Annotated in this window: 50 protein-coding genes, 2 tRNA genes and 1 riboswitch (2 of these 53 running past the window's edge); of the genes, 30 read left to right on the top strand and 22 right to left on the bottom strand. The window is 68.3% G+C overall.

Annotated elements, in window-relative coordinates:
• Positions 1–338, top strand: partial view of a M48 family metallopeptidase gene (locus FHR04_RS07575; RefSeq protein ID WP_249039024.1) — the 3' portion only. The gene continues 304 nt to the left of window position 1, outside the view; 338 of the gene's 642 nt are visible here — the last part of the coding sequence; the start codon falls outside the window, past its left edge; it ends in the stop codon at positions 336–338.
• Positions 339–558: 220 nt separating this feature from the next.
• Here the strand turns inward: FHR04_RS07575 and FHR04_RS07570 are convergent, their stop codons facing one another.
• A complete protein-coding gene (locus FHR04_RS07570; RefSeq protein WP_039684841.1) occupies positions 559–777 on the bottom strand; it encodes a hypothetical protein in 219 nt (72 codons plus the stop codon).
• A 137-nt stretch (positions 778–914) separates the two neighbouring features.
• Here FHR04_RS07570 and FHR04_RS07565 point away from each other — a divergent pair, with 137 nt between their 5' ends.
• Positions 915–2,051 carry a PQQ-dependent sugar dehydrogenase gene (locus FHR04_RS07565; RefSeq protein ID WP_139402126.1) on the top strand — a complete coding sequence of 379 codons (1,137 nt, stop codon included), beginning with the start codon at positions 915–917 and terminating at the stop codon, positions 2,049–2,051.
• A gap of 19 nt (positions 2,052–2,070) precedes the next feature.
• On the opposite strand, the gene FHR04_RS07560 is transcribed toward FHR04_RS07565, so the two are convergent.
• The 3 genes from FHR04_RS07560 to FHR04_RS07550 all read right to left on the bottom strand — a co-directional run bounded on the left by FHR04_RS07560 (position 2,071) and on the right by FHR04_RS07550 (position 5,999).
• Positions 2,071–2,994: an endonuclease/exonuclease/phosphatase family protein gene (locus tag FHR04_RS07560; protein ID WP_139402125.1), complete on the bottom strand. Its 924-nt coding sequence runs from the start codon at positions 2,992–2,994 to the stop codon at positions 2,071–2,073.
• A 108-nt stretch (positions 2,995–3,102) separates the two neighbouring features.
• Positions 3,103–4,812: a GTPase HflX gene (gene hflX / locus FHR04_RS07555; RefSeq protein WP_183944743.1), complete on the bottom strand. Its 1,710-nt coding sequence runs from the start codon at positions 4,810–4,812 to the stop codon at positions 3,103–3,105.
• Between the two features lie 281 nt (positions 4,813–5,093).
• Positions 5,094–5,999, bottom strand: coding sequence for an aminoglycoside phosphotransferase family protein (locus FHR04_RS07550; protein ID WP_139402123.1), 906 nt, complete (start codon positions 5,997–5,999; stop codon positions 5,094–5,096).
• Between the two features lie 96 nt (positions 6,000–6,095).
• Between FHR04_RS07550 and FHR04_RS07545 the strand changes: the two genes are divergently transcribed.
• Both FHR04_RS07545 and FHR04_RS07540 read left to right on the top strand, forming a co-directional pair.
• Entirely contained in the window at positions 6,096–6,581 is a 486-nt protein-coding gene (locus tag FHR04_RS07545; RefSeq protein ID WP_039684833.1) for a DinB family protein, read from the top strand.
• A gap of 292 nt (positions 6,582–6,873) precedes the next feature.
• Complete coding sequence (locus FHR04_RS07540; RefSeq protein ID WP_139402121.1) at positions 6,874–9,348, top strand: phospholipase D-like domain-containing protein; 2,475 nt, start codon at positions 6,874–6,876, stop codon at positions 9,346–9,348.
• Here the strand turns inward: FHR04_RS07540 and FHR04_RS07535 are convergent.
• Positions 9,320–10,219, bottom strand: coding sequence for a metallophosphoesterase (locus FHR04_RS07535; RefSeq protein ID WP_139402119.1), 900 nt, complete (start codon positions 10,217–10,219; stop codon positions 9,320–9,322). The genes FHR04_RS07540 and FHR04_RS07535 overlap by 29 nt on opposite strands.
• A gap of 110 nt (positions 10,220–10,329) precedes the next feature.
• Positions 10,330–10,419, bottom strand: a tRNA-Ser gene (locus FHR04_RS07530).
• Positions 10,420–10,597: 178 nt separating this feature from the next.
• On the opposite strand from FHR04_RS07530, the gene FHR04_RS07525 reads away from it, so the two are divergent.
• Positions 10,598–11,944: a glycosyltransferase family 2 protein gene (locus FHR04_RS07525; RefSeq protein WP_249039023.1), complete on the top strand. Its 1,347-nt coding sequence runs from the start codon at positions 10,598–10,600 to the stop codon at positions 11,942–11,944.
• A 103-nt stretch (positions 11,945–12,047) separates the two neighbouring features.
• On the opposite strand, the gene FHR04_RS07520 is transcribed toward FHR04_RS07525, so the two are convergent.
• Both FHR04_RS07520 and purH read right to left on the bottom strand, forming a co-directional pair.
• Complete coding sequence (locus FHR04_RS07520; protein WP_139402117.1) at positions 12,048–12,914, bottom strand: bifunctional 5,10-methylenetetrahydrofolate dehydrogenase/5,10-methenyltetrahydrofolate cyclohydrolase; 867 nt, start codon at positions 12,912–12,914, stop codon at positions 12,048–12,050.
• A 22-nt stretch (positions 12,915–12,936) separates the two neighbouring features.
• On the bottom strand, positions 12,937–14,469 hold the full coding sequence (gene purH, locus FHR04_RS07515; RefSeq protein ID WP_139402115.1) for a bifunctional phosphoribosylaminoimidazolecarboxamide formyltransferase/IMP cyclohydrolase: 1,533 nt from the start codon (positions 14,467–14,469) through the stop codon (positions 12,937–12,939).
• Between the two features lie 53 nt (positions 14,470–14,522).
• A riboswitch (ZMP/ZTP riboswitch) is annotated at positions 14,523–14,612 on the bottom strand.
• Between the two features lie 102 nt (positions 14,613–14,714).
• Here purH and FHR04_RS07510 point away from each other — a divergent pair.
• From FHR04_RS07510 to FHR04_RS07490, 5 genes are read left to right on the top strand one after another with little or no spacing between them, the layout of a single operon-like run.
• Positions 14,715–15,449, top strand: a complete 735-nt coding sequence (locus tag FHR04_RS07510) for a TVP38/TMEM64 family protein (RefSeq protein ID WP_139402113.1) — start codon at positions 14,715–14,717, stop codon at positions 15,447–15,449.
• Between the two features lie 57 nt (positions 15,450–15,506).
• Positions 15,507–16,595, top strand: a complete 1,089-nt coding sequence (gene purM, locus FHR04_RS07505; RefSeq protein WP_139402111.1) for a phosphoribosylformylglycinamidine cyclo-ligase — start codon at positions 15,507–15,509, stop codon at positions 16,593–16,595.
• Positions 16,592–17,332 carry a histidine phosphatase family protein gene (locus FHR04_RS07500; protein WP_139402109.1) on the top strand — a complete coding sequence of 247 codons (741 nt, stop codon included), beginning with the start codon at positions 16,592–16,594 and terminating at the stop codon, positions 17,330–17,332. Before purM ends, FHR04_RS07500 begins: the two co-directional genes overlap by 4 nt.
• Positions 17,329–18,258, top strand: a complete 930-nt coding sequence (gene meaB, locus FHR04_RS07495) for a methylmalonyl Co-A mutase-associated GTPase MeaB (protein ID WP_039684822.1) — start codon at positions 17,329–17,331, stop codon at positions 18,256–18,258. Before FHR04_RS07500 ends, meaB begins: the two co-directional genes overlap by 4 nt.
• Positions 18,259–18,268: 10 nt before the next feature.
• Complete coding sequence (locus FHR04_RS07490; RefSeq protein ID WP_139402107.1) at positions 18,269–18,796, top strand: isoprenylcysteine carboxyl methyltransferase family protein; 528 nt, start codon at positions 18,269–18,271, stop codon at positions 18,794–18,796.
• A gap of 12 nt (positions 18,797–18,808) precedes the next feature.
• Here the strand turns inward: FHR04_RS07490 and FHR04_RS07485 are convergent, their stop codons facing one another.
• Positions 18,809–19,387, bottom strand: a complete 579-nt coding sequence (locus FHR04_RS07485) for a hypothetical protein (protein ID WP_139402104.1) — start codon at positions 19,385–19,387, stop codon at positions 18,809–18,811.
• A gap of 167 nt (positions 19,388–19,554) precedes the next feature.
• On the opposite strand from FHR04_RS07485, the gene FHR04_RS07480 reads away from it, so the two are divergent.
• Positions 19,555–20,727 carry an MFS transporter gene (locus FHR04_RS07480; RefSeq protein WP_139402102.1) on the top strand — a complete coding sequence of 391 codons (1,173 nt, stop codon included), beginning with the start codon at positions 19,555–19,557 and terminating at the stop codon, positions 20,725–20,727.
• Positions 20,728–21,008: 281 nt separating this feature from the next.
• On the opposite strand, the gene FHR04_RS07475 is transcribed toward FHR04_RS07480, so the two are convergent.
• Both FHR04_RS07475 and FHR04_RS07470 read right to left on the bottom strand, forming a co-directional pair.
• Positions 21,009–22,490 (bottom strand): glycoside hydrolase family 13 protein, encoded by a 1,482-nt coding sequence (locus FHR04_RS07475; RefSeq protein WP_139402100.1) that lies wholly within the window; start codon positions 22,488–22,490, stop codon positions 21,009–21,011.
• A 40-nt stretch (positions 22,491–22,530) separates the two neighbouring features.
• Complete coding sequence (locus FHR04_RS07470; protein ID WP_139402099.1) at positions 22,531–23,838, bottom strand: CCA tRNA nucleotidyltransferase; 1,308 nt, start codon at positions 23,836–23,838, stop codon at positions 22,531–22,533.
• Between the two features lie 153 nt (positions 23,839–23,991).
• Here FHR04_RS07470 and FHR04_RS07465 point away from each other — a divergent pair, with 153 nt between their 5' ends.
• Positions 23,992–24,456, top strand: a complete 465-nt coding sequence (locus FHR04_RS07465; protein WP_139402097.1) for a universal stress protein — start codon at positions 23,992–23,994, stop codon at positions 24,454–24,456.
• A 10-nt stretch (positions 24,457–24,466) separates the two neighbouring features.
• Positions 24,467–25,381: a lactate/malate family dehydrogenase gene (locus tag FHR04_RS07460; RefSeq protein ID WP_139402095.1), complete on the top strand. Its 915-nt coding sequence runs from the start codon at positions 24,467–24,469 to the stop codon at positions 25,379–25,381.
• Here the strand turns inward: FHR04_RS07460 and FHR04_RS07455 are convergent.
• The 3 genes from FHR04_RS07455 to FHR04_RS07445 are packed head-to-tail and all read right to left on the bottom strand — an operon-like array spanning position 25,350 to position 28,081.
• Complete coding sequence (locus FHR04_RS07455) at positions 25,350–26,510, bottom strand: LptA/OstA family protein (protein WP_139402092.1); 1,161 nt, start codon at positions 26,508–26,510, stop codon at positions 25,350–25,352. The genes FHR04_RS07460 and FHR04_RS07455 overlap by 32 nt on opposite strands.
• A gap of 10 nt (positions 26,511–26,520) precedes the next feature.
• The gene (locus FHR04_RS07450) at positions 26,521–27,414 is read right to left on the bottom strand and encodes an LptA/OstA family protein (protein ID WP_139402073.1); all 894 of its coding nucleotides are present in this window, start codon (positions 27,412–27,414) and stop codon (positions 26,521–26,523) included.
• Between the two features lie 58 nt (positions 27,415–27,472).
• Positions 27,473–28,081 carry a hypothetical protein gene (locus tag FHR04_RS07445; protein WP_039684805.1) on the bottom strand — a complete coding sequence of 203 codons (609 nt, stop codon included), beginning with the start codon at positions 28,079–28,081 and terminating at the stop codon, positions 27,473–27,475.
• 123 nt (positions 28,082–28,204) lie between these two features.
• Here FHR04_RS07445 and FHR04_RS07440 point away from each other — a divergent pair, with 123 nt between their 5' ends.
• The 5 genes from FHR04_RS07440 (at position 28,205) to thrS (ending at position 32,768) form a co-directional block, all read left to right on the top strand.
• The gene (locus tag FHR04_RS07440) at positions 28,205–28,993 is read left to right on the top strand and encodes a TatD family hydrolase (RefSeq protein WP_139402072.1); all 789 of its coding nucleotides are present in this window, start codon (positions 28,205–28,207) and stop codon (positions 28,991–28,993) included.
• 31 nt (positions 28,994–29,024) lie between these two features.
• Entirely contained in the window at positions 29,025–29,339 is a 315-nt protein-coding gene (locus FHR04_RS07435) for a PadR family transcriptional regulator (protein WP_139402070.1), read from the top strand.
• Entirely contained in the window at positions 29,336–29,941 is a 606-nt protein-coding gene (locus tag FHR04_RS07430) for a hypothetical protein (RefSeq protein ID WP_139402068.1), read from the top strand. Before FHR04_RS07435 ends, FHR04_RS07430 begins: the two co-directional genes overlap by 4 nt.
• Complete coding sequence (locus FHR04_RS07425; RefSeq protein WP_139402066.1) at positions 29,938–30,594, top strand: hypothetical protein; 657 nt, start codon at positions 29,938–29,940, stop codon at positions 30,592–30,594. The genes FHR04_RS07430 and FHR04_RS07425 overlap by 4 nt, the downstream gene beginning before the upstream one ends.
• Before the next feature lie 224 nt (positions 30,595–30,818).
• The gene (thrS, locus tag FHR04_RS07420) at positions 30,819–32,768 is read left to right on the top strand and encodes a threonine--tRNA ligase (RefSeq protein WP_139402064.1); all 1,950 of its coding nucleotides are present in this window, start codon (positions 30,819–30,821) and stop codon (positions 32,766–32,768) included.
• 54 nt (positions 32,769–32,822) lie between these two features.
• Here thrS and FHR04_RS07415 read toward each other — a convergent pair whose 3' ends face one another.
• Complete coding sequence (locus FHR04_RS07415) at positions 32,823–33,854, bottom strand: DsbA family protein (protein ID WP_249039022.1); 1,032 nt, start codon at positions 33,852–33,854, stop codon at positions 32,823–32,825.
• 156 nt (positions 33,855–34,010) lie between these two features.
• Between FHR04_RS07415 and folE the strand changes: the two genes are divergently transcribed.
• The gene (gene folE, locus FHR04_RS07410; RefSeq protein ID WP_039684798.1) at positions 34,011–34,640 is read left to right on the top strand and encodes a GTP cyclohydrolase I FolE; all 630 of its coding nucleotides are present in this window, start codon (positions 34,011–34,013) and stop codon (positions 34,638–34,640) included.
• A gap of 66 nt (positions 34,641–34,706) precedes the next feature.
• Here folE and glmU read toward each other — a convergent pair whose 3' ends face one another.
• The gene (gene glmU, locus FHR04_RS07405) at positions 34,707–36,173 is read right to left on the bottom strand and encodes a bifunctional UDP-N-acetylglucosamine diphosphorylase/glucosamine-1-phosphate N-acetyltransferase GlmU (protein ID WP_139402062.1); all 1,467 of its coding nucleotides are present in this window, start codon (positions 36,171–36,173) and stop codon (positions 34,707–34,709) included.
• 103 nt (positions 36,174–36,276) lie between these two features.
• On the opposite strand from glmU, the gene FHR04_RS07400 reads away from it, so the two are divergent.
• On the top strand, positions 36,277–37,245 hold the full coding sequence (locus FHR04_RS07400; RefSeq protein WP_375782551.1) for an asparaginase: 969 nt from the start codon (positions 36,277–36,279) through the stop codon (positions 37,243–37,245).
• A 68-nt stretch (positions 37,246–37,313) separates the two neighbouring features.
• Here FHR04_RS07400 and FHR04_RS07395 read toward each other — a convergent pair whose 3' ends face one another.
• Complete coding sequence (locus FHR04_RS07395; protein WP_039684794.1) at positions 37,314–38,036, bottom strand: zinc ribbon domain-containing protein; 723 nt, start codon at positions 38,034–38,036, stop codon at positions 37,314–37,316.
• Between the two features lie 144 nt (positions 38,037–38,180).
• Here FHR04_RS07395 and FHR04_RS07390 point away from each other — a divergent pair, with 144 nt between their 5' ends.
• The 6 genes from FHR04_RS07390 (at position 38,181) to FHR04_RS07370 (ending at position 46,404) form a co-directional block, all read left to right on the top strand.
• Positions 38,181–40,025 (top strand): ABC transporter ATP-binding protein, encoded by a 1,845-nt coding sequence (locus FHR04_RS07390; protein WP_139402058.1) that lies wholly within the window; start codon positions 38,181–38,183, stop codon positions 40,023–40,025.
• Positions 40,026–40,167: 142 nt separating this feature from the next.
• Positions 40,168–40,242: transfer RNA gene (locus tag FHR04_RS07385), tRNA-Asn, on the top strand.
• Between the two features lie 125 nt (positions 40,243–40,367).
• Positions 40,368–40,526 (top strand): hypothetical protein, encoded by a 159-nt coding sequence (locus tag FHR04_RS20940; RefSeq protein WP_170213885.1) that lies wholly within the window; start codon positions 40,368–40,370, stop codon positions 40,524–40,526.
• 244 nt (positions 40,527–40,770) lie between these two features.
• Entirely contained in the window at positions 40,771–41,805 is a 1,035-nt protein-coding gene (locus FHR04_RS07380; protein WP_139402056.1) for a hypothetical protein, read from the top strand.
• A gap of 914 nt (positions 41,806–42,719) precedes the next feature.
• Positions 42,720–44,480, top strand: a complete 1,761-nt coding sequence (locus FHR04_RS07375) for a sensor histidine kinase (protein WP_139402055.1) — start codon at positions 42,720–42,722, stop codon at positions 44,478–44,480.
• Positions 44,481–44,871: 391 nt separating this feature from the next.
• Positions 44,872–46,404, top strand: a complete 1,533-nt coding sequence (locus FHR04_RS07370; protein ID WP_139402053.1) for a sensor domain-containing diguanylate cyclase — start codon at positions 44,872–44,874, stop codon at positions 46,402–46,404.
• Positions 46,405–46,965: 561 nt separating this feature from the next.
• Here FHR04_RS07370 and FHR04_RS07360 read toward each other — a convergent pair.
• The 3 genes from FHR04_RS07360 to FHR04_RS07350 form a co-directional block, all read right to left on the bottom strand.
• A complete protein-coding gene (locus FHR04_RS07360; protein ID WP_139402051.1) occupies positions 46,966–47,703 on the bottom strand; it encodes a hypothetical protein in 738 nt (245 codons plus the stop codon).
• 110 nt (positions 47,704–47,813) lie between these two features.
• Complete coding sequence (locus tag FHR04_RS07355) at positions 47,814–50,735, bottom strand: insulinase family protein (RefSeq protein ID WP_139402049.1); 2,922 nt, start codon at positions 50,733–50,735, stop codon at positions 47,814–47,816.
• Positions 50,736–50,815: 80 nt separating this feature from the next.
• Positions 50,816–51,634, bottom strand: a complete 819-nt coding sequence (locus FHR04_RS07350) for a glutamate racemase (RefSeq protein ID WP_170213884.1) — start codon at positions 51,632–51,634, stop codon at positions 50,816–50,818.
• A 224-nt stretch (positions 51,635–51,858) separates the two neighbouring features.
• Here FHR04_RS07350 and FHR04_RS07345 point away from each other — a divergent pair, with 224 nt between their 5' ends.
• The 3 genes from FHR04_RS07345 to FHR04_RS07335 are packed head-to-tail and all read left to right on the top strand — an operon-like array spanning position 51,859 to position 54,058.
• Positions 51,859–52,860 (top strand): Ig domain-containing protein, encoded by a 1,002-nt coding sequence (locus FHR04_RS07345; protein WP_139402045.1) that lies wholly within the window; start codon positions 51,859–51,861, stop codon positions 52,858–52,860.
• The gene (locus FHR04_RS07340; RefSeq protein ID WP_139402157.1) at positions 52,860–53,318 is read left to right on the top strand and encodes a hypothetical protein; all 459 of its coding nucleotides are present in this window, start codon (positions 52,860–52,862) and stop codon (positions 53,316–53,318) included. Before FHR04_RS07345 ends, FHR04_RS07340 begins: the two co-directional genes overlap by 1 nt.
• The gene (locus FHR04_RS07335; protein ID WP_245616314.1) at positions 53,315–54,058 is read left to right on the top strand and encodes a hypothetical protein; all 744 of its coding nucleotides are present in this window, start codon (positions 53,315–53,317) and stop codon (positions 54,056–54,058) included. The genes FHR04_RS07340 and FHR04_RS07335 overlap by 4 nt, the downstream gene beginning before the upstream one ends.
• Before the next feature lie 76 nt (positions 54,059–54,134).
• On the opposite strand, the gene FHR04_RS07330 is transcribed toward FHR04_RS07335, so the two are convergent.
• On the bottom strand, positions 54,135–54,689 hold the full coding sequence (locus FHR04_RS07330; protein WP_221265306.1) for an AAA family ATPase: 555 nt from the start codon (positions 54,687–54,689) through the stop codon (positions 54,135–54,137).
• A gap of 106 nt (positions 54,690–54,795) precedes the next feature.
• Entirely contained in the window at positions 54,796–55,233 is a 438-nt protein-coding gene (locus tag FHR04_RS07325; protein WP_039684774.1) for an OsmC family protein, read from the bottom strand.
• Between the two features lie 85 nt (positions 55,234–55,318).
• Between FHR04_RS07325 and FHR04_RS07320 the strand changes: the two genes are divergently transcribed.
• Positions 55,319–55,928 carry the 5' portion of an alpha/beta hydrolase gene (locus FHR04_RS07320; RefSeq protein ID WP_139402043.1) on the top strand. It continues 227 nt past the right edge of the window, so 610 of the gene's 837 nt are visible here — the first part of the coding sequence; the start codon lies at positions 55,319–55,321; the stop codon falls past the right edge of the window.

The following is a 55,928-nucleotide window of genomic DNA, read 5'->3' as shown; positions in this document are numbered from 1 at the left end:
GGGCGCTGAGCGCGTGGACGCGGGCGGCCTGTCTGGTTCCGTACACTGCGCTGGTCACCGAATACGCCGCCCGGCTGGGGGCGGCTGAGCGGCTGGGGACGGTGCGCGTCAGCGACACCTCCACCCGCTGGGGCAGTTGCAGCAGCCGGGGCGACATCCGCCTGCACTGGAAACTGTCGCGCGCCCCGCTGGAGACGCTGCGTTACGTCGCGCTGCACGAGGCCGCCCACCTGCTGGAGATGAACCACTCGCCGCGCTACTGGGCGCACGTGGCCCGCATCATGCCGGACTGGCAGACCCAGCGGTGCTGGCTGCGGGAACATGGGCAGGGCCTTTAGAGCAGTTGTCAAAAGAGCTGTTTCCTTTTGACCGAACGGACTGGCACAGCTCGCAGAGAGGGAGTGAATTTTGGCGAGCAGTTGGGACTGATACAGCTCCGAAGGAGAGCATGGAGGCATCAGAAGTCTCCTTTTCTGATGCTGCAATTCGGACAAATGCTCTAAACGGGAAAAGCAGACCACCTTCTTAGAGGGGTCTGCCTGGATAGGGCGGCTGAAGTTACATCGCAGGCATCGGCGTCGGGCCGGGGGTGGGCAGGCCCGGCGTATCCGGGTTCTCGGCCGGGTCGGGCATCGGCATGCCGGGCAGATCGGGGTTGACGGGCGGGTCGATGATCGGGCCAGTGCCATTTTCGCCGGGCATGCGCTCGGGCATGGGGGCGGGGGTGTCGGTGGGTTCGCTCGCCGGGGCGGGGGGACGGTCATAAGGTCCAGTCATGGGGCACCTCCAGGTTCGGGATGCGTCTGACTTTGCCCCCCGTAGACGTGTTGCAGGGAAGAAAGACCTAAAGGAGCCTTCACGCCCCGGCGTTCGGGATCACAGTCGAGGCCCGGCTGGACAGGCCAGACTGCTCCATGTCCAGACCCTCTGCCTGTTTCAGACCCAACGCCCGTTTTCCGCTGGCCTGGGGTGTGGTGGCGCTGCTGGCCTCTGCACAGGCCGCGCCTGCCGTGACCTTTCAGCCGTTCGTCAGTGGCCTGACCCAGGTCACGGCCATCGCGCACGCCGGGGACGGCTCGGGCCGCCTCTACGCCGCGCAGCAGGACGGCCGCGTGCGCGTGATCGAGGGCGGGAAAGTTCGGGACAGCCTGTTTCTGGACGTCCAGAAGCTGACGCGGGCCGGCGGGGAACGCGGGCTGATCGGGCTGGCCTTCGATCCCGGCTACAAGACCAACCGCCGCCTGTACGTGCATTACACCGACCTGAACGGCGACACGGTGCTGGCCCGCTACACCGCCGCCCCCGATTTCAGCCGCGCCGATTCGGGCAGCGCCAAAACCCTGTTTACCGCCAAGCAGCCCTACAGCAACCACAATGGCGGCCAGCTCGCCTTCGGCCCCGACGGCTTCCTGTACCTGGGGCTGGGCGACGGCGGCAGTGGCGGCGATCCGAAAAACAACGCGCAGAACCTCGGCTCACCGCTGGGCAAGCTGCTGCGTTTTGACGTGTCCGGGGACGCGGCGAAGCCCGCCGCTGGGAACCCCTTCGTGAACCGCGCGGGGGCCAATCCCCACATCTGGGCCTACGGGCTGCGCAACCCCTGGCGCTTCAGCTTTGACCGCGAGGGCGGCAATCTGGTGATCGCCGACGTGGGCCAGAACAGCTTCGAGGAGGTGGATTTCCAGCCCCGCGCCAGCAAGGGTGGCGAGAACTACGGCTGGCGCGTGCGCGAGGGCCGGGTGTGCTACGAGCAGGGCTGCGCCGACAAGGGGTTCGTGGCCCCGGTGCTGGTGTACGGCCGGAATGAGGGCCAGAGCATTACGGGCGGGTACGTTTACCAGGGCAAATCGATTCCCGCCCTGAAAGGCCAGTATGTGTTCGCCGACTTTGCCACCGGCACCGTCTGGGCCGCGCCGATGGATGGTAAGAACTGGAACAAGGTAGCGCTGGGCAAGGTGAGCAACCCCAGCACCTTCGGGGAGGACGCAGCGGGGGAGATCTACGTCGCCGAGTACGGCAGTGGCCGGATTCTGAAGCTGGCGGGGAAGTAGGCAAGGCGCCGCGACACCCTCAGCGGTAGTCCACCACCAGGGGCCGGTGATCGCTTTCCTCTTCGCCTAAAACTCTGGCGCGCGTGGGGATCAGGTCGCGCGCCATCTGGTGGTCAATCCGCACCCGCAGGCCCGGAAACGTCCAGCCGGGGCCGCGTCCGGCCTGCGCGAAGGCGTCGGTGCCGAAAGCAGTTTGCAAGTCCCGGTAGATCAGGCCGCGCGGCGGCGTGTTCAGGTCACCGCCCAGCAGCGCGGGGCCAGAGGTCTGGGCGGCAAGCTTCTGGAGAACCTGTACCTGCTGTGTGCGGCGGTCACGGGTGCGTTGCAGGTAGGCAAAGTCCCGCGCCAGCGCGTCCATCACCTGCACGGTGCCCAGGTGGGCGTTGACCACCGTCAGCCCTTGACCGCGCCACTGCAGGCGCGTCACCAGCACCTCGCGCTGGTTGCCGGGCAGGTTTACCGTCTGGGTCGCCAGGACGGGCAGCCGCGTGAGGGTCATGACCTCCGCCGCCGAGTGCACCGAGTAGCCAGGCAGGGCGTCGGCGAGCGCAGCGGGGTAACCGCGTGGCTGGAAGTTGGATTCCTGCAGCAGGATCACGTCGGCGTTGGCCTTTTTCAGGACGGCGGCCAGTCGCTCCGGCGTGGATTTGTAGCCGCTGTTGACGTTGTAGTCCAGCACCCGTAACTTTCCGTTGTGCTGCGGCCTCCAGTGCAGCAGGCCCGCTCCCCAGGCCGCCAGCAACGTCCCGGCCAGGGCCACCGCGAGGCCGCGTCTCCTGAACGCCGTCCACAGCAACACGAACGGCGCAGGCAGCAGCCACAGCACGGCGGGCGCGTAGGCCAGCAGCAGGGTGGGCAGCGTGCGTTCCCCAACAAATTCGCCCAGCCCCCAGACCAGGGTGACGAACAGCAGATACAACCAGGCGAGGCGCGAACGAAACATCGGGACAGAGCCTGACATATCCCGGTGAGAGGGAGCGTCCGCCGAAAGTCATGCGGGCACAAAAAGAGAGGCGGGAGCCAAAGCCCGCGCCTCTGTTGTGGGTGTGATTTACCGGTACTGGGCCGCCAGCTCCCGCGCCTCCTCGCGCTGCGCCAGCTCCCGCCGCTGCACCTGCCCGATGGCGTCGGCCAGCGCCTCCTTGAGTTCGGGAATGCCGATGCTTTTCAGGGCGCTGACCGGCACGCCCTCGGTGCGCTCGACTTCACGTTCCAGCGCGTCCGGCTCGGCGGCGTCGGCCTTGTTCAGCGCCACCACCGTGGGCATCTCCACGAAGCCCAGGTCTTCCAGAATGCGGTTCACGGCACTCAGGCGGGTGTCCGCGCCGGGGCTGGCGGCGTCCACCACGTGCAGCAGCACGTCGGCGTCGCCGATTTCCTCCAGCGTGGCCCGGAAGGCGCGGGTCAGATCCTTCGGAAGATCGCGGATAAAGCCCACGGTGTCGGTGAAGATCACCGGGCCGATGCCGTCGATAAAGCCCTGACGGCTGGTGGGCCGCAGCGTGGCGAACAGCTTGTTGGCGGCCAGCACGCGCCGGGGGGCGTCCATGGCGTGTGTGAAGGCGTTCAGCAGCGTACTCTTGCCCGCGTTGGTGTAGCCCACGATGGACACCACCGGAATGTCGTTGCGCTCGCGGCTCTTGCGGCGTTCCTCGCGGCGCAGCGAGCCACCTTCCAGTTGCTTTTCCAGAAAGCTCAGGCGGTCGTTGATGCGGCGGCGGTCCAGCTCCAGCTTGGTTTCACCGGGGCCGCGCGTGCCAATCGCCCCGCCCGCCGCGCTGCCCCCGCCCCCGCCGATGCGTGACAGCTGCGCGCCCGCGCCCAGCAGCCGTGGCTTCATGTAGCGCAGCTGCGCCAGCTCCACCTGAAGGCGTGATTCCACGCCCTGCGCGTGGAGGGCGAAGATGTCCAGAATCAGCTGCGTGCGGTCAATAACCTTTAAGCCCGTCGCCGCCTCGATCTCGCGGGCCTGCGCGGCGCCCAGCTCCTGCCCGAAGATCAGCAGATCGGCGTCCAGATGGTAGGCCCGGCTGGTCAGTTCTTCCAGCTTGCCCGCGCCCACCAGCGTTCCCGCCTTGAGGTTGCGGCGGTAAATGAGTTCCTTATAGACCACCTCGGCCCCGGCGGTGCGGGCCAGTTCGCCCAGCTCCTCCAGGCGTTCCTCGGCGTCAAACTCGCCTTGATCGATCTGCACCAGCAGCGCGCGCTCGCGATCCTTCTTGGACTCGCGGGTGCGGGCGGCGCGGGCGATTTCCTCCTCCAGCGCCGAAACCTGGGCGCCCAGGTCAAAGTCGTCGATCTGGAACACCGGCACCGGGGGCAGAATGCGCCAGTCCTCTTCCTCGCCCACCGTGCCGGGGGGAGTCAGGTGAGCGGTGTAGACCATGCCGGGCTGACCCTCGTTCTTGGCGTCGATGGCCGAGACCGCGTCCAGCCGGTTCAGGAACAGCGCCGAGAGGTCACCCTTGCTCAGTGGGCCGCCCTTGGGGTGCGCGTGCAGCAGGTGGTAACCGGCCAGCCGGTTCTCGCCCGCGCGGATGGCCGGCAGTTCCGCCGCCTTGGCATCGGCCACCGAGACGCTCAGCACGCGCCCACGCCGGTCAATCAGCACGCTCACCTCGCGGCGAATCTCGTGGGACAGTTCGGCCAGGGTGCGGGCCAGTTCGGGGGAACCCACGCGGCCCGGCTCGACGCGGCGGCGGTACAGGTTGCCCAGTGATTTCAGTTGTGCGGGGCGCAGGCCCGAGGTATTTCCAAGCACTTTATCTATGTGAGGTCACATCCTTTTTGGGAGTACAGAGGGTGGGGTCTGGATTGTGGGCACAGCCCGGCGTCGCCAGGCCCGAACAAGGTTCGCGCGGCGGGTGGCTGCAGGGTTCTGTCATTGCCCCCAGAATAGCGCCCAGGCGCAATTGCAAAGGTGTGCAATGCCTTCAGGCGGCTATGGATTTGGGTGCGGGACAACCCTCAAATGCGGTTCAGCTTGATCATCGTGAAGCCAGGATAGGGGAAGGGCCGGGGCGGGCGCATCGGCAGGGTGGCCTAGCCTGCGTCCGCCAGCACTTCCCGCACCGTGTACCAGCCGCGCTCCACGATCTCCGGATTGGTGTCCTGGTAGTACGGCAGCGCGAATAGGGCTTTGGCCAGCGCCCTGGCCCGTCCGCGTGCCCAGGTGGCGTTGTCGGGCCGCAAGACTTCGCGGTACAGGCGGCGGCCCTCTGCGCTCATGGCGTTCCACGCGGGCATCAGATCCACTGCCGGATCGTTCAGCTCCAGCGCCGAGAAATCCAGCACGGCGGTCAGGCGCTGACCATCCCACAGCAGATTGTTGCTGTGCAGGTCACCGTGTACCCACACCGGGGCGTCCGTCCAGCCCGGCAGCCGCATCGCCTCGTCCCAGACTGTAGTGATCCGGCGGCAGGTGTCGGCGTCCAGCCACTGCGCCGAGGTTTCAAGACTGGCCCGGACGTGCGGATCCAGTGCGTGCAGATCGGTGGCCGGACTCTCCGCACGCGGCGCGTCGGTGGTGTCGCAGGCCCGCAGCGCCCGCACGAAGTCGGCCAGCTGAAGGGCCAGCTCAGGCCGCGCCGTCATTTCGGGCAGGGAAAGCATCTCATCCGGCAGCCAGCGGTAAATGCCCCAGGTGTACGGATAGCCTTCGCCCGGCTGACCCGGCGCCAGCGGTTCAGGGACACGCAACGGCAAGTGTGGCGCGAGTCTGGACAGCCACTCCAATTCCTTCTCCACCTGCCCCACCGCCCAGCCGATGCGGGGCAACCGCGCCAGCAGATCGTCGCCCAGCCGGTACAGCGCATTGTCGGTGCCGAACGACTGGACGCGGCGCACCTGCAACGTGGCCCAGTCGGGAAACTGCTGGGCCAGCAGCTGACGCACCAGCGCCTCGTCGGTGTGAATCTCGTCGGCGTGCATCTTGAGGTCAGGCGCCATTGGCCTGAGCGTACCGCCAGCCGTCGCCGCTGGGCCTGGGCCGAACGGCCTACGGTGTTCCTTTCCGCCCCCCCGGCCCGTCCTACACTGACCCCCATGTCCACCCCCGCAGTGTCCACGCCCGAACTGTTGCGCGAGGGCCTGCGCGAGGTGCTGTACGGCCCGGACGGCGGCCCACTGGCCGTGGGCCTGTTCAGCGTGGGCGAGGCGGGGCTGCTGAGAACCGTCCACGCGCTGACCCCCGCGCAGGCGAACGCGCCCGCCGCCCCAGGCCGCCCCACGCCCGCGCAGATCACCGTCCACCTGCGGCAGTCGCTGGAGCTGGCCGCCGCCCAGCTGAGCGATCCCTACGCCCTGCTGGCCGACGACACCGAGGCCTGGAGCGTGCGGATCACCAGCCCGCAGGCGTGGCGCGCGGAACTCGTCGCGCTGGCCCGCGCCGGGCAGACGCTGTACGAGGCGCTGTACCTGCCGCTCTCGCCGGACGGGCTGCGCCTTGCTTTCGGGGCCGTCGCGCACGCCGCGTACCACACCGGGGCCCTGCGCTTTCATCTGGCGAACCTGCTGGCGGAGGGGCGCTAGCCTCTGCGTGGGCGGTGCGTGAAGGGGCCGCCCGCCGCCTGCGCCCGCTGGCCGGGCCAGCTCCTGCTACGCTGGCTCCTGAGCCGCTGCCACCCGGCCCGCAGCCCTGCGGCCAGCCCGGCGGAAGGGAGGGCCGCGTATCAACACCCATAACGTGATGAGCAGCGCCGTCAGGCCGGTGTGCGGGAGGTGGCCCGGCCCCTTCTGGCGCCGGGAGTCCATTCGTCGCCTGCAGAGGAGGCGGGATGGGGAAGCCTGAGTTGAAAGGCGTTCGCGCCCGCCGCGCCAGGGCATGAGCGGGCTGTACCGGCGCCTGCTGCGCATCGTCCTGGCGGCGGTGGCCGGGATTGCGACCACGGCGGCGATGGTGCGGCTGGTGACCCTCAACCGGCGCCGCAGCCCCAGCTGGACGCTGCTGGTGGCGGCGCTGGCGACGGGGGCCGGGGTGGCGCTGACGGCGGGGCTGGTGTGGTGGGCCGCCGGGCCGCGTGACCACCAGAGGAGATCCGCCATGCGAATTCTGGCCCTGTCCGCCCTGTTCGGGGTCACGCTGACGCTGGTGCTGGCCCGCATCCTGATCGGCCCCGCCGTGGAGGCGCTGCCCGACACCCAGGTTTTTTTGCGGGCCTACGTGGCGGTGCTGGCCGCGTCGCTGGCGGTCACGGCAGGCTTCGCTCTAATCGGGGCGCTGAGCGCGGGGGCGCTGCCGCTGACCCGGCTGGGCGTGCCGCCGCGCGCCGGGCCGTACCGCACCGGCGTCGTGCTGGCGGTGTCGGGCGGCGTGCTGATGGTGCCGGGCCTGCTGATCCTGGTGGGCACGGCGGTGTACCGCGAGGGGGCACTGGGCGGCAATCTGCACCTCAGCGTGCTGCTGGGGGCGGTGGCGGCGCTGTACGGGCTGCTGGCCGGCAGCCTGATGGGCCTGCTGACCGTGCGCGTGGGGCAGGTGTGGCGGCCCGCGCTGGCCGGCGGACTGGGGGCCGGGCTGGGCGGCGTGGTGTGCGGGCTGCTGTTCCCGCTGCTGGGCGTCTCCAGCGTGATCCGCAGCGGCTGGGGCTTCGTGCTGATCGTTGCGGCCCTGATCGCGGTGATCCACCTGGGCTGGGGCCTGAGCGTGCGCCGCGCCATGACGCGCATCCTGCAGCTGGGAGAGCGGAGGGGCCGCCCGCTGCAAGTCGCCAGCCGCGTGCAGGTGAACGTCGTCGCCACCGTGGCGCTGGCGGTGCTGGCGGCGGTGCTGGGCCTGACCCGCACGTTGGGTGAGTTCGTGACCTCGCGCCCGGTCAACCCGGCCCCCCTGCGCGTGACCCAGCCGGCCAACCTGGACGCCACCGCGTTCTGCCCCGAACCCTCCGGCGTGCTGGAACGCGCCGTGTGGCAGGTGACCACCCGGAATGACCGTCCAGACCTGTCGTGCCAGAACCGGGTCTACCCGCTGATCCGCATGCCCGGCCCCAGCGCGGCGGCGGAAGAGGCCGTCCCGGCAGCCGCGCTGGCCGCCGAACAGGCTGCCGAGAGCCCCGATCCGGCGGCGGCCAGTGGCTTCGACGACGTGGCCGCACTGGTGCGCAGCGCCCGGCGCGAGGTGCTGTTCACCACCATGCAGTGGGAGGAGGGGCCGCTGAACCCCGGCCAGACGCTGGCCCGCGCACTGGCCGATTTGTACGCGGGGGTGAGGGCCAAGCCCGCCGCCTACCCTCAGGGCATGGACGTGCGCCTCACCCTGGGCAACTTTCCGGTGCTTTCCACCTTCGAGTGGGGGGCCGAGGTCTGGGGGGCGCTGCGCGATCTCACGGCGGCGGGCGTGCCGCTCTCCGATCCGGCACTGGGCTGGCGGGTGCAGCTGGGCAACTACGTGGGCACCTTTCCGCACAGCCACGTCAAGCTGCTGGTGATTGACGGCGAACTGCTGCTGGGCGCGGGCTTCAACTACGGTTACGGGCACTTTCCGCGCGGGCATCCCTCCGGGCGGGGCGACAACCTGTTCGATCTGGGACTGGTGACGCGCGGCCCGGTGGCGCAGGACGGCGTGACCGTCTTCGAGGATCTGTGGACGCGCAGCAAAGTGGTGGAGTGCGACGCCGAACCGAATGCCGCCAATCCGCAGCGGGGCTGTCGCCTGGGCGCACGCGGCGTCCGGGGTGGCCCACCCGAAGTCCGGGACGCCGAGCCGGCCGGCACGCAGCGGGTGTTCAGCCTGTACCGCCGCGAGGGCTTTACCGAGGCCGATCAGGCGGTGGTGGCGGTGCTGGAGGCGGCCCGCAGGTCCGTCGATCTGCTGCAGGTCAATTTCAGCATGGACGTGGGCTGCATCGTCGCGCTGCTGAACCCGGCGCTGTGCACTGACCGGGACCGCCTGCCGTACATGACGGCGCTGCTCGACGCCCTGGGGCGCGGCGTCCGGGTGCGGCTGATGAGCGACGCCGGCGGCCTGGGCGGCATCGAGAACCGCATCGCGCTGGCGTACCTGGGCCGCGAGATGAGCAAGCGCGGCATTCCCGCCTCGCGCTTCGAGGCCCGCTGGTTTCCCACGCCGCTGCACGCCAAGGCCATCCTGGTGGACGGCCAGATGCTGGTGGTGGGCAGCATGAACCTGCACTACTCCTCGTGGACGCAGGGGCCGCTGGGGCTGGCCGAGTATGACCTCGCCACCACCGCGCCGGGCGTGGTCCGCGAATTTGCCGGCATCTACCGCACGTACTGGCCGCAGTCGGGGAACATCGTCCTGCCGCCTTTCCTCACCGAGACCGGGGTGGGCCAGCCGTGAACCCGGCCTGCACCGGTTCCAGTTCGAACACCGCGATCTCTGCCGGGCACGACAGCCGCGCGGGCACGGCAGTCATGCCCAGCCCCCGCGACACGAAGGCGCGGGCCGGCGCCTGCACCCAGCCCTGCGCGAAGCGCTGCCCGTGCGCCGAGGCCGTGCTGACCGCGCCCAGCAGCGGCAGGCGCACCTGACCGCCGTGGGTGTGGCCGCACAGGGTCAGGCCCACCGATGCGGGCACGAACGGCAGTTGATCCGGATTGTGGCTGAGCAGCAGCGTGGCCCCGCCGCCGCGCCCGCGCAGGGCGGCCGTCAGATCCGGCTGGCCCTGCATCCAGTCGTCCACCCCCGCCAGGTACACGTCCGGACGCAACTGCACGCCCGCGTTGGTCAGGATGGTCACGCCGCTGTCCGCCAGCGCCGCGGCGAAGTGTGCGCGCCGCTCGCGCCAATCGGCCCGCTGCGGACTGTGAAAGCGCCGGGCGTACTGCCCGAAACTGCCGTAGTCGTGGTTGCCCCACACGCCGTACACGCCCAGCGGTGCGCTCAGGCGCGACAGTTCGGCCAGCAGCGGGGCGGCCCCGCCCATCACGTCGGCGTCCAGGAAGTCGCCGGTAATCACGATCAGGTCCGGGCGTTCGATCAGGGTGGCGTCCACCCAGGCGCGCACCTGTTCGGCCCCGATGTACAGGCCGTAATGCAGGTCCGTGAGCTGCGCCACCCGCAGCGGGCGCGTGAGCCCCGGCAGGCCGGCGGTGTGCCGGACCACCACCGCCCGGTCCGCCCCCGACAGCGAGGCCGCGCGGGCGGCGCCCAGGGCCAGCAGGCCGGTCAGCGCCGCGCGCCGGGGCAGGGAAATGCGCCTCCAGTTCATGCCTTACGGTAAGGCCAGACCCCCGGAGCGACCCTGGGACGGCTCACGCTTGGCCGACTTCAAGCCCCACAGGCGAGCGCCCCCGCCGGGTGGGCTGGGGGCGCTGGCATTGGCGAAGAGGGTGGGATTCGAACCCACGGTACAGTTGCCCGTACTTCAGTTTTCGAGACTGACCCATTCAACCACTCTGGCACCTCTCCGCGCCTTCCTCGAACAATGGGCAAGCGGGAGTGTAGCACGCCTCTTCGCGGGGGGAAAGGGGCGTCCTGGGTGCCGGGCGGGCGGCGCGGTTCTCATTCGCCCCTTTCCATCATCAGCTTTTCCAGTGCATAGTGAGAGGAATTGGGCCACGCGCCCGATGCCACACCGGGGGAGACTTTGACGGACGCGCTGCACACCTTGCTCACCATCCTTGACCTGCTGGGCCTGCTGATGCTGGGCCTTTATTTTCTGCAGATGCTGCTGGCGGCCACGCTGCCCCGGCCCCGGCGTCTGTACGCGCCGGACGAGGCGCTGAACTTCACCTTCGTCGTGCCGGCCCTGAACGAGGAGGCGGTGATTGAGGCCACCGTCCGCAACCTGCGCGAGGTGGCCCCGGACGCCCGGATCGCCGTGATTGACGACGGCAGCGACGACCGCACCGCCCAGATCGTGGAGCGGCTGGCCGCAGGCGACGCGCGGGTGACCCTGCTGCGCCGCCGCTTCCCGGAAGCCCGGCAGGGCAAGGGCAAGGCCATGAACTGGGCCGTGTCGCAGGTGCTGCGCGACCTGCGGGCGGCGGGCGCAGACCTGCAAAAAGAAGTTTTCGTGGTCATTGACGCCGATGGGCGCGTGACCCCTGGCCTGCTGCCCGAAGCGCGGCGCGTCATGGCGCACAGTGACGTGGTGGCCGCGCAGGCCCGCGTGCGAATCCGGCAGTCGCCCGGACGCCTGAGCCTGAAAAACGCCGTGGGCCGCATGCTGGAGCAGCAGCAGGACATGGAGTTCTTCATCACCCGCCACATCCAGCTGATGCGCTCGTGGTGGCACAGCGCCGCCCTGTGCGGCAACGGACAATTCATGCGCGCCAGTTACGTGGCGTCCATGTTTGGTGCCGGACAGACGCCGTGGCCCGACGTGCTGCTCGAAGACTTCGGCAGCGCCGCCGAGGCCCGGTTGGTCAGTCCCCGGCACCGGCTGGTTTTTCTGGAGGCGGCGGTCACGCAGCAGGGCCTGCCTGATCTGCGCCGCTTCTCGCGCCAGCGCGCCCGCTGGACGCAGGGCACCATGCAGTGCCTGCCGTACCTGGCCCACCTGTGGCGCCGGCCCGTGCCCCTGCTGGCCCGCCTGGACCTGAGCTACTTCATCCTGGGGCCGTGGCTGAGCGGCATCATCGTGCTGTCGTTCCTGACCCAGCCGCTGCGCTGGGGCATGGGCGCGCAGGGGCTGGTGCTGGACGCGCAGGTCAGCCTGATCATCACCGTCATCAACGTGATCATCCAGTTGCAGTGGGTGGCCCGCTATAGGCGCGAGAACCGCCTGTCGCTGGGCCGCACGGTGTTTACGCTGGGCAGCCTGCCGGTCTACGGCTTCGCGCTGTTCCTGAGCCTGCCGATGGCCTACAAACACTACTTCACGGGCCGCCTGACCTGGGACAAGAGTCTGCGCCACCTTGAGCCGGGCCACGCCGGGCCGGGCGAGGGTCAGGCAGGCGAGCTGCTGACGGTGGGCCGGGGCAGCGACTGAACACAGCCGGGCTGCTATAGCCTCCGCGCAGAACAGGCCGTCCCCGCTTCGAAGCGGGGACGGTTTCTGGTGGGCCAGGCGCTGCGGCTGGCAATCCGCTGTCCTACTCCACCGCCTCGCCGCGCTGCAATTTCACGGCGCGCACGAGATTCTGATACATCAGCGCGCTAGTCAGCGGGCCGACGCCGCCGGGCACCGGGGTCTGAGCCCGCACGGGCAGGTCAGGCATGGCGTCGCCCACCATCTCGCCGCCGTCCTGCACGTTGATGCCGGCGTCGATGACGACGTGGTGCGGCTGAACGTGTTCGGGCCTGAGCAGCCCGGCGTGACCCACCGCCACCACCACCGCGTCTAACGGAGCCAGCACCCCGGCCAAATCGCGGGTGTGTTCGTTGCACAGCGTCACGGTCACGCCCCGGTTGTTCAGCATGAAGGTCAGCGGACGGCCCACCGTGCGGCCCGGCCCGATCACGGCCACGCGCAGCCCGCGCAGGTCATCGCCCAGCACGCGCCGCAGCAGGAAGCGCACGCTGCGCGGCGTGGGCGGCAGCAGCGCCTCGGCCTCCTGCCCCGCCGCGATCAGGGCGAGGTTGGCGGGGGTCAGCCCCTCCACATCCTTGCGCGGCGCGATGTGCAGCAGCGCGGCGTCTGCGTCCAGCCCGCGTGAGAGCGGCAATTCCAGCACGACGCCGTGAACCGAGTCGTCCGCCGAGAGTTCACGCAACGTCGCTTCCAGTTCCTCCCGAGCCGCCCCGGCCCCCAGCTCGCGCACGCTGAAGTCCACGCCCAGCCGCCCGGCCCGCCGCGCCTTGCTGTCCACGTACACCCGCGAGGCCTCGTCGTCGGACGCCAGCACGCTGACCAGATGCGGGCGGAACGCCCAGCCTTTCAGGGCCTGGCGAACGCCCTGGGTCACCTCGTCGGCGAGGGGTTTGCCGAGAAGGGGTGTGGGCTGTTTGCCTTGTGCCATCAGCTTTCCGCCTTCTGCATCATCAGTGCCGGAAATGGCGCGAACCCGTGAAGACCATGCTCAGGCCCAGCTCGTTGGCGGCGGCGATCACCTCGGGGTCACGCTTGGCCCCGCCGGGTTGCAGGATGGCCGTGACCCCCGCACCCGCCGCCAGCCGCACCACGTCGTCGAAGGGAAAGAACGCCTCGGAGGCCAGCGACGCGCCGTGCGCCCGCTCGCCCGCGTTCGCCACCGCGCGTTCGGCGGCCCAGATGCGGCTGACCGCCCCCGCGCCCAGGCCCACCGTGACGCCGCCGCGCGCCAGCACCACCGCGTTGCTGCGGGCGTGCTTGACCGTCGCCCACGCGAAGCGCAGGTCATTCCATTCCTCGTCGCGGGGCTGGCGCGTGGTGACCACTTCCGGGCACAGGTCATCCCACGGGCGGGCGTCGCGCTCCTGCACGGCGAAGCCTCCGGCCAGGGGGCGCAAGTCCAGCACGCTGACCGATTTGGCCTGCCCGGCGATCAGCACGCGCAAGTCGGGTTTCTTGGCGGCGAACCACTCCACCGCGTCCGGGGTCACGTCCGGCGCGATCAGCACTTCCAGAAAGGTGCCGCGCATAGCCTGGGCCGCGTCCAGATCAACCGTGCCGCCCACCGCCACCACGCCGCCGAACACGCTGAGGGTGTCGGCGTCGCGCGCCAGTTCCCAGGCGGCCCGCGCGCCATCGGCCCGCGCCACGCCGCAGGGGTTGCCGTGCTTGACGGCCACGCAGACCACGCCGTCCTCCTGCGCCGCCAGCTCCTGGCACAGCGCCCAGGCGGCGTCGGCGTCGGCGTAGTTGTTGAAGCTCATGGGCTTGCCCGCCACCACGCGGGCGTCGATCACCGGCCCGCGCGCCCCGCCCCAGCGGTAGATCGCGCCGGGCTGGTGGGGATTCTCGCCGTAGCGCACCTCGGCCACCTTGGACAGGCTCAGCGTCAGTTCGGGCGGCAGTTTGGTGGGCAGCGTGTCCGAGTCGCCCTCCAGATAGGTCGTGATGGCGGCGTCGTACTCGCTGGTGTGGCGGTACGCCTTGGCGGCCAGGCGGCGGCGCTCGGCTTCACTGACCTCGTCCTTCAATGCCAGTTCGTAGTCCGCCGGATCCACCAGCACCAGCACGCCCGCGTGGTTCTTGGCCGCCGAGCGGATCATGGCCGGGCCGCCGATGTCGATGTTCTCGATCACGTCGGCGTCGGGTGCGCCGCGCGCCACCGTCTCGCGGAAGGGATACAGGTTGACGCACACCAGATCGATGGTGCCGAAGCCCTGCGCCGCCAGTTCCGAGAGGTGCCCGTCCTCGCGCCGGGCCAGGATGCCGCCGTGAACCGCCGGGTGCAGCGTCTTGACCCGCCCATCCAGCATCTCGGGAAAGCCGGTGACGTCGCTGACCGCCGTGACCGGCACGCCCGCCTCTTGAAGGGCCGCGAACGTGCCGCCGGTACTCAGGAGTGTCCAGCCGCGCTCCACGAGAGAACGCCCAAATTCCACCACGCCGGTCTTGTCGCTGACCGAAATCAGAGCCTGTTTGCCCATTGTTGATCCTCCCCACCACAAGAATGTCGGAACGTTCCGCCGTGTTGCGGTGAACGTCAGACCCAGGCGCGCGATCAATTCGAAAGTCGGAAAGCGGCTTCCCCGTGGTTGGCCCACGTTCAGCGCCAGTTGCCGCCCGCTGTGGGGCACAGCATAACGCAAGGCGTGGGGGCGGGCCGCGCCCTGGCCCTGGCTCATCCATTGGTGGGGCGCGGCCCACACCCCCGGCCTCTACACTGGCAGGGATGACCGCCGCCCGTCGCCCCCCGCGCCACCTGCGCCTGCTGCTGATGGCGGTGCTGGCGGCGCTGCTGCTGGGCACCTTGCTGCTGCCCGAGGTGCGGGCTTTTCTGGCGCGCGGTTACGCGGCCCTGATCGCCCAGGATCCGGCAGTCACGCACGCCTTCGTGCGCTCGCTGGGCTGGGCCGGGCCGGTGGCGATTCTGGTGGCGTACGTGATTCAGGCGGTGATTCCAGTGCTGCCCTCGCTGGTGCTGACCGCAGTGACGGTGCGGGCCTACGGGCTGGTGGCGGGCTTCGTGCTGGTGTTTGCCGGGGCGCTGCTGGGCGCGGCGGCGGGCTACGGCCTGGGCCGCGCGCTGGGCGAACCCATGGTGCGGGCGCTGGCCGGGGAAACGGCGCGGACGCGGGCGCAGGACTTCATGAACCGGCACGGCGCGCAGGGCGTGCTGCTGGTGCGCCTGATGCCGGTGCTGCCCGCCGAGGTGCTGAGTCTGGTGGCCGGGGCGGCGCGCATGGGCTTTCGCCCGTTCATGCTGGCGACGGCGGTGGGGGTGCTGCCGGTCACGCTGCTGGTGGTGTGGCTCAGCGAATCGGCCCAGCGGCTGCTGTGGGGGCTGGCCCTGATGTCGCTGGTGGTGGGCGGCGTGGCCCTCGTGCGCTGGGGGCTGGCGCGGCACAGGGCGGCGGCAGGTGTCGTGGAGAGAGACCCGGTTCAGGACGCCCGGCCCAAGACCTGAGGCTCCGGCTCGGGTAAACTGCGCCCCATGCCCGCCCAAGCGCGGGGCAGGAGGACCATGACTCAGACCAACAGGGACGCCCCAGCCGCGTCCGCCTACGAACGCGCCGGCGTCAGCATCGATGCCGGACACCGCGCCGTGTCCCTCATGAAAGACGCTGTGGCCCGCACCCACACCCCCGCCGTGCTGGGCGGCCTCGGCGGCTTCGGGGGCCTGTTCAGCGCCTCGGCCTTTGCGGGCCTCGCGGACCCGGTGCTGGTGGCCTCCACCGACGGCGTGGGCACCAAGACCAAGGTGGCCGTGCGCCTGGGGCAGCCCGGCGGCCTGGGCGCGGACATCGTCAACCACTGCGTCAACGACATTCTGGTGCAGGGCGCGCGCCCGCTGTTTTTTCTGGATTACGTGGCGATGGGTCGGCTGGACCCCGAAGCGGTGGCTGCCGTGGTCACCGGGGCGGCGGGGGCCTGCAAGGCGCTGGGCGTGGCCCTGCTGGGCGGCGAGACCGCCGAGATGCCCGGCGTCTACGTGGACGGCGAACTGGACATCGTGGGCACGATTGTCGGGGTGGTGGACCGCCCGGCACTGGTGGACGGCTCGCGCATCGAGGCTGGCGACGCCGTGATCGCCCTGCCCAGCGCCGGGCTGCACACCAACGGCTTCTCGCTGGCGCGGCTGGCGCTGGACGGGCTGGACTGGCACGAGGAACGCGCCGATCTGGACGGGCAGACCCTGGCCGCCCTGCTGCCGGTCCCGCACCGCGCCTACGTGGCGGCCCACGACGCCCTGAAAGATGCCGGCGTGGACGTGCGCGGCATGGCCCACATCACCGGCGGCGGCCTGATCGACAACCCGCCGCGCGTGTTTCCGCCGGGGGTGGGCATGACCATCGACACCGCGTCGTGGACCGTGCCGCCGCTGTTCCGGCTGATCGTGCGGGAAGCGCAGGTGGACCGCGCCGAGGCCTTCCGCGCCCTGAACATGGGCGTGGGGTTCCTGTTCATCGTGCCTGCGGCCGAGGCGGACGCCGCCCTGTCGGCCCTGCGCGGCGCGGGCGAGCAGCCCTGGGTCATTGGGGAGATGGTGGCCGGGGAGGGCGTGACCCTTGGCGGCATTGATGGTGCGGGCGCTGACGGGGGGACCGGTTGACCTCCTCCACCAAACCCCGCACCCACAAGGGACGGCTGGCCCCCTTTGGCTTCACGCCGCCGGACCGCCGCAGCGCCACCGAATTCTGGGTGGTGCGCCACGGCGAGAGCACCTGGAACACCGAGGGCCGCTACCAGGGGCAGGCCGACGTGCCGCTGAGCCACGTCGGCATTCTCCAGGCCGCCAGCCTGGCCGAGCGCCTGACCGGGCAGCACTTCGACGCGGTGTACACCAGTGACCTGCGGCGCGCCGCCCAGACGGCCGAGGCGGTGGCCGAACGCCTGGAAGGACCGCCCCCCGTGCAGGGCGATCCCGGCCTGCGCGAGATCGACGTGGGCGAACTGTCGGGCCTGGTGATCGCGGACATCCGTGAGCGTCACCCCGACTATCTGGAAGCCCTCAAGGCCGATCCCTGGGCCACCCGGCGGCCCGGCGGCGAGAGCATGGAAGACCTGTACGCCCGCAGCGGCGCGGCCTTCGAGGCCCTGCGCGCCCGGCATCCGGGGGGGCGCGTGCTGGTGTTCACGCACGGCGGCGTGGTGCGCGTGGCGGTGGGGCTGGCGCTGGGCGGCGTCCCGGCCAACGCCTGGGCAAGATTGAGCGTCACCAACACCAGCATCACCCGCGTGCTGCTGGACGAGAACAGCGGCACGCTGCTGGGCTTCAACGACGACGCGCACCTGGAAGACCTGATCGAGGCCACCGAGGCCGACGACGTGCTGGGGCAGACGCAATGACCGCCCCCGCCCCGGACCTCGCCGCCCGCTACCAGGCCGGAGACCTGCGGGCGCTGGCAAGAGCGGTCACGCTGGCCGAGGCGGGGTTGCCCGCCGCGCGGCCCCTGCTCAAGATCGCCCGTTCGGGTGGAATTCGCTCGGTGGTGCTGGGCATCACCGGCAGCCCCGGCAGCGGCAAGAGCACCCTGACCGACGCCCTGATTGCGGAACTGCGGGCGCAGGGCAAACGGGTGGCGGTGCTGGCGGTGGACCCCAGCAGCCCGTATTCCGGCGGGGCGATTCTGGGCGACCGCATCCGCATGTTGCGCCACCACGCCGATTCCGGGGTGTTTGTGCGCTCGCTGGCCAGCCGGGGCGCGCTGGGCGGCCTGTCGGCCCGCACGATGGCGGTGCTGGCGCTGCTGGAGGGCGGCGGCTTCGACTGGATCATCCTCGAGACCGTGGGTGTGGGCCAGTCGGAGGTGGACGTGGCCGCCGCGTGTGACCACACCCTGCTGGTGGTCACGCCGGCCGGGGGCGACGGCGTGCAGGCGTTCAAGGCCGGCATCATGGAAATTGCGGACGTGATCGCCGTGAACAAGGCGGACCTGCCCGGCTCGTCGCGGACCGTGCGCGAGCTGACCTCGGCGCAGGCGCTGGGCTGGCACGACGAGCACACCTGGCTGGCCCCGGTGCGCAAGACCATCGCCTCGCAGGGCGAGGGGGTGGGCAGCGTGATCGAGGCCGTGCTGAAACACCGCGCCCATCTGGGCGAGGCGGGGTTGCAGGAACGCCGCCGCCTGCGCGCCGAGTTCGAGGTGCGCTCGCTGGTGCAGGAGCGCCTGCTGCGCCGCGCCCGCGACGCTGGCGGTGACCTTTACGCCCGCGTGGCGAAGGGCGAGCTGGACGCTGAGGCGGCGGCGGACGAGCTGCTCGGCGGTTCTTGAGCGTCGGTGGATGAAGGCCCGAACCCTTGCCCCCCTGCTGCTCGCCTTTCTGGGCGTTCAACGTCTGCTGGAACTGCGTCTGGCCCGTGCCAATGAGCGCTGGGCGCGTGAACACGGCGCGGTGGAATACGGGCAGGAGCATTACCCGCTGTTCTTCGTGCTGCATCCGGCGTGGATGGTCTGCACGTTTCTGGAAGGCCGCGCGTCCGGGCGGCGGGTCAACTGGCCCGCGCTGGCCCTGTTCGTGCTGGCGCAGCCACTCAGATACTGGGTGGTTCTCACTCTGGGCCGCTTCTGGAACACCCGCATCCTGATCGTGCCGGGGGGGCAGCGGGTCACGGGTGGCCCCTTCCGCGTCCTGAAGCATCCCAACTACGCGGTGGTGGTGCTGGAACTGCTCAGCGCGCCGCTGGCGGTGGGGGCGTGGCGCACGGCCATCGTCTTCTCGCTGCTGAACGCCGGGTTGCTGAGGCTGATCCGCATTCCGGCCGAGGAGCGGGCCTTGGCCCAGTACGCCGCCCCAGCTGAACGCACCTGATCTGCGGCCCGGTTATTCGGGACTGGGAAAACGCCGTTCGAGTTCCAGGCCTCTGGGCGTGTCGGCCAGTTGCAAGGCGGCGTGGACCGCCATGCCCTGCAGTTCCAGGCGGGTGCGGCCCCGAAAATTGCTGCGTTCCACCACGGCGGCCACCGCGCCCACGCTCCAGCCGCGTTTGGCGGCCAGCAGCGCAATCAGCAGCTCGGGCAGGCCGTCCTGCAGCTGCTGGGTCAGGATCACGGCGGTGTGCAGGTCTTCCGGCAGAGGGTTCGGTGTCGGCAGGGACCAGTGGTTGGGGTGTTCGTCCGGCACCTCCGCATCTTTGTGTCCTGAGTGATCACGAGCCACCGTGGGGTCCGCCGTTTCGTCCGGCTGGGCCAGGACCACCGGCGTGCCGCGCAGGCGGGCCAGTCCGCGCGCCATCCGCTCGGCGTCCGGCAGGGCGATCACCACGTCGAAGTCCGGCATCAGCCTGTCGAAGTGCTCCAGCACGGCGGTGCGGTCACGCAGGCTCAGGTCGCGCAGGCGGTCCTCAAACTGCGTCTCGCTGGGCAGCGCCTTGGTGATGACAGCGAGAAGCGTCTGGGCCATGCGCTCAGCCTAACGCTTCGGCGGGGCGGCGCAAACACTCTTTGTACACTGCCCCGCTGGCGTCGGGGGCAGCCGCCGGGGGCAGCGGCGATCTTCGGCCCGCCCGTGATCCTCCTGACCGGACAGCCCGCTGCCCGCCGCGCCCGGTGCAGAGTACTCTGCGTGGCATGCAGGTCCGTGCCAGCACCCCGACTCCCCTGATCCAGCACGGCACGGCCATTGCCCTGGCCGTCACGGCAGGCCACTTCATCAACGACGCCTACGGCGCGATGCTCACGCCGCTGATGCCCGCGCTGCAGAGCAAGTACGGCGTGAGCATCGCCGCCGTGACCCTGCTGTCCAGCGTCTACAGCCTGACCAGCAGCGTGATGCAGCCGCTGCTGGGCATCGTGGGCGAGAGCCTGGACCGCCGCTACGCCGCCGCGCTGGGGCCGCTGATGACGGGCCTGGGCCTGACCATGATGGGCTTCGTGCCGCTGTTCGGGGCGCTGATCCTGCTGGTGGCGGTGGCCGGCTTCGGCAGCGGCTTCTTTCATCCGGCGGGGTCCGCCTACGTGGCCCACAACAGCCCGCCGAACAAGCGAGGGTTGTGGGCCAGCATCTTCAGCGCGGGCGGCACGGCGGGCATGGCGCTGGGACCGGTCTTCGCGGGGGTGGGCCTGACGCACCTGCCGTGGTTCGCGCTGATCGGGGTGGTGTTCGCGGCCCTTACCTTCGCGGTTACGCCGTCCGGCACGCAGAAGGCCCGGAAATTCAAACTGCGCGAGTACGCCCAGATTTTCCGGGGGCCGATGCAGTGGCTGTGGGGCATGGCGGTGCTGCGCTCGCTGGCCAGCATGGGCTACAACACCATGCTGCCGTTCATGCTGTTTGCGCGCGGTTTCGGTCAGCGCGAGGTGGGCATCACCCTGGCCATCTACGCCATCGCCAGCGCCATCGGCGGCATTGTGGGCGGACGGCTGAGTGACCGCTACGGGCGCACCCCGGTGCTGCGCGCCGCCATCCTGACCACCATTCCGTTCTTCGCCGTGCTGATCCTGTCGCATCCCGGCCAGTGGTGGTTCTACCCGCTGACCTTCATGGTGGGCGCGGCAGTCAACGCCAGCATCCCGGTGGGCGTGGTCACCGCGCAGGAATATGCCCCGCAGCACGTGGCCGTGGCCAGCAGCATCATGATGGGCTTTTCCTGGGGTTTTGCGGGCCTGCTGATCTTCCTGGTGGGCCTGCTGGCCGACGCCACCACCCCCACCACGGCGGCGCTGGTCAGCATCAGCCTGCTGATTCCCAGCGCCGTGATCGCCTACCGCCTGCCGGAGCCGGAGAAAGCAGACTTCAGCTGAGGCTGGGTGAAGTGCCCCCTCCTGCCGTGGGAGGGGGCACTCTGTTTGCCGTTCGCTTGAGGCTCGGAAACAAAAGTGATGGTTTATACGGACTCCGATTGAAAGGTGTTGAAAATACCTGGAATCCGAGCGAGACTCGCAGAGCTGCGCTAGCAGAGGAAGAGCGTCCACATGGGCGTCTGTCCATGACGACAGCGAGAATGAGGAAAACATCCCTCCGGACGTGGAGTGGAGACATCGGAGCTGTCCCGATGTCTGTCGCGTTACAAACGGAATCCGTATTAGCCCTGCCCGGCCCACACCAGCACCACGCCGCCCCGCGCCGCGATTTCCAGCTCCGCACCCTCGGTCAGCTCGTAGGTCTGGCCGCTCAGCACGTCGCGGTACCGCCCCGCCTCCACGCCGCGCAGGGGGACGCGGGCCGGTTCCTGGGCGCAGTTCAGGGCCACGTAGGCGCAGCGCCCCTCATGGCAGCGGGCATACAGCAGCGACTCGCCCTCGGCGTGCAGCACCTCGAAATCCCCGCGTTGCAGCGGGCGGCTGGCGTGGCGGGCCGCCGTCAGCTTGCGCGTCAGCTCCAGCGTGTCGATGTCCCACTCTGAATCATTCCAGGGGAAGGCCCGGCGGCAATCGGGATCGGGGCCGCCGGGCAGGCCGATCTCGTCGCCGTAGTAGATGCACGGCGCGCCGGGGTAGGTCATCTGGAAGATGGTGGCGAGGCGGTAAGCCGTGGCGTCGCCGCCCACCGCCGTGATGAAGCGGGCCGTGTCGTGCGAGTCCAGCAGGTTCAGCTGGGCGGCCACGATTTCCGGGTGGTACATGCGGGCCACCTCGGTCATGCGGGCGGCGAAGGCCGGGGCGTCCACCGGGTCCACGCGGCCGGTGCCGCTGCGCTCGTTCATGGGGTGGTCCAGCGTGCGGGCGCCGAAAAAGGCCAGGCAGGGGCGGGTGAAGTGGTAGTTCATCACGGCGTCGAACTGATCGCCGCGCAGCCAGCGGTGGGCGTCGCCCCAGATCTCACCGACGATGTAGGCGTCGGCGTTGACCGCCTTGACGCGGCGGCGGAACTCCTGCCAGAAAGAATCGTCGTCGATCTCGTTGGGCACGTCCAGCCGCCAGCCGTCGATGCCGAAGCGGGTCCAGTACTCGGCCACCTCCCACAGAAAGTCGCGCACGGCGGGATTGTCGGTGTTGAACTTGGGCAGTGCCCGGTTGCCCCACCACGCGGCGTAGCCGGCAGGTTTTTCATCGTTGTAGGCGTGCAGCGGCCAGCCTTCGGGGTGGAACCAGTCGCGGTAGGCGCTGTCCTGACCCTGTTCCAAGAGGTCGTTGAACTGGAAAAACCCCCGGCTGCTGTGGTTGAACACGCCGTCCAGCACCACCCGCATGCCGCGCCCGTGGGCCTCGTCGATCAGCGCCCGCAGCGCCGCGTTGCCGCCCAGCATGGGGTCCACCTGAAAGTAGTCGTGGGTGTGGTAGCGGTGGTTGCTGGCCGACTGGAACACCGGGCAAAAATAGATGGCATTCACGCCCAGGCTCTGGATGTGGTCCAGCCGCTCGATGACGCCCCACAGGTCGCCGCCCATGTAACGGTTGAATTCCGGGGTGTCGCCCCACGGCTGCAGGTTCAGGCCGTTCACGCGTCCGCTGCGGGCAAAGCGGTCCGGAAAGATCTGGTAGAACACGGCGTCTTTCACCCATTCGGGGGTGGTGGGGTGGGCGGGCTGGGGGTGGGTGTGGGGGGCGTTCTGCACGGCGGTCATCTGCGCGCCAGCATAGCGGAGCGGGCCTGACAAAGGTCATTCAGCGGAGGCTGGCCCGCTCGCTCAGCCGCAGCACAAAGGCCCGCGCGTCCTCCTTGTTCCGGATCTCGTCCAGCGCCACCGCCTCGTTCAGCGCCCGCAGCACTTCGCCCACGCGCGGGCCGGGCGGGAGGTGCAGCAGCGCCATCACGTCCCCCCCGGTCAGCAGGGGAGGGGGCGGAGCGGGCCGGTCCTCCAGCGCCTCCAGCACGCGCCCCATGGCGACGGCGTAGGCGTGGCGGCTGGCCTCGGAACTGCTTGGGCCACGCGCGGCCTCGCGGTCCGCCAGCATCACCCACAGCAGGTCCGGCAGCAGGTCGCGGCGGCGGTGGACGAAGCGGCGGGCTTCCTTGTCCCCGGCGGGCAGCGGCACCATATGGGCCTCCACCAGTCGGGCGATGTGCCGGATGTCGTCTGCGGGCAGTTTCAGGCGGGTCAGCATCTGGGTGGTCAGCGCCGCGCCCAGCTTGTCGTGGCCGTAGAAGTGGGTGCGCCCCGTCTCGGCGTCTACCGTGTGGGAGCGCGGTTTGCCCACGTCGTGCAGCAGGGCGGCCCAGCGCAGCGGCAGCGGCGCGTCCGGCAGCCGGGCCAGAAGTTGATGCAGCGCCTCCAGTCCATGCTCGAACACGTCCAGATGGTGGAAACCGCCCTGCTGGAGGCCAATCCCCTCGCGCAGTTCGGGCAGGGTCAGGGCCAGCAGGCCCAGGTCTTCGAGGCGTTTCAAGCCGTGCGCGGCGTCCGGGTGCAGGAGCAGGGCGTGCACTTCGTCCCGGATGCGCTCGGCGGCAGGCATCCGCAGCGTGCTGTTCGCCAGTGCCGCCGCCACCTCGCGCACCACCCTTTCCGTCTCCGGCTCCAAGCGAAACCCCAGCGTGACCTCCAGCCGCACCGCCCGCCATGCCCGCAGCGGATCGGCCCGCAGGTTGGCCGCGCTGACCATCCGCAGCCGCCGCGCCCTCAGATCGGCCTGCCCGCCAGCCGGATCCAGAATCTTCTTTGCTTCGGTGACGGCCAGCGCGTTCACGGTGAAATCCCGCCGCAGCAGATCGTCGTTGAGGTCCGCCGGCAGCGGCACGAAGTCGTGATGGGCCTCGCCGTCCAGATGCACCCGCCAGTAGCCGCGTTTCTCGTCCAGCGGGAAGGCCGAGCCGCCCAGCGACTCCGCCATCGCCCGCGCCGCCGCGGCGGGGTCCGGCACCGCCCAGTCGTAATCTTTCGGCGGTGCGCCGCGCAGCCAGTCACGCGCCGCGCCGCCCACCAGCAGGCCGCCGGGCGGAAAGGGAGGCAGGGGAGGGCGGCGGCGGAACATGCAGACCATGCTAAGGGGCAGGGGAGGTTCAGACGGTGTGACCTGGGGGAAATGACCGTGCGGTGTAGTGATTCTCCCGGCCAGAGGCCTCCCCGCCAACCCTCAATCTTTTCCACCTTGCTTCCCACCCGCCCACGCGAGTAGGTTGCAGCCATGACCCAGACTGAACCGACACCAATTGGTTTTGCCAAGATCGCCGTGGGCGTGGACTTCTCGCCCTCCAGCCAGCATGCGCTGGCGGTGGCCCGCGCCCGCTTTCCCGGCGCGCAGATCCGGCTGCTGCACGTCACCGACGCCCGCGTGACCACCTCGCCGGACCTGATGGGCGGCGTGACCCCGGCGGTGTTCGACGCGGGGCTGCTCAGTTCCCTGGAGGACGCCGACGCCCAGCGGCTGGCCGCGATCATGCAGGGCAGTGAGGAAACCGAGCAACTGGTGGGCGATCCGGTGACCGGCATCGTGGAGGCCGCCGCCCGCTGGGGCGCGGACCTGATCGTGGTCGGCACGCACGCGCAGGGCGCGCTGGAGCATTTCTTCATCGGCAGCAGCGCCGAGAAGATCGTGGGCCGCAGCCCCATCCCGGTGCTGACCGTGCGTCTGCCGGATCGCCGCGCTTGAAGGTTGGCCTGTGAAAGTCGGCGTTGTCGGCGCGGGGCTGGTGGGGGCGACGGCCGCCTACGCCATGACCCTGCGCAATTCGTGCAGTGATCTGGTGCTGGTGGATCAGGACGGGGCCAGGGCGCGGGCCGAGGCCCAGGACATCGCCCACGCCGCCCCGATCAGCCACGGGGCGCGGGTGGGCAGCGGCGACTACGCGGCGCTGGAGGGCAGCCGGGTGGTCATCATCGCCGCCGGAGCCAACCAGAAGCCCGGCGAGAGCCGCACCGACTTGCTGGACAAGAACGCCGACATTTTCCGGCAAGTCATCCCGCAGGTGGCCGCGCACGCGCCCGGCGCGGTGCTGCTGATCGCCACCAACCCGGTGGACGCGCTGACCGATCTGGCGGTCTCTCTGGCCCCCGGACACGCGGTGATGGGGTCCGGCACGGTGCTGGACAGCGCCCGGCTGCGCTGGCTGATCGCGCAGCATGCCGGGGTGGACGCCACCAACGTCCATGGCTACGTGCTGGGCGAGCACGGCGACAGCGAGGTCATCGCCTGGAGCAGCATGGCGGTGGCCGGGCTGCCGGTGGCCGACTTCATGGCGGCGCGCGGCCTGCCGTGGACCCCGGAGATCTGCGCGGAGATCGAGACGGGCACGCGCGACGCCGCCGCGAGCATCATCGGTGGCAAGCGGGCCACCTACTACGGCATCGGCGCGGCGCTGGCGCGGATCACCGAGCGCGTGCTGGGGGACCGCCGCGCTGTGCTGACGGTCAGCGCCCCCACCCCCGAATACGGCGTCAGCCTCAGCCTGCCGCGCGTCGTGGGGGCGGGCGGCATCGAGGCCAGCGTGATGCCCCGCCTGACCGACGAAGAAAAAGCCGCACTGGAGCGCAGTGCGGCGGCGCTCAGGGCGTCGGTGGCAAGGCTGGGCCTGTAGGCCCAAGCGGCGAGGCATTGGGGTCAGTGTCCGGGTCCGACGTCTCTGAAGGCGTGCTGGGAGGCAGTGGGCGCGCTGTGGGCGCCGTGGCCGGGGCGGTGGTGGCCCCGCCGCCCGGCGTGTCTCCTTCCACGAATTCCCCGGTGATGGTGCCGCCCTCGGCCTTCACCGCGTAGACCTCGTTCCGGTCGAGGTCGTACAGGATCATCCCGGCGCGCAGGGTGTCGCCGCCCTTGACGCTCACGGCGGGCTGCTCGGGCGTGCCGATCAGGCGGGCCAGGTTCGCCGCGTCGTCGTACTCCACCCGCCCGGCCCGGCTGACGCGCCCGCCCTCGCTGTTCAGGACCACGTTGCCTACCAGCGTGGTCTTCTCCTCGTCCACGTTGACCTCGATCCGCTCGCTGCTGCCGGTCAGCGGGTCCGTCTCGTTGGCCCGCCGGAAGGTGACTGGCCCCTCGATGCGGGCGATGCCGTCCGTCTCGTCGTAGACCAGTTTCTGACCCTTCAACTCGGTCTTGCCCTGGGTGACAAACACGGTGTCGGGGGCGGGTTTGGGGGTGGCCTGAACCTCACAGCGGGTCAGGCGGTCTGTGGCATCCGGCGGCACCTCGTCCGGGTTCAGGAAGCGCGCGGTCCCGGCGCTGGCCTCCACCCGTCCGTCGCTGCCGTCCTCGCCGTCTTTAGGCTGCTGCTGCGTGACCACCGCCAGCGGCACGCGGATCACGTTCTTGTCGATGGTGATCCGCACGCCGCCTGGCCCGGTCTCGCTGAAGACGGCCAGCGTGGGCGCGTCTTCCGGGTCGGCCTCCTGTGGGCTGCACAGGGCGAAGATGCCCGTCTCGTCGCTGCTTCCCGTCCGCACGATGCGGATGCGCCGCTCCTGGCCGTCGGTGTCGCTCTTGCGGACCAGTTCCAGGCTGGAGGTCTCCGCGCCCGGTTCGACTTCTTCTGTCGGCGTCTCCGTGGCGGGCGGGGCGCTCTGGTCCGGCACGGCTGGCGTCGCTGGGGCCACCGGCGAGGCGGGCGGCTGGGCCGGCGCGGCGTCCTGCGCCAGCACCCACACCGGCAGCGCCGCGCCCACGGTCAGGGCCAGCGTGACCAATCCCCTTGCGAATCCAGAGCGCTGCATAGGCCCTAGCTTACTTCTCGCCGCTCAGCTTGAACTGCTCGACTGGAATCTTGTACGCCGAGTTCAGCGCGCGCACGCGGCCCAGATCGGTGCGCTGTTCCAGGTAGCCGCTGGCCGGGGCGCGCACCGTGACCTTGCTCTTGCTGTCCACGCTGACCGCGTTGCCCACCACGTAGGCCACGTTCTTGCGGTCGTCGTAGTAGACCGCGTTGCCGGTGGTGGTCTGGGTGCCCTGGACCAGCTTGACGCCGCCCGACACGTACAGTGTCTTGGTCTTGGTCAGCGCCCGGACCTCCTGCCCGGTGATGGTCAGTTCCTTCTGATTGGCCTTGGCGGCGCGGGTCAGGCTGGGCGAGCCGGTCATCTGGGCCAGCTCCTTGTCCTCGTCGAAGATCAGCTTGTCGGCCCGGCCGGTCTGGTTGCCGTTGGTCAGGCGCACGTTGCCGGTGCTGGTGGAGATGTTGTTGTCCACGTCCAGGCTCATCTGCGAGGCGTTGATGTTCACCTTGTCGCCGTCCTCCTTGTCCTCGGGGACGAAGGTGGCGCTGGGGTTGCCGCTCAGAACGCCCTGCCCGGTGGCCTCGCTGTAGGCCAGGGCGGTGCCCGAGGCGCTCAGGCGGCCACGTTCCACCTGCACGTTGCCGGTGAAGTTGGCGGTGCGCTTGCCTTTGGCCTCGATCAGCGGGGTGCCCTGGGGCGCAGCCAGCACAGCTTGCGAGGCCTGAATATTGAGGGTACTGACCGTCGCCTTGACCGGGTTGCCGCTGTAGGTCAGTGGGCCATTGCGCAGGTCGCCTCGGGGGCCGCCCTGAATGGTAATCAGGCGCTTGCTGGTGTCGGCCTGGGCGAAAGCGAGAGAAGCGCCCAGCAGGGCAAAAAGGGTGAATTTCTGGACGTTTTTCATGGCGGAACTCCTTGAAAAGTGGAGAGGATTGAAAAGGATCAAGTGTGACTGCGTAGGGTCAGATGGGCACGCGCTGACCGTTGCGACAGGTTTCGGTGGCATCGATGTTGAAGGTGGTGGTGGAGCGCTCGTTGTCCGAATCCTCGATATTGAAGTCGAAACTCATTCGCATCTTCTCCACGTGGCCGGTGAGGTTGGGCGAGTCAATGTCGGCCACTGGCGTCGAGAAACCGTACCCCTGCTCGATCCTGACTGGCTGCTCTGGTGTTCCCTTCATCACGATGTCCGCACACTGCTTGACCAGCGTGACCCGTGCCTGACGGGTGGTTATGTCGTCCTGCCCGTCGATGGTCAGCCGGGGCGCGTCGAGCGTGGCGTCCAGCGTTTCGCGGCCGGTTAACTTGCCGCTGGCGTCGCGTTCCTTGAGAACCCGCTTGCCGCCAGAAATCCCGGTCAGTACCGTTTCGTTGGACACGGGGTTGCTGCTGACGTTCTGCGCCGAAAAGCTCCAGACCGCGTCCGGGTCCCGTGCGGGAAACAGACGCAGTTCCACGCCACGCAAGGTGGCGTCCGTCTTCGCTCCGCCCCGGTCTGCGCCCGGCAAGAAGGCGAAGATCAGGGCGAAGGCAAGGATCGCCAGCAGCGCGTAGAGGCCCGTTTTCTGCACGCGGGCACTCTAGCGTCCGGCCCTCATGAGAGTGGTGGGCCTGGGATGGGCGCGGTGGGGGACGGCGGGGGCACAGCGGTGCAGGCTGGGGCTGCCCCGCTCATACCGCTTACCCTGTCAGTCATGATCGACACCCACTGCCACCTCGACTACCTGGACGATCCGGCCTCCGCACGCGGGGAGCTGGGCCTCAGCGCGATGGTCTGCATCGGCGCCAGTCCCGAACATGCCCGCAAGGCGGTTGCCCTGGCCGAACAATTCCCCGACGTGTACGCCACCGTCGGTCTGCACCCCACCGACACTGGGGAGGACACGCCAGAAGCCCGGCAGGAGTTGGAGGCGCTGGCCTGTCATCCGCGCGTGGTGGGCCTCGGCGAGAGCGGGCTGGACGACTACTGGGACGATACGCGGCGGGCCGCGCAGCGCAGCGCCTTCGAGTGGCAACTGGAACTCGCGCAGCGTGTGGGCAAGCCGCTGGTGATTCACACCCGCGACAAGGCCGGGCAGGAGAGCGCCCACCGGGGCGTGATGGACGTGCTGGGCGGGTGGCCGGACGTGCCGGTGATCCTGCACTGCTTCAGCGGTCACCCGGAGCTGCTGCGCTTCGGCCTGGAGCGCGGCGAGCACACCTATTTCGGCTTCGCGGGCAATACCACATACAAGAACGCCCACGAGATTCACGCCGCCGCCCGCACCCTGCCCCTGGAACGGATGCTGCTGGAAACCGACGCCCCCTTTCTGGCCCCGGTGCCCAAACGCGGCAAACCCAACCGTCCCGGCTACGTGCGTCACACGCTGGATTTCATCGCCAACCTCCGAGAGATGCCTGCTGACACGTTGGAGCGCATGACGGACGCGAATGCACGGCGGGTGTACGGGCTTGAAAGCCATTCGTCCGATACCTCTCGTTGAGATACATCGAAAATAGAGGTATGCTGCGGCCATGAACACCCGCGAGCAGTTGCGCCTGTTGATCCTGGCGGTGCTGGAACGGCAGCCAGAACACGGCTATGCCATTGCCCAGGCGATCAAGGCACGCAGCGACGGCCTGCTGAATGCCCGTGAGGGCACCCTGTACCCGGCATTGCACGCGCTGGAAGCCGAGGGTATGGTGGAAAGCCACGAACATGAAATCGGCGGGCGGGTGCGCCGCGAGTACCGCCTGACACAGAAGGGCGGTGGGGCGCTGGCGAAATCGCGCCGCCAATGGGAACAGCAGGTGCGGGCGGTGGGCGCGGTGATCGGGGGGCCGGTATGAAAGCCAGCGAATGGCTGGTGCGGGCCACGCAGGACCTGCCCGCCGGGGTCACGGCCCGCGTCAAGGCCGACACGCTGGCCCACTTGCAGGACGCGGGAGTGGATGAAGGCGCGGACGTGCGCCCCTTGCTAGGCAGACCGGACGACACGGCGGCGGAGTTGCGGCGGCTGTACCTGACGAATGACGAGTGGCTAGAGTTGCTTACTGGCGGCAAAAATCGCCAGGGCTTTAACCTGAGTGATTGGCCGCTTCTGGGCGCACCTATGCTGCTGTGGTTGGTATCGAGTTCCAATGACGCGTTCTTCCATGTTCCATTTCACGGTGTCTGGTCTGTTCGAGGACTTCTTCTGTTGCTCGTCGTCGTGACGCTGTGGCTGACGCAGCGTCTTCACCCGGTCCGTCGCAGAAAATGGCGGCTGTGGATGTTCATGGTGTGCTTCATGTTCATTCAATGGCCCACCGCTACGGAACTTCTGTTCGGTGGACGTAGCTGGCTGGCCCTGCCCGTCCTGACATTGTGGCTGGCTTACGGCACCAGAGTTCAGCTTGGCCGAGACGCCCGCCTTGCCCGCACGCTGGCCCTGGAAGGAGAACAGGCATGAGTTCAGAGTTGCAACGCTGGCTGGACATCGTGACAGGCGTATTCCCGCATGAAACCGCCACCCGCCTGCGTCGCGAGCTGGAGGCCCACGCCAGGGAGACCGCGCAGATGCTCCAGGCTGAAGGCCACCCGAATCCCGAAGCGGCGGCTCTGCATGCGCTAGGCAACGCGCGGGAAGTTCGGCGCAGGCTGGAAGAAACGCATTTTACGCGGGCCGAGGTGGAGTGGCTCTGGCAGGATTCGGCCACACGCCGCGTGCTGGAACGGGGCTTTTATCCGGGTGGATGGTGGCGACTCTTCAACTTCGTGGCCGCCGTACTTGTCCTCTCGCTCCCTCTGATCAATCTGCAATTGAACGGAACGTTCAGCTGGACAAATACGCTGATCTACTGGGGGTTTGCCGTGGTGGCCGTCCTGATGGAGCGTTTTGTAATCATCAGATTCTCCAGCGTGGCCGCCGCGATTCTCTGGCGGGTGCTGAGTGTGGTGGCTGTTCCAATCTGGACGATGCTGTTCCTGTTTCTTTTCAAGCCTCACAATATGGGTTGGGGTGAGCTTCTGGTCACCGCCCTGGCTCAATGCGGGGTTCTTTATTTTTTACGGCCCAGGGCAGCTCTGAGCCTGCTACCCAAAGCTCTGCGGAACGCCGCCTGACCCCGGCTTGCCCCGCCCACCCCCAACCCGCTATCCTGGCCCCATGAAGTCACGCGCCCATCACTCCGGTCTGGTGATGGCAGCCGTGTGGCGGCGGATGCCCCAGCACCTCGGTCTGAACACGCGAACTCCACGCGCCTGAAAGCCTTTTACCGGTTTTCAGGCGTTGTGCTGACCTCGCGGCCAGACCGGGCTTTTTTGTGCTCAACCAAGGAGTTAAAACCATGCACGTTTCTCTTCCCGATGGAAAACAACTGGAATTACCGCAGGGCGCCACCGCCCTCGACGCCGCACAGGCGATTGGCCCCCGGCTGGCCCAGGACGCCCTGGCCGCCACCGCCAACGGCGTGCTGACCGATTTGCAGACCCCGCTGCCCGACGGCGCCGAGATCAGCCTGATCACCAAGAAGAATCCGGGGCAGGCGCAGAGCGTCTTCCGGCACTCGCTGGGCCACGCCATGAGTCAGGCGGTGGGCGAGTACTACGAGCGCAAGGGTTATCCCCGTGAGGCGGTCAAGCGCGGCGTCGGCCCCAGCATCGAGAACGGCTTTTACCAGGACTTTGACCTGCCCGAACCGCTCAGCGAGGAGGAACTGCCCGAGATCGAGAAGATCATGCGCGAGATCATCGGGCGCGGGCTGGACATCACCCGCAGCGAGGTCAGCAAGGCGCAGGCGCTGGAGCAGTTCGGCTTCGATCCTTACAAGGTGGAGCTGATTTCCGAGCTGCCGGACGATCAGCCCATTACCTTCTACACGCAGGGCGACTACGTGGACCTGTGCCGGGGGCCGCACTTCCCGAACACGGGCAAATTGCCCACGGCCTTCAAGCTGACCAGCACCAGCGGCGCGTACTGGCGCGGCAACGAGAAGAACCCGATTCTCCAGCGGGTGTACGGGGTGGCCTTCGCCTCGCAAAAAGAGCTGGACGAATACCTGGAGCGGCTGGAAGAGGCCAAGCGGCGCGATCACCGCAAGCTGGGCCGCGAGCTGGAACTGTTTACCATCGATCCGCTGGTGGGCAAGGGCCTGCCGCTGTGGCTGCCCAACGGCACGATCCTGCGCGAGGAGCTGGCGGCCTTTCTCAAGGAGCAGCAGTTCCAGCGCGGCTACCAGGGCGTCATCACCCCCAATATCGGCAATCTGGAGCTGTACAAAACATCCGGGCATTACCAGAACTACTCCGACAGCAACTTCTCGCCCATCACCGTGGACGACGAGCAGTACATGCTCAAGCCGATGAACTGCCCGCACCACGTCCGCATCTACGACAGCAAGCCGCGCAGTTACCGTGACCTGCCGGTACGGCTGGCCGAGTTCGGCACGGTCTACCGCTACGAGCAGTCCGGCGAGCTGAACGGATTAACGCGGGTGCGCGGCTTCACGCAGGACGACGCCCACATCTTCTGCCGCCCGGATCAACTCAAGAAAGAGTTTCTGGACGTACTGGACCTGACCGTGCTGGTGTTGCGCACCTTCGGCATGAACGACGTGCGCTTCCGCGTCGGCACCCGTGACCCGGAGGACGACAAGTACGTGGGCGACGCCGCCAACTGGCAACTGGCGGAAGACCAGATTATTCAGGCCGTGGAGGAAGTGGGCCTGCCCTACAGCATCGAGCCGGGCGACGCCGCCTTCTATGGCCCCAAGCTGGACTTTGTGGTCAAGGACGTGCTGGGCCGCGAGTGGCAGCTGGGCACCATTCAGGTGGATTACAACCTGCCCGAGCGCTTCGACATCTCATATGTGGGCGAGGACGGTCAGGATCACCGCCCGGTGATGATCCACCGCGCCCCCTTCGGCAGCCTGGAACGTTTCGTGGGCATCCTGATCGAGCATTACGCCGGGGACTTTCCGCTGTGGCTGGCCCCGCGCCAGATCGCCATCGTGCCCATCGCGGATCGCCACAATGCCTACGCCGAGGAACTGCGCGCCGAGTTGCACGCGGCGGGTCTGCGCGCCGAGGTGGACGACAGCTCCAACCGGATGCAGGCCAAGGTGCGCAACGCCGAACTGTCCAAGATTCCCATGATTCTGGTGGTGGGCGACAAAGAGCAGGAGGCCCGGCAGGTCAGCACCCGTGAGCGCTGGCCCGACGGCCACCGCGAGCGCAAGGGCGTGCCCTTTGACGAGCTGAAGACCGAGCTGCTGGAACGCTACAAGAGCCGCAGCTAGCCGCAAAGGGGGAGAGGCCGCCTGCCGGGGAACCGGGGGCGGCCCTTTTGCCGTTTAACGGAACGCCCTGAGTCGCCCCTCGATCACAGTCCCGGCGCTGGGCACGGCGCGGGTCACGGCCAGCACCGCTTGCTGTTCCTCCGCGCTGCGTTCCAGCAGCCTGATGCCGTTCAGATAGACCGTCGGCGTGCCGCTCACGAAGGCGGTTTCCTTGCTGGCCAGCTGCCGTTTGATTTCGGCCTGGGTGGTGTGTTTGCCCATGCACGTTTTGAAGGCGGCGACGTTCAGCCCGCCCTCTTTGGCGTAGAGGGCAAATTTCTCGGTGGCCCTGACAGTCTCCAGACGGGTCCACTGGTTGAAACGCTCGAACAGACGGTCCGAGTACGGCCAGAACTGCCCCTGGGCGGCGGCGCACTCGGAGGCTTCGGCGGCGGCGAAGGCATTCTTGTGGAAATCCAGCGGAAACTGGTGGTACACGACGCGGTACTGGCCCGGCTGTTTGCGCCATCCCGCCAGATCGCCGGTCCACAGGTCCTGGCAGTACGGACACTGAAAGTCGCTCATGAGGTGGATGACGTTGGGGGCGCTGGCCTGCCCGGTCACGTTGGCGCTGCGGGGAAAGGTGCTTTCGGGCAGGATGTTGAGGGTCAGGTACGCCTTCCAGCCCACTCCGGTTCGCCGCAACGCGAGGACACTGGTGCCGTACTCGTCGGCCACATCGACAATTCCCCGGAGAGCAGACATCAGAACGCCCGGCGAGGTCAGGTTTTTTTGCAGTTCTGGCAGGTCCTTCTCGGTCATGTCCCAGGCCACGCCGAACCCGCGTGCCAGGTCGGCGGTGTTGGTGGTCTCCACCAGCACGCCCACCACCCGCTCGGCCACCACGTCCAGCGTGAAGGTGGTGTCTTTCTTCCTGAAGACATGGCCCGCAGCGGTGTACCCCGCCAGCAGCGGCTGTTTCGCCGTGACCTGCGGCGTCTGCCACAGTTGCGCCTGCGCGCCGCAGCCCAGCAGACTGGCGCCCAGCAAGAGAAGGTGCAGACCACGCACAGGGACGGCAGAACCGGAGGAGAGGGAGAAAGGCACGCCCCCGATTCTAGGCTGGCTGGTGAGACAAGTGAGGCAAGGATGCCGCCGGGTCCGCTGGGGGGCAGGGGGGCAGGGGGGCAGGACAGGCTGACGATGTTGGACTTTTAACCGAAGTTACGTTCAATCCGCCAGGCCACACCCCATACTGGCCCGATGACCACGAACGTCCCCGATGTCGACATCGCCGCTGATCCGTTCATGCAAGAAGAGCTGGAACTGCCTGGCCTGAGCGCCCTGACCGGGCAGTGGCTGGCGGCAGTGGGCGAGGATCCGCAGCGCGAGGGCCTCTTGAAGACCCCCCACCGCGTGGCCAAGGCCTGGAACTTCCTGACCGACGGCTACCGCATGACGCTGGAGGAGGCCGCCGGAAACGCCGTCTTCGAGGCCGAGGGCAGCGAGATGGTGATCGTCAAGGACATCGAGTTCTACTCCATGTGCGAGCATCACATGCTGCCCTTCTACGGCCGTGCGCACATCGCCTATATCCCCGACGGGAAGATTCTGGGCTTGAGCAAGTTCGCGCGCATCGTGGACCTGTATTCCCGCCGCCTGCAGGTGCAGGAGCGCATCACCACGCAACTGGCCGACGCCGTTCAGGAACTGCTGGACCCCAAGGGCGTGGCCGTGCTGATGGAAGGCACCCATCTGTGCATGGCGATGCGCGGCGTGCAGAAGCAGAACTCGTCCACCACCACCAGCGCCATGCGCGGCGTGTTCCGCGACGACCCGCGCACCCGCGGCGAGTTCATGAGTGCGGTGCAGACAACGTTGCGTTCGCGCTGACACGCAAGACGAACACAGGAGGGGGGGGCATGTCGGTTGTCATGGCCCCCCCTCCTGTGTCTTGCTTTATTCCTGCCGTTCCAGCCAACCGGCCAGCCACGGCAACTTTTTCTGCACCTTGTCGCGCAGGCCGCCCCAGTAGCGCCGGGACCAGCCCTCGATGTTGCGCTGTTTGCCACGGGCCACGGCCATCGCGCCCTCCGGGACGTCGTCGTGGACGGCACTTCCAGCGGCGATAAAGGCGGCGTCGCCCACCGTGCGCGGGGCGATGATGGTGCTGTTGCTGCCGATGAAGACGCCCGCGCCGACCACGCTGGGATGCTTGTTGACGCCGTCGTAGTTGGCGACAATGGTGCCCGCGCCGACGTTGGTCTCCGCGCCGATCTGAACGTCGCCCAGGTAGGCCAGATGTCCGGCTTTGACCCCGGCGTCCAGCCGCGCGTTCTTGGTCTCCACGAAGTTGCCGATATGCACGCCCTCGCCCAGCACGGTGCCGGGGCGCAGGCGGGCAAACGGCCCGACGTCGCTGCCGGCGCCGACGTGCGCGCCCTCCAGCACGCTGTGGGCCTTGACCACCACCCCAGCCTCCAGCACGCTGTCGGTGACGACGCTGTAGGCCCCCACGGTCACGTTCTCGCCCAGCACCGTCTGGCCGCGCAGGATCACGCCGGGTTCCAGGGTCACGTCACGGCCCAGGACCACACTGTCCTCAATGCTGATGCGCTCGGGGTCTTGCAGGGTCACGCCCGCGCGCATGTGCCGGGCGTTGATGCGGCGGCGCAGGATCATCTCCAGGTCGGCCAGACCCGCGCGGTCATTCGCGCCCATCACCTCGTCGGGGTCCGTGAGCTTGAAGGCGTGGGCGGCCTCGCCCTCGGCGCGGTACAGGCCCAGCAGATCCGTCAGGTAATACTCGCCCGCCGCGTTGTCGTTGCCGATGCGGTGCGCCAGTTCCCCGGCCCGCGAGTCCATCAGGTACACGCCGCTATTAAACTCGCCCACCCGTTCCTGCTCGGGCGTGGCGTCCTTCTGTTCCACGATGCGTTCCACCTCACCCTGCGCGTCGCGAATGATGCGCCCGTAGCCGGTGGCGTCGGGCAGTTCCCCGGTCAGCAGGGTCAGGGCGCTGCCCCGCGCGCGGTGGTCCTCCAGCATGGCCTCCAGCGTCGTGGAGCGCAGCAGCGGCGTGTCGCCGTACAGGACCAGCACGTCGGCGTCCTCCTGGCCGCCTGCGGGCAGCGCTGCGCTCAGGGCGTCGATGCCGCACAGGAAGGCGTGGCCCGTGCCCAGCCGCTGCTCCTGGCGGGCGAACATCACGTGCTGAGTGGCCAGCGCCGCTTCCACCTGCTCCGCGCCGTGCCCGGTCACCACCACCACGTTGCGTGCGCCCAGCGCCTGCGCCGCCTTCACAGCCCAGGTCACCATCGGGCGGCCTGCCACGGGGTGCAGCACCTTGGGAAGGGCCGAGTTCATGCGGGTTCCCTGACCCGCCGCAAGGATTACCACGTCCAGCGGACGTCTATATGCAGTCATTCCATTTCACCTTTGCGCCAGTGTAATGCAAGCGGTCTGGGCGGGGTGAGCCGCTGCCCAGACTGGTGGCCGCCGCGTCCGGTCAGCCTTCACAATGCTGTTCATGCAGCGTCCCATGAAATGTCTGGCCGTCATCCACACCGGCGGCACCATTGCCAGCCGGCCCAGTCCCGACGGGCGCGGCCTGACCCCCCAGCAGGCCCCCAGCGTGCCGGGGCTGGGCGGGGTGGAGGTCCATGATTTCCGGCCCTTCAACCTGCCCAGCCCGCACATTACGCCCGCGCACATGCTGGAGCTGGCGCACCTGATCCGCCAACTTGCGCCCGGACATGATGGAATCGTGGTTACCCACGGCACCGACACGCTGGAGGAGACGGCCTTCGCCCTGCACCTGCTGCTAGACACGCCCACGCCGGTGGTGCTGACCGGCAGCATGCGGCACGCGGGTGAGGTGTCCTGGGACGGCCCGGCCAACCTGCTGGACGCTGCCGGGGTGGCGCTGCACCCCCAGAGTGCCGGACGCGGTCCGCTGGTGGTCTTCGGCGGCGACATCTTCGACGCGCGCACCGTGACCAAGGTGCACACCACCGCCGTGGACGCGTTCGGCGGCTATCCCGGTCCGATCGGGCGAATTGACCGAACCGAGGACGCGGCCCACGTCCGCTTCTTCGCCACCCCCGAACGGCGCCGCACCTACGCGCCGAGCCGCCTGGACGCCCGCGTGGACATTCTGTACGCCTACGCGGGCTGGCGCGGCGAGGGCTACGCCGGGGCACAGGCCGGGGCGGACGGCATCGTGATCGCGGCTCTTGGCACCGGCAACCTGCCTGCAGAGCTGTTGCCGCTGATCGCCGCCACCCAGCAGCCTGTGATTATTGCCACCCGCACGCACGCCGGACCCGTCCTGCCGGTCTACGGCTACGCGGGCGGCGGCGCGACGCTGGTGCGGGCCGGGGCCATCCCCGCCAGCTTCCTGAACGCGCACAAGGCCCGCATCCTGCTGCTGACGCTGCTGGGATCGGGCCTGGGGGAACAGGAAATCCGGGAAGTCTTTGAAGAAGCTGGATTCTAGGGCGTCGGGAGGGAAGCAATGGGATAGAGGCAAACAGCCTGAGTCCTTTTCCCTGCTCCCCGCCCCAGTTAGTCCAGGTCCAGCCGGATCAGGAATCGGCCGCAGGACGGGCACTTCACGGGGGGCAGCTTGCCCAGCGCGGCCTTCTGCTGCACGTTGACGGGCAGGACCACGTTGCAGCCGGTGCAGCGTCCGTTCCGGATCTCCACCACGCCCAGGCCCTTCTTGGCCTTGCGGATCATGTCGTACTCGCGCACGGTGCGGGCGTCCAGATCGCTGACCAGCCCGGCACGTTCCTGGCGGTCCGCTTCGCCCTGGGCGCGCAGGTCCTGAATACGCGACTCGTCCTTTTCCTCCATCTCGTTCAGGCTGGGGCGCAGGGCGCGGTGCTGGGCGCGCAGGTCGGCGGCGCGTTCGTTCAGCTCGCGCTGGCGCTCGCGCAGGGGCAGCAGGTCCTCTTCCATCTCGTCGGCGCGCTCGCCGAGTTGCTGAATCCGGCTGCCGTACTGGCTCTGGGCGCGGGCGTCGAAGGCGTTCTTTTCCTGCTCCTCAGCGGCGCGGGCGATCTGCTCGCGGGTGCCGCTCAGGTCCTGCTCCTGCTGGCGGACGCGCCGGTCCACGCCTTCCAGGGTAATCTCGGTGTCTTCCAGGTCGTTGTTGAGGCGTTCCTGCTCGGCGCGGGCGGCCCGCAGGTCATCGGGGAAATTCTGTTCCTCGTCGCGCAGACGGTCAAGGCCCAGGTCAAGTTCCTGAACGCGGTGCAGGCGACGGAGGGGGGAAAGATCAGTCATCACCCGCCAGTGTACCTCCCAATGGCCGGGGCCGGTTCCGATGGGGCAAGAAAACGTGAGCACGCGCGTGCCTGCCTGACCGCCAGCATGGGCTTGGTCATCTTTCCGGCCATCTGACCCCGCGCACAGGCGTACCCTGCACCCATGTTCTCGCGCCCTGGCCGTCCCACCTCCACCCGTGACCCCGACGCGCCCCGTCCCAAACGCGATCCCCGGCAACTGATGCGGCTGCTGGCCTACGCCAGACCCTACCGCGTCATCTTCATTCTGGGCGCGCTGGCCACCCTGATTTCCAGCGGCCTGAATCTGGTGTTTCCGCTGCTGTTCGGGCGGCTGATCGACGCCTCGTTCCTCAAGGTGGGCAGCACCGACACCGGCCCGCTGGACCGCACCGTGCTGCTGCTGCTGGGCATTTTCGCGCTGTCGTCGCTGTTTGGGGCGGCGCAGTCGTACCTGCTTTCAAGGGTGGGGGCAGGCGTGGTGGCGGACCTGCGGCGTTCGCTGTTCTCGCATCTGCTCACGCTGTCGCCGCGCTTTTTTGGGGATCACAAGACCGGTGACCTGACCAGTCGCCTGACCGCCGACGTGGGGACCGTGCAGACCGTGACCAGCACGGCGCTGGCGCAGCTGGCCGCGCAGTCGGTCAGTCTGGTGGGGGCCGTGATCCTGCTGGTCCTGACCAGCGCCCGCCTGAGCCTGCTGACGCTGGCCGTGATCCCGCTGATCATCGGCACGGCCATCTTCATCGGGCGGCGCATCCGCCGGGTCAGCCGTGAGGTGCAAGACGCCGTGGCCGCCGCCAACGCCAACGCCGAGGAGGCCATCAGCGGCGTGCGCGTGGTCCAGAGCTTTACCGCTGAAGGTGTAGAGCGCCACCGCTACGGCCAGGGCATCGTGGTCAGCTTCCTGGCCGCGCTGCGCCGCGCCCGCCTGCAGGCCCTGATGGGCGGCGTGATGAGCTTCCTGACCTTCGGGGCGCTGGCGGTGGTGCTGTGGTACGGCGGACGGCAGGTGATGGCCGGCAGCATGACCCCCGGCAATCTGGTGACCTTCCTGATTTATGCGCTGCAGGTGGGCGGCACGGTGGCCGCGCTGACCGGTATCTTCAACCAGTTTCAGGAGGCGCTGGGCGCGTCGAGCCGTATTTTCGAGCTGATGGACGAGCGCAGCGATCTGCCGGCCCCCGCCGCGCCGCTGCCGCTGGCCCGCGCCGAGGGCCGGGTGGAGTTCCGCGACGTGAGCTTCACCTACGACGGCGATTCGGCGTTTGAGGGCGCGGCGGTCCTGCGGCACATCAACGTGGACGTGCCGGCTGGTCAGGTCGTGGCCCTGGTCGGTCCCAGCGGCGCGGGCAAGACCACCTTCGTCAATCTGATTCCGCGCTTCTGGGACGTGACCGGCGGCTCGCTGCGCGTGGACGGCCAGGACGTGCGCGAGTACCCGCTCACGGATCTGCGCGCCCAGGTGGGGCTGGTGCCGCAGGAAACGCTGCTCTTTTCCGGCACCGTACGCGAGAACATCCTGTACGGCCGCCCCGACGCTTCGCCGGGGGAGGTGGAGGCCGCCGCAAAAGCCGCCAATGCCCACGACTTTATTCGCGCCTTCGAACACGGCTACGAAACGGTGGTGGGCGAGCGCGGCGTCAAGTTGTCCGGCGGTCAGCGCCAGCGCGTCGCCATCGCCCGCGCGATCCTCAAGGACCCGCGCATCCTGATTCTGGACGAGGCCACCAGCGCCCTGGACAACGAATCCGAATCGCTGGTGCAGGCCGCGCTGGAACGCCTGATGCAGCACCGCACCACCTTCGTGATCGCCCACCGCCTGTCCACCATCCGCAACGCGGACCGCATTCTGGTCATGAATGCCGGGGAAGTGGTCGAGGACGGTACGCATGCCGAACTGCTGGCCAGGGGCGGGTTGTACCGCGACCTGTACGAACTGCAGTTCCGCCAGGAGCAGGAAGCGCAGGCCGAACTGGTCCAGGGGTAAGGGGCCTCGCCCGGCCTACGCTTCGGCGCTGGGACTTGCAGGTTTTGAAGGCGGATGATACTATCCTTCTCGCGCCGGAAACGGCCCGCCACCTTGCGCCCAAACGGTTTTTTCGGGTGCAGGACCAGAGAAGGACCAGTGTTCGGCAGTAGCTCAGTGGCAGAGCGTTCGACTGTTAATCGAATGGTCGTAGGTTCGACCCCTACCTGCCGAGCCAAATGAAGGAAACCTCGTCGGTGACGGGGTTTTTTTGTTGTGTACCTCGAGGGACGACACCTCGGCTGCGTCCGTGGTCGTGCGCTCCTCAGAGGGTCTGTGCACACCCCGTCAGAAGGAGCCGGTATGACCACCGACGAACTCTGGCAGCAGTTCTTCTTCCATCTTCAGGCCCGTCGCCGCACCCCAGCCACCCTGCGGTACTACGCCAATACCCAGACGGTGTTCGGGCGGTTCGTGGAGGCGCATAGCCTTCCGCAAGACGCCGACGCTCTGACTGTGTAACACCTGTGGGCCTTTCTGCGCCAACTTAAAGCTGACGGGCCTGCTCCTGGCGGGGTGCATGTTCATGCCCGGTTCTTGCGTGCGCTGCTGACCTGGGCCTTCAAGGAAGAGCTGCTCAGCGTCAACCCGGTCAGGCGGCTGGAGATGCCCCGGGTGGACCGCCGCCGCAGCAGAGCCTCAACACCCCCACCAGCGGCCAGTAAATCTGCTTGCCCAGGCCCAGCATGGCGGGCATCATGGCCGCATGACCAACATGCGCTTCTGGGGCCGAGGGGCAGCCCTGCTGGCCGCCCTGGCGCTGGGAACCGGGCAGGCCATCGACCGGGTGCCCGGCACGCAGACCTACTACTCCAGCCGCACCGATCCCATCACCGACGTCAACACCAGCTTCGTGATCGTCTACGAGGTCAATGACCAGACCGAGCAGACCTTCATCACGTTCCGCTGCACGAACCGGGAGACTCCCGAGCTGTGGGCCTCGCTCAACTCCAAAAACGTCCTGCTCAGCGAACAGGACGCCGAGCTCGACCTGATGCCTGCCGTGACCATGCGCCTGGGCAGCGACGCACCCATCGTGCTGGCCAGCCGGGACCTGAACACTGTCGTCGATCAGAACGACAACGTCAGAACGACTGCCCTCGCGATCAACAGTGGCGCCGTGCGCCAGGTGGTGGGTGGGCTGGTGGGCGGCAAGCGGCTGGTGGTCCGCGTCAACCGCTCCTCGGGCGGGCAGGCGCTGACCTACACGTTCCCCGCAGGCGGCTTTGCCACCGCGTGGCGGCAGATCAACGGCTGCGCGGCAGGGCCGTCAAGAGCCAGCGCGAGCCAGTCCACGCCCAACGTGCTGCTCACCCCGATTTCCGGCGCTGCCGCGCCCAAGTTCACGCGCTGGTACTTCACCACCTGCCGGGACGTGGGCAGCGGCGTGGTGCGCACTGGGCTGGTGGCCGGACGCGCCCACCTGTGTGATCTGGTCATCGAGACGGTCCCGAATGGCGCGCAGCCGGTGAGTGCCGTCTTCCGCTACGAGTTGGAGTACCGCGAGGCGGGCCGCACCGGCAAGCTCATCCTGGACAATGCCGACGTCTGGCCGTCCAACGGCGGGCCGGTCACGACGTACCGCAGCAGCGGCAACAACCTGGTCTTCACCCTGCCGCTGAACGTGCGGGCGCGGGCCGACCGGGTGTACACCAGCATCAACGTCACGGCCAGCCTCACCTTCAGCAACGGCAGCACCAAGAAGGTCTACGAGCCGCTGCCGGTCAAGCCCGCGAACTGACTGCCAGAGAAGCCTGAGGTGACTCGCACGGCCACGCATCGGGACGACATGGCCGCAGGCCGGACCCAGGGCAGACCCGTGTGTGTCCCGAGGAGTTTGGGACCGCGCGGCTGTTCTCGCGCGAGCCGCCGGTTCCCGTCCCTTCACTCCTCTGGTCCGGGGACACGCCTGGGGCCTTCGGGTGCAACACGGCAAGAACTTCGCCGGGTCTCGCGGTGGCCCAGCGTCTTCCTGCCTATCCACCCCGGAACGCTGTCCTGTGTTACGAGTCCTGGCCGTCCAGAGTCCAGAAAAGAGGCCAGAAGCGACAACTGCGCCTCTGGCGTTCTCGGAATGTGGTGGTGGGCGGAAGGACTCGAACCCTCCAGTGGCCGACAAAGACCCACTCGCGCGGCCCGTTGGTGGAGGGGTGGGCAGCGCTCCCCTGATCTGCCCAGGAGGGCCTAGCCCCACGCCTGCCAGATCGGGTCAGATGATGCCCCGGCATTGTCAGCCCTTGGTGTGCTGACCGTCTCCACACCCTTAACGGAGGGCTCACCGCTCCGGCATGTCCATCAGGATCAGTCCGCCAGAAGATGGGGCCGCCTCTCGCAATCGCCGTGCCCCTGGTTCTCCTTCCGGGTGACCAACACTCTTTTCGTCTGGTAGAGCTTGATGGACTCCACGCAGGCGCCATTGACCTGCTCTCTGGTGGCCGCAGACTTCAGGTCCGTCTCGCTTGCCGGCGACCTTCGTCAGGCCCACCGTGGTCATCGTCTCAACCGCCCCGGCCTTGACGTCACCGCACAGCCAGCTCTCGGGGGGGGTGGTCCGCGCGGTGCAGATCGGTCGAGCGTCATGACGCTCAGCCCTGCTCAAGCGGATGTGACTCTGCATGCAAGCCACCTTGTGGGCGCGCCTTATAGTGGCGGGCAATGTCCAACTCTGGCCTCTCGACGCCTGACACACTGCCGGCTGAAGTCATCCGGCTGCGTGAGGCCCTGGCGGCCGCCCAACAACAGAACGAGGTGCTGTCCACCTTCGTGGCCCTGAGTGAGGCCGCGGCCACCACCGATGATGTGACCGCGCTGGCGCGCCACGTCGGGGGCGTGCTTCGCCGCCACATCCCCCACCTGTTGGCGCTCTACTTCACGCGCCAGGGCGAGCGCTGGGTGGCCGACCTGGTCAGCGACGCGGTCCCCCCGGAGTTCATGGCGCTGGTCCGGTCCGGGCTGCCCCTGGACACGCCGTTTCTGGCCCAGACGGTGGCCGCCCGCACGCCGCAGTTCTTTGACCACTGGAACTCGGCAGAGCAGGGCATGCCGTATGCCGAGCAGTTCCAGGCGACGGGCGTGGCTCCATTCTTCCAGGGTCAGCAGCCTGTTGCGCTGCTCGCGGTGGGCCTGGTGGGGCAGGCCGTGTGGACCGCGCAGCAGCGGCAACTGTTCACGGCGGTGTATCAGGCGCTGTACAGCGCCCAGCAGCGCAAAGCCCTGGGCCAGGAACAGCAGCGCGCCCTGGAAGCGTTCATGACGCTGACCGAGGCCATCGGCCTGGAGACGGACCGGGTCCAGCTGGCGGAGTGGGCCAGCGAATTGTTCCTGACCTCCATGCCAGGGTGGTCCACCGGCTACTACGAATGGGACGGTGGGCTGTGGCGTGCGCGGCACACCAACGTGGCGGACCCCGTCCTGCGCGACGCGCTGCTCGCGGGGGTGCCGGCGTCGAGCCCCAGCCTCTCTGCGGCCGTGGAGGCCAGGCAGGCGGTGTTCTTCGACCAGCTGGTGGCCCACGACGAACTGGTTGCGGGTGCCGAGTCCTACCACGCGGCGGCCTTCTTTCCGTACTTCCGGGACGGTCAGCCGACCGCCATGTTCGCCATCGGCAGTAAGCAGTATCAGATCTGGCTGCCGGAGGACCAGGCCGTGTTCGAGGCGGTGGGCCGCAGCCTGGGTCTGGGCCTGGAACGCGCGTGGCAGGCGCAGGATCTGGAGGAGCAGCGCAGTGAGTTGCAGGCGGCCAACGAGGACCTCGAAGCGTTCGCCTACAGCGTCTCGCATGACCTGCGGACCCCCGCGCGGCATGTCAAGGGCTTTGTGGAGATGGGCCGCCGCGCCATGGCCCAGGGGCAACTCGACAAAGTGGAGCGCGCCTTCCAGGTGATGGAGGGGGCCGCCGATCAGATGAACTGCATGATCGACGCCATGCTGGCCCTGTCGCACAGCACCCTGCGCCCGCTGTCCCAGGCCAGGGTCAACCTGAAGGCCCTGGTGGAGCAGGCCAGGACCCACGTCGAGGACGAGGCCACAGGCCGCCAGATCGAGTGGCGCGTGGCGCCGCTGCCACAGGTCATGGGGGACGCGGCCACCTTGCAACAGGTGCTGACCAACCTGATGAGCAACGCCGTGAAGTTCACGCGCGTCCGTGAGCGGGCGGTCATCGAGATCGGTGCGCAGGCGGGCGATGAGGCGTGGACGGTGTGGGTGCGCGACAACGGGGTGGGCTTTGACCCGGCGTACGCGGACCGGCTGTTTGGCCCCTTCCAGCGCCTGCACGGGCAGAGCGAGTTCGAGGGCACCGGCATCGGGTTGGCGACCGTGCGCCGCATCATCCTGCGCCATGGGGGCCGCATCTGGGCGGACAGCGTGCCAGGGACAGGCACCACCTTCTCGTTCACGCTGCCTCACGTGCGCTGAGGCTGGCGGACGGCAAACCCAGCCCAACCACCGACTCTTTGACGGTGGTGGCGTCGTCCGCGTTCGCGTGACGCTGACCCTCGAGCCTGGGCATGACCGGCTGCGCCAGACATGGAAGAAGCGGCCCGAAGGCCGCCTTGATTTCTTAAAGATAACCCGGAATGCGGGGCGCGTCAAGCTATGCAGTCGGGCGCCGCCGCGGACCTCGCAGGCCCCGTCCTGCATGGCGTTCCTGCCTCCCCACCGTGGGCTGGGTGTACCACATAGACACCGCTCCTATGCACTCCGGTGACATTGCGCTGGCCCCCGTGCCTACCGAATCAAACAGCCCCCCACTCATGAGCAGGCCCTGTCAGAGCGCCGCAAGAGCTGGGCTGACAGGCTGACCCCTATGACCGGCGCTCCGCTTCCGTCCGACGAGTACGACCGCCTGCTGAACCTGGCGCACTATGAGATCCTCGACACGCCCGCCGAGGACGCCTTTAACTGCATCACCCGGCTGGCCGCCCGCCTGCTGGGCACCCCGGCGGCGGCCATCAACTTCGTGGACCAGTCCCGCCAGTGGAGCAAGTCCACCTACGGTGTATGTGAGACCACCACGCCGCGAGACGCCTCCATCTGTGCCTGGACCATCCTGCAGGCGGAGCCGCTGGTCATCGAGCATCTGCACGCCGACCCACGCTTCGCCCAGTCCCCGGGGCTCATGAGCGAACCGCGAGTGCACATGTACGCGGGGGCACCCCTGGTCACCCCGGCCGGGCACCGCATCGGGACGCTGTGCGTCACGGACCACCAGCCCCACCCGCTGACCCAGGAGAACTTGCAAGACCTGCAAGCCCTCGCCGCGCTGGTGATGGACGAGCTGGAGCTGCGCGCCTGCATCTCAGCGCTGGACCGTGGACACGACGTCCAGCAACGCCGCAGCGTCGAGCTGCAACGCGGGCTGGACCAGACGTGGGTGCTGGAGGGCGTCGCGAGGCTGATGGATCAGAACCTGTCACCGGAAGACATGCTCCTGAGCGCCTCGGACCTGCTGGGTGACGTTCTGAACGCCGACTACATCGGCCTGCTGCTCTTCGACGGCAAGGTGTTACAGGTGGAAGCGGCGTACGAATCTTCCCGGGTCTCCCGTGCCGCGCAGCCCCTGCCCGGTCATCTGCCCGACTGCTCCAACTCGGTCACGACCACCCTCAGCGACCTGACCCGGCCTCTGTATGTCGACAATTATCCGGCCTTCCCCGGCGCGCTGGGCGCAGTGGTGGCCGCCGGGGTCCACCAGACTGCCTGGGTGCCCCTGGGCGTACGCAGCGGGGCGACCTCGGTGCTGATGGCCATGCGGCTGCGGGACAACCCGGTCATGTCCTGGCGGGGCAGTGATCAGGCGCTGCTGGAGGCGACAGGACGCAGCCTGCGCAGCGCCCTGGACCGGCGACTGGAAGCTGAGCTGGCCTCCCAACAGGCCCGCAGAGACCCGCTGACGGGGCTTCTCAACCGCCGCGCCCTGTACCAGGACCTGATCCAGCGTCATCTGGACGGCCGCCCCTACCTGCTGGCCACGCTGGACCTGGACGGATTGAAAATGGTTAACGACCGTGAGGGCCTTGACCAAGGCGACAAGCTGCTTCAGGTGTTCGCCCGCACCCTGAAGGTGGAACTGGGCCAGGCGGGCGAGGTCTACCGACTGTGCGGCGACGGGTTCGTGGTGCTGGACGACCTCGATGAGGAGGCTGTCCACGACGCGGTGGATACGGCGGTGCTGGCGGCCCGTCAGGTGGGCGCCTTGCAGGGGGTGAGTGTGGGAGCCGCGCACAGCAGTGAAGGGGTGGGCGAAGCGCTGCTGAAGCTGGCAGATGAACGCATGTCTGTGGTCAAGCGCCGCCGACAGGAGGTGCGGCAGCACACTGCGGCGCTTCATCTGCAATGACGGAGTGAACGAGTCCGAGACGGCGCCAGGTCTTCGGCGCACAGAGTCAAAGGCACAGACGCCGCTGGTGGGCAGCCGACCGGTAGAAAGCAGCCCGAAGGCGGCCTTGATTTCTTATTCCAGACCCACTTAAAAAGCGCCAGACCGCAGATCGGGCTGCAGGCCCATGGTCTGGCTGCTGTTGCCGAAGTTGGGGTGGGCCGTATCGCTGGTGGGTTCACCAGCGCAGGCGAGGAGAGAGGCCACCATTTCCGAGCCGCCTATGCGGTAACTGTCAGGAGGGCAAAGGTTCACGGTTGCCTGGAGGTGCTGGAGTGGAGCAGGCGTGATGGGATCGGATCTTGCGGGCTGGACTGAGGCCTGAACCCCCACCCGTAGGTCAGGTGCTCCTGTGGAAACTTGACAATCGCAAGGTGCCCGAATATGCTGTCTGAGACGAGGTTTTCAGGCTCAGTGGCAGAGCGTTCGACTGTTAATCGAATGGTCGTAGGTTTGACCCCTAACTGCCGAGCCAAGAGAAAAGCCCCCGCATACGTGCGGGGGCTTTTGCCGTCCTGAAGGTTAGCGGTTGCGGTACTGGGGCAGGTTCTTCCAGGGTTCGAGAATGTTGTAGCCCAGCGTCTGAGCGGGCGTACCGCCGCCCGACTTCACCCACGCGCTGTACTCGGTGGCCTCGGGTTTGGGCGTGGCGGCCAGCTCGTAGGTGGTTTTCTTGGTCTTGGTGTTGATCTGCGCGTCAAAGACGTTCCAGCCGCGCTTGAGAACCACGTTGGCCGTCACCTCGTCCAGGCCCACGCAATTGCCCTTAAAGCTGAACGCGGCGTCCACCTCGGAAAACACCCAGGATTTGTAGCTGTAGATGTCCGGATTCTGGTTGACCGGCGCAATGATGATCGCGTTGTCGTCCAGGCGCAGCTTGTTGATGGCCAGGACGCGCAGTGAGGCGGGCGCGTCGGTCTGGGTCTTGTCATCACACAGGCCGAACAGTTCGGTGGCCTTGATCAGATCGGTTTGATAGGTGGTGCTCATGGAGTCAGCGTCTGGAAGCTTCAGATCGAACTTCCCTTCCGCACTGACCTCGGTAGAAATCTTGGGCGCCTCGGCACGGACCTTGGCGCTCAGTTTAGGCACGATCTGCCCCTTGATCAGCCCCACCTGCTCAGTGGGCTTCGGATCTGGTTTCGGGTCGGGTTCGGGGGTCACGGTGCCGCCGCCCCCGCAGGCGCTCAGCAGCAGGCTCAGACCAATGACGGCGGTGAAAGAGGCGGCGGGCCGTTTCAGGTTGGTTTGATTGAACATACCCGTAGCCTGACAGCCGGCGGCCTGAATGAAGTCCCGCTTCCATTCAGGCCGGCCGTGCGTTTTTCTCACCCTTGGATCAGGCAATGGGGGATGACCCCCCGCCCAGTTCAGATCGCCTGCACCGTGAAGCTCAGGCCCAGTTCGGTCATTTCCCCGTTGGGATCGCGTCCGGCCACCAGGGCGTAGGCGGCGCGCTCCGGGGTCAGGTAAGCGTCCATCACGCGCTTCAGATCGGCCATGCCGACGTTGAGCAGCCGCGTCTTGTACGCCTCCTGAACCTCCGGCGTGAAGCCTGCCTGATCGCCGAAGAAGCGCAGGCGGCCCACAGTGTCGGGGCTGGTCAGCGGGTCCAGCGCCTTGCTGGCCGACAGAATCGCCTCGGTCACCTCGCGTTCGCCCAGTGGAGTGTCCAGAAAAACGCGGGCGTCGCGGAACACGCGGTAGGTGCGGACGATGTTGGGATCGCGGTAGCTGGACATGGCGAACACCCCCTCGCGCGGATCGAAGGAGGCGCTGCCGCCGTACGCGCCGCCCTTCTCGCGCAGTTCCTTGAGCAGGTACTCGCTTCTCAGCAGCCGCGCCAGCACCAGCAGCGCCGGGCTGTCGGCGTGCGTGTAGGGCACCGTCTCGAAGGCAACCGCGTTGAAGGCCACCGGCGAGTCGGTCACGCGGGCCTGCGGGCCGCCGTCGCGCGGCCGTGGCTGCGGGCGGCCCACAGCCGCGTCCCCGGTGAACAGGGCCGTCAGCGGCGTCAGGTCCAGTCCCAGGTCATCCTCGGTGGCGGTCAGGCACAGCACCGGCTGGCCGGAGAGCAGCAGCGTGTGGATGCGCCCGAAGCGGCTCAGCAGGTCGTCCAGCCCGCCTCCCTCCACGATCCCCTTGAGGGTGTCCAACCCGGTCAGGCCGCCCCAGGTCTCGCCGATGGCGGCGGCGGGGCTGACCTGTGCGGCGGCCAGGCGCTCGGCATAGGCATTGCCGGAATTCACCACGCTGGCCTTGAGGCCCGCCAGCCGCTGCTTGAGCAGTTGCTCCAGCCGCTCGCGCGTGAATTCGGGAGCCGCGATCAGGTCGCGCATGACGTCCACCAGCGCCTCCCCGTTGCGGGCCAGCGCCTTGCCGCTGAACGACACCGCCAAGCGCAGGCGGTGCAGGTCGTCGGGGCGCACGCCGCTGCTGGCGCTGGCGCTGACGCCGCCGGTCACGGCCTCCATGCGCCGGGCCAGGGCCGCGTAATCCTGCCCCGCCGCCCCGCTCTTGGTGACGGCGGAGGTGTACAGGGGCAGCACCTCCAGCAGGTCGTCCGGCAGCTCGGGCAGGCGCACCTGCACGTCCAGATACGTCAGGCCGCCGGTGGGCTGCGGCACGCGGGCGACGAGGGCGCGGCCCGCCTCCTCGGTGGTGTACGGCACAGGGGGAATGCTGGCCGGAACATCCGACAGGGCCAGCGTGGGCAGCACGCTCGGGTCATTCTCCTGCGCCTGCAACTCCTTGAGGCGCAGGCTCTCGGCCACGATGCGCTGCCGGTCTTCATCGGTGAAGTCGGCGCTGAGACTCTGCACCAGCTCGCGCTCCTGCGCCTCCATGCGGGTGACCAGTTCGGGATCGGGGGCCAGTTCCAGCGTGACGCGGTGGGGGTTGTCCAGCAGTTCACGCTGCAACATCGGCTCGAAGACTTTCCCCACTGCCAGATCGGCGCGCAGTTTTTCCAGCTGGGTGTCCAGGCGCAACCCGGTCAGCGGATCGCCGCCGTACAGCCACGGCCCCAGCAGGCGGAACATCACGCCCAGCGCGTAGGGAAAGCCCGAGTTGCTGACCTCCTTTTGGCCGATCTCGAACTGGTGCAGGCTGCTCTCGATCAATTCGGGATCGATGCCCTCCTCGACGATGGCCCCCAAGGTGTCCAGCACCAGCGCCTCAACCTCCTGCACCCTGCCCGCGCCCAGCCCCTTGAGACCCACGGCGAACGCACCCTCGCGGAAGGAGTCGCGGTAGCCGGTCAGATCGGCCAGCGCGCTCCCCAGGCCCGAATCGATCAGCGGGCGGGTCAGCGGCGCCCCCGCGTTGCCCAGCAGCACGTCGCTCAGCACGCTCCAGCGCAGGTTGGCGTCGGCGTCGCTGCTCAGGCCCAGCTTCCACATCACGCTGACCTGGGTGCCGCGCTCGGTGTCGCTGCCCGGATACGTGACGCGCTCCTGGCGGGGTTCGGTGAACGGCGTCTGATCGGGAATGCTGACGTCCAGCGTCTGGGCCGTGAAGCGCGACATCACGTGCGATTCGATCTCGTCCAGAATGCGCGGGAGCGGCAGCTTGCCGTAGGTATAGAAAAAGGCGTTGCTGGGATGGTAGTGCGCGGCGTGGAAGGCCCGCAGGTTGTCGTAGGTCAGCGCCGGAATGTCGCTGGGCGAGCCGCCGGAATTGTTGGCATACGTGAGATCCGGGAACAGCGCCTTGCCGAAGGCCCGCCACATCACCGCGCCGGGGGCGGCCATCGCGCCCTTCATCTCGTTGTAGACCACGCCCTGCAACTTCAGTTCGGTGCTGGGGTCATCCGGCGTCTCGAACTCGAAGCGGTGCCCGTCCTGCCGGAAGCTCTCATAGCGCATCAGCGGGAAGAAGGTGGCGTCCAGATACACGCCCAGCAGGTTGAAGTAGTCCTTCTCGTTGCGTGTGGAAAAGGGGTAGGTCGTCCAGTCGTTGCTGGTCATCGCGTTCATGAAGGTGTTCAGGCTGCGCGGCAGCATCGCGAAAAAGGGGTCCGGCACCGGGTACTTCTGGCTGCCCATCAGCACGATGTGTTCCAGGATGTGCGCCACGCCCGTGCTGTCGCGCGGCACGGTGGGGAAGGTCACGCCAAAGGCGCTGTTGTCGTCGTCGCGCACCACGTGGGCATGTCTGGCCCCGTTCTCGTGGGTCAGCAGGATCAGGTGCCCCTGCATTTCCGGCAGATCCTCGACGCGGTCGACGGTGAAGCGGCCCAGGCGTTCGCCCACGCCGGGCAGGGCGGGCAGCGGTGATACGGCAGTGGTCATGACGGCGAGTCTAGAGCATGGGCAGAAAAAGACCGTGGCTGGTGCGCCGAAGTGGCGTGGAAACGGGGGAGAGATCGTCCTTAAATCCGCACGGCACGGGGCTGGAGGTTCAGGCCCAAACGGTTGAGCAGCTCCTGAAATTCACGGAAAGGCTGTTGCGGACTCTCCGTAACCAGCGTGACGAGTTCGCCGCTGCCGCGAGTCGTGAAGGGGGCGAACTGGCCCACCACCTCGTCTGCTGGATCGAACACCTGAAGGGCTGGGGCCGCCTGTCTGAAAAAATCACCCAGCCACGGCAGGTGCGTGCTGGAGAGGGTCACGCCCGCCAGCCCAGGATGCTGCGGCCTGAGCGCCGCCACAAACGCCGAGACCATGCGCTGCGTTGTGGCTGGATCGCTCAGAAACAGTCCAGTCTCCACCAGATCAATCAGCCCGCCAGCCTCGTTGTACACGACGCGGCTGCTGGCCTCTCCAGCCTCCCTGGCGACGTAGGCCCGCAGCGCGGCGCTGTCGGTCAGCACCCTGGCCCCGAGGACAGCCACCACCCCGTTCTCCCCCGTGGCCTGAAGGGCGGCCCGGATGGGTGGATGCACGCCCATCACCGGCAGCCCGAACCCTGGCCGCAGCTGGGGCAGCACCGTGATGGTGGGGGCGTTGGAGGCCACGATCACGGAGGACACGCCCAGGCCCACCAGAAAGTTCATGGCCCCCAGCAGGCGGTGTGTCAGCTCGGCCTCGCTTTTCGCACCGTAGGGAAAGCTGGCCCGGTCGGCCAGATAGAGGACGTCCTGGGCAGGGTAGGCGGCCCTGACCTTCCGCACGATGTCGTAGCTGCCCAGGCCCGCATCGAAGATGCCGACGGGCTGGCTCAACTGTGCATTGACGTTCAGGTCAGTCACGTTCAGGCTCCAGGGCAGCCGCCAAAAACAGAGGAGGGGCGGTGGTTCGGGTGGTCGGTGTGGGGGGATATGGTTCACGCACGCTGAGGCCGGAAAGTCTGGGGCCACTACGTGGAGAGGGTCGGCTAGTGTAGCTCTGAATGGCCTGTGCCCCCCCATCCACCCTCCGGTAAATCACGGCAAACTCACGGGACTGACACGGCGCGGCGTTTACACTGGCAGGCATGAAGCGAGTTCGCACAACCTGGCCCGCGCTGGCCCTGGCGCTGAGCCTCGCCGTGGCTGGATGCGGTCAGCCGGTGACCGGCACATCCACCGGAAGTGGCCGGGACATCCTGTATTTTGCCGACAGCGCCGCCGGTCTGCCCGTGATGTATCAGGGCGAGGAATACCAGGCCGACCTGAATGTCTCGGGCGGTGCGGGGCCGTACACCATGAAAGTGGCGGGCGGCACGCTGCCTCCCGGCATCACGCTGAGCGGCCAGCGCCTGAGCGGCACGCCCACGGCCACCGGCACGTACAAGTTCACGCTGGAAGTCACCGATTCCACCCTGAGCACGCGCAGCAAGGAATACACGGTCAACGTGAACACCCTGCCGCCGCTCTCGCTGGCGCCGAAGCTGCCCTCGGGGGAGATTCGCGGCGAGACCCGCATTCCGGTGACCATCACCGCGCCCCGAAACGTGCGGGCCGCCCGCCTGAACTGGGAACTGCCCGCCGGGATCAGCGTGACCCGCGTGCAGGCCGCAGGACAGGGCGGCGTGCTGTTCTGGCATCAGCAGGGTCAGGTCTTGACCGTGGACCTGGGCTTCAGGACCATTCCGCGCAACGGGGTCCAGATCGCCCTGATCAGCGTCAAGCCGGCCAAGCCCGTGACCCTGAATGCCACCAAACTGGGCTACGAGGCCCGCGACGGCACGGGCAAGTTGCTGGCTGGCAAATTCATGTCGGGGGCGGTGATGTCCGAGACACCAGCGGGCGGCCAGGAAGACAAGGGAGAGGCCAAGGACGGCACAGATCAGCCCACCACTGAGACCGTGCCCGCCGCGACGCCCACGCCAGCGACACCTGTGGCGCCCCCTCCCGCCCAGCCGACGACGCCCACGGACAACCCTGGGACCCCTCCGCAGGAGAACCAGAACCCGGATGGCACGCCCGTCGCGCCGCCGCTGCCCCCGGGCGGAGGCGAGCCGGGAGCCTCCCTGAACACCGGAGCACCGCTGTGATGCGCCGGGGAATGTTGATGGCCGCCCTGATGGCGGGCGTGGCCGGGGCCACCACCGCGCCGCCGCTAACACTGGCGCAGCAGGTGAAGAAGGCCGAAGTGATCGTGCGCGGCACGCTGGGTCCCGCTGTGAGCGTCAAGGAGGGCGAGATCACGTACCTGGCCTACCCGCTGACGGTGGCCGAGACCATTGCCGGGGACGCCGCCCGCCTGCCCCAGAACGACGGCAAGCCCGCGCTGTTCTTCCTGCAGGGGCTGGCCGACGTGCCAGAGCTGAAAAGCGGACAGGAGGTCTTTGCCTTGCTGTACACGCGCAAACAGGACAGCCCGCTGGTGGGCTTTAACCAGGGCCTGTACCCGGTTATCGACGGCAAGGTATCGGCGGGCGATGCCAAGACGCCCATCACCGATCCGGCCAAGTTGCGGGATGCCATCCGCGCCGCGCTGGGGGCCAAATGAAGCGCGGTCTCGGAGTTGCTGGCCTGCTGCTGGGCCTGGCCCTGGGCACGGCCGACGCCGCCAGCGTCAAGCTGCAGCCGCAGGGCGACGTCCTGACCCGGGCCGTGCAGGCTGCCCTGGGGGCCATCAGCACCAAGGAGCTGCCGGTCACGCTGGACAGTGGCAGCGGGACGATCCTGACCCTGGGCGGCACGGGGAGCAGCGCCGCACCCTTCAACCCTGACGTCGCGGCCCGCGTGGTCACGGTGGCCGGGGCGCGGCGCATCGAGTTCAACCCGGCGGGGCCGCTGCCGCTGGAGCAGGCGGTGCGGCAGGAACTGGCCCGTGAGCTGGGCTTCAAGGCCTGGACCGCCGAGGCCGCCCGCACCCGCCTGAGCGGCGCGGACCTGAACGGCGACGGCAAGATCGATCTGAAAGACTTGGCGATCCTGATGGACAACTACGGCAAGGCCAGTTCGGTGGGCGATTTGAACCAGGACCGCAAGGTGGACGACGCGGACCTGCGGATCTTTAGCGCCCAGTACAAGCCCGCGCCGGAGCCCGAGCCCGCCCCGGTTCAGCCGAAGCCAGCCGCAACGCCGACAACGCCAGCGACGCCTGGAACAACCACGCCGCCTGTCAGCACGCCGGCGGATCCGGCGCCCAAGGACGACGCGCCAGGGGAAAATCAGGGAGAGCCGCCCGCCACGACCCCGCCCGCCGAGCCAACGCCGAACGAGCCAGCGCCGAAACAGCCGTAGACGCGCTTGCCGTGATTCTGCCGGAACCCAGGCAGCGGGCAGGAGATGAGGTCGGCGTTCCAGCCGCACCCGTGTTCTAGAACAGCGCTCCCCCATGCGCTGCGATCAGCAGCGCCGCGTCTGCTGGAGCCAGCGCCGTAGTCTCGATCTGGAGGGCGTCCGGCGGCGCGGGCAAGGTGCCGGACGCCTCCAGGGTGGCCCGCAGGATCACTGGGTCACGCAGTTTGGCCAGCTCCAGCCGTTCGGGCAATGGAAGCCGCCGCTCCAGCTCGTTCAGGCTGCATTCCAGCCAGACCGGGACGTACTGGGCGTTTCGGGCCGCCGCCAGATCGCGCACCAGTTTCAGGGCGGCCGCACCAGCCGGACGATTGGTCAGGTGGCTGGTGAAAATCTGGCTCACGTCGCGCGGCGCAAGGCGGGCAGCTTCGAGTCCCAGCGTGCGGACCTGGGCGGCCAGGGCGTGAATCTCCTCCGGAATGGGCCGCAGGCCATCGGCGCCGTAGGGCCTGAACACGGCGTCGTTGAACAGGTGGTTGTCCAGCAGGACCGCGCCGGTCAAGGCCGAAAGCTTCAGCCCGATGGTCCGTTTGCCGCTGGCCGGTGGCCCGACAAGGTGGAAGAGGTGACCCATACGCTCAGCCTCACCGTGGGTGATCGGGGACGCGTCGGCCAGGTGGCAGAGCAGCCAACAAAAACGCCCCAGCCGAAGCGGGGCGCTCTTTCTCGTTCTCTGCGTGCTATTCCAGCACGGCCTCGTGCGTGATCTCCACGTTGCCCTTCATGACCTTGCTCATGGGGCACATCTCGGCGGCCTGATCGATGTGCTTCTCGAATTCGGCCTGATCGATGTTGCCCACCTTGCCGCGAATGCTCAGGCGCATGGCGCTCACCTTGAAGCCCGGCCCATCCTTGACCATCTCGCAGGTGGCTTCGGTCCGCACGTCCTGCGGATCGTGGCCGTCACCCGCCAGCAGAGCGCACAGCTGCATGGTGAAGCAGCCTGCGTAGGCGGCGGCCAGCAGCTCTTCCGGGTTGGTGCCGGTGCCGTTCTCGAAGCGCGTGCCGAACGAGTACTGCGCGTCCTTGACCGTGCCGCTCTCGGTGCTGATGTTGCCCTTCCCGCTCTTGAGGTCTCCCATCCACTGGGCGTTCGCCTTCCTTGCGATGTCTGCCATGGTCCCAGTCTGCCGCGCCCGGGCGCCTGGCCGTGATGACGGCGGTTTACGCAGGCTTTATGAGGGGAGCGCTACACTCCGGCACATGGACCATCAACAGTGGAGTGTGCCGGGGGCGCCCGTCAGCGGTTATGTCTGGAAGGCCGGGAACCCGCGCGGCGCGGTCCTGCTCTCGCATGGGGTGGGCGAGTACGCCACCCGCTATGTCGAGCGCTACCACGCCCTGATCCCCACGCTGACAGAGGCGGGCTTCACCGTCTACGCCTACGATCAGCGCGGTCACGGCCGCTCGGAGGGGCGGCGCGCGGTGGTGGACCTGAACGTGCTGGTGGAAGACCACCTGAAGGCCCGTCAGGCGCTGCGGGAGCGTCCGGGCGGCGACGGGCTACCGCTGTTTGCGTTCGGCCACAGCATGGGCGGGCTGGTCACGGCGGCCAGCGCGTCCCGTGATCCGCGTGGACTCTCGGGCGTGATCCTGTCCAGCCCCGCCCTGTTGGTAGGTCAGGAGGAACCGGCGCTGGTCAAGGCGCTGGCGCCGCTGCTGGCGAAGGTGGCCCCCGCCGCCCCGGTCAGCGATCTGGGCACGGGGGGCCTGTCCCGGCTGACCGACGAGGTGGCCGCCTACGAGGCCGACGAGTTGATCTACCACGGCAAGGTCCGCGCCCTGACCGCCGCCTCCATGCTGGGCCTGAGCG

Origin of the sequence: Deinococcus radiopugnans ATCC 19172, from assembly GCF_006335125.1 — a bacterium.
GTDB lineage: Bacteria > Deinococcota > Deinococci > Deinococcales > Deinococcaceae > Deinococcus > Deinococcus radiopugnans.
Note: the sequence above shows the minus strand (reverse complement) of the source record. Positions and strands in the feature narration are given on the sequence as shown.

Coding starts and splice junctions, on each gene's coding strand:
- FHR04_RS07540 (WP_139402121.1), top strand. CDS start 6,874: ATGAGCGGGCTGTACCGGCGCCTGCTGCGCATCGTCCTGGCGGCGGTG.
- thrS (WP_139402064.1), top strand. CDS start 30,819: ATGCACGTTTCTCTTCCCGATGGAAAACAACTGGAATTACCGCAGGGC.
- FHR04_RS07425 (WP_139402066.1), top strand. CDS start 29,938: ATGAGTTCAGAGTTGCAACGCTGGCTGGACATCGTGACAGGCGTATTC.
- FHR04_RS07570 (WP_039684841.1), bottom strand. CDS start 777: ATGACTGGACCTTATGACCGTCCCCCCGCCCCGGCGAGCGAACCCACC.
- FHR04_RS07380 (WP_139402056.1), top strand. CDS start 40,771: ATGACCAACATGCGCTTCTGGGGCCGAGGGGCAGCCCTGCTGGCCGCC.
- FHR04_RS07345 (WP_139402045.1), top strand. CDS start 51,859: ATGAAGCGAGTTCGCACAACCTGGCCCGCGCTGGCCCTGGCGCTGAGC.
- FHR04_RS07430 (WP_139402068.1), top strand. CDS start 29,336: ATGAAAGCCAGCGAATGGCTGGTGCGGGCCACGCAGGACCTGCCCGCC.
- FHR04_RS07355 (WP_139402049.1), bottom strand. CDS start 50,735: ATGACCACTGCCGTATCACCGCTGCCCGCCCTGCCCGGCGTGGGCGAA.
- FHR04_RS07450 (WP_139402073.1), bottom strand. CDS start 27,414: ATGAAAAACGTCCAGAAATTCACCCTTTTTGCCCTGCTGGGCGCTTCT.
- meaB (WP_039684822.1), top strand. CDS start 17,329: ATGACCGCCCCCGCCCCGGACCTCGCCGCCCGCTACCAGGCCGGAGAC.
- FHR04_RS07465 (WP_139402097.1), top strand. CDS start 23,992: ATGACCCAGACTGAACCGACACCAATTGGTTTTGCCAAGATCGCCGTG.
- FHR04_RS07560 (WP_139402125.1), bottom strand. CDS start 2,994: ATGTTTCGTTCGCGCCTCGCCTGGTTGTATCTGCTGTTCGTCACCCTG.
- FHR04_RS07340 (WP_139402157.1), top strand. CDS start 52,860: ATGCGCCGGGGAATGTTGATGGCCGCCCTGATGGCGGGCGTGGCCGGG.
- folE (WP_039684798.1), top strand. CDS start 34,011: ATGACCACGAACGTCCCCGATGTCGACATCGCCGCTGATCCGTTCATG.
- FHR04_RS07455 (WP_139402092.1), bottom strand. CDS start 26,510: ATGCAGCGCTCTGGATTCGCAAGGGGATTGGTCACGCTGGCCCTGACC.
- FHR04_RS07485 (WP_139402104.1), bottom strand. CDS start 19,387: ATGGCCCAGACGCTTCTCGCTGTCATCACCAAGGCGCTGCCCAGCGAG.
- FHR04_RS07565 (WP_139402126.1), top strand. CDS start 915: ATGTCCAGACCCTCTGCCTGTTTCAGACCCAACGCCCGTTTTCCGCTG.
- FHR04_RS20940 (WP_170213885.1), top strand. CDS start 40,368: ATGACCACCGACGAACTCTGGCAGCAGTTCTTCTTCCATCTTCAGGCC.
- FHR04_RS07325 (WP_039684774.1), bottom strand. CDS start 55,233: ATGGCAGACATCGCAAGGAAGGCGAACGCCCAGTGGATGGGAGACCTC.
- FHR04_RS07395 (WP_039684794.1), bottom strand. CDS start 38,036: ATGACTGATCTTTCCCCCCTCCGTCGCCTGCACCGCGTTCAGGAACTT.
- FHR04_RS07390 (WP_139402058.1), top strand. CDS start 38,181: ATGTTCTCGCGCCCTGGCCGTCCCACCTCCACCCGTGACCCCGACGCG.
- FHR04_RS07480 (WP_139402102.1), top strand. CDS start 19,555: ATGCAGGTCCGTGCCAGCACCCCGACTCCCCTGATCCAGCACGGCACG.
- FHR04_RS07360 (WP_139402051.1), bottom strand. CDS start 47,703: ATGTTCAATCAAACCAACCTGAAACGGCCCGCCGCCTCTTTCACCGCC.
- purH (WP_139402115.1), bottom strand. CDS start 14,469: ATGGGCAAACAGGCTCTGATTTCGGTCAGCGACAAGACCGGCGTGGTG.
- FHR04_RS07550 (WP_139402123.1), bottom strand. CDS start 5,999: ATGGCGCCTGACCTCAAGATGCACGCCGACGAGATTCACACCGACGAG.
- FHR04_RS07375 (WP_139402055.1), top strand. CDS start 42,720: ATGTCCAACTCTGGCCTCTCGACGCCTGACACACTGCCGGCTGAAGTC.
- FHR04_RS07335 (WP_245616314.1), top strand. CDS start 53,315: ATGAAGCGCGGTCTCGGAGTTGCTGGCCTGCTGCTGGGCCTGGCCCTG.
- FHR04_RS07490 (WP_139402107.1), top strand. CDS start 18,269: ATGAAGGCCCGAACCCTTGCCCCCCTGCTGCTCGCCTTTCTGGGCGTT.
- purM (WP_139402111.1), top strand. CDS start 15,507: ATGACTCAGACCAACAGGGACGCCCCAGCCGCGTCCGCCTACGAACGC.
- FHR04_RS07545 (WP_039684833.1), top strand. CDS start 6,096: ATGTCCACCCCCGCAGTGTCCACGCCCGAACTGTTGCGCGAGGGCCTG.
- FHR04_RS07535 (WP_139402119.1), bottom strand. CDS start 10,219: ATGAACTGGAGGCGCATTTCCCTGCCCCGGCGCGCGGCGCTGACCGGC.
- glmU (WP_139402062.1), bottom strand. CDS start 36,173: ATGACTGCATATAGACGTCCGCTGGACGTGGTAATCCTTGCGGCGGGT.
- FHR04_RS07370 (WP_139402053.1), top strand. CDS start 44,872: ATGACCGGCGCTCCGCTTCCGTCCGACGAGTACGACCGCCTGCTGAAC.
- FHR04_RS07475 (WP_139402100.1), bottom strand. CDS start 22,490: ATGACCGCCGTGCAGAACGCCCCCCACACCCACCCCCAGCCCGCCCAC.
- FHR04_RS07400 (WP_375782551.1), top strand. CDS start 36,277: ATGCAGCGTCCCATGAAATGTCTGGCCGTCATCCACACCGGCGGCACC.
- FHR04_RS07510 (WP_139402113.1), top strand. CDS start 14,715: ATGACCGCCGCCCGTCGCCCCCCGCGCCACCTGCGCCTGCTGCTGATG.
- FHR04_RS07330 (WP_221265306.1), bottom strand. CDS start 54,689: ATGGGTCACCTCTTCCACCTTGTCGGGCCACCGGCCAGCGGCAAACGG.
- FHR04_RS07470 (WP_139402099.1), bottom strand. CDS start 23,838: ATGTTCCGCCGCCGCCCTCCCCTGCCTCCCTTTCCGCCCGGCGGCCTG.
- FHR04_RS07520 (WP_139402117.1), bottom strand. CDS start 12,914: ATGGCACAAGGCAAACAGCCCACACCCCTTCTCGGCAAACCCCTCGCC.
- FHR04_RS07440 (WP_139402072.1), top strand. CDS start 28,205: ATGATCGACACCCACTGCCACCTCGACTACCTGGACGATCCGGCCTCC.
- FHR04_RS07435 (WP_139402070.1), top strand. CDS start 29,025: ATGAACACCCGCGAGCAGTTGCGCCTGTTGATCCTGGCGGTGCTGGAA.